This is a genomic window from Mobilitalea sibirica (assembly GCF_015999265.1).
Classification (GTDB): domain Bacteria; phylum Bacillota; class Clostridia; order Lachnospirales; family Lachnospiraceae; genus Mobilitalea; species Mobilitalea sibirica.
The window spans coordinates 57,672-115,342 of sequence record NZ_JAEAGR010000011.1 but is presented as its reverse complement, the minus strand read 5'-3'; the positions used below and the strand labels follow the sequence as shown (position 1 = coordinate 115,342).

The 57,671-nt window shown below is 36.0% G+C and carries 52 protein-coding genes (2 of these 52 cut by a window edge); 5 read left to right on the top strand and 47 right to left on the bottom strand.

The features are described 5' to 3' along the window. Window positions 1–973, bottom strand: partial view of an aminotransferase class I/II-fold pyridoxal phosphate-dependent enzyme gene (locus I5677_RS11315; protein ID WP_197661697.1) — the 5' portion only. Its footprint begins 473 nt before the window's first position; the window shows 973 of its 1,446 coding nt (coding positions 1–973); it begins with the start codon at window positions 971–973; the stop codon falls past the left edge of the window. Between the two features lie 16 nt (window positions 974–989). Beyond that, window positions 990–1,793, bottom strand: a complete 804-nt coding sequence (gene speD / locus I5677_RS11310; protein WP_334298799.1) for an adenosylmethionine decarboxylase — start codon at window positions 1,791–1,793, stop codon at window positions 990–992. 1,293 nt (window positions 1,794–3,086) lie between these two features. On the opposite strand from speD, the gene I5677_RS11305 reads away from it, so the two are divergent. Next, the gene (locus I5677_RS11305) at window positions 3,087–3,305 is read left to right on the top strand and encodes a hypothetical protein (protein ID WP_197661696.1); all 219 of its coding nucleotides are present in this window, start codon (window positions 3,087–3,089) and stop codon (window positions 3,303–3,305) included. Window positions 3,306–3,443: 138 nt separating this feature from the next. On the opposite strand, the gene scpB is transcribed toward I5677_RS11305, so the two are convergent. The 6 genes from scpB to I5677_RS11275 form a co-directional block, all read right to left on the bottom strand. Then, the gene (gene scpB / locus I5677_RS11300) at window positions 3,444–4,013 is read right to left on the bottom strand and encodes an SMC-Scp complex subunit ScpB (RefSeq protein ID WP_197661695.1); all 570 of its coding nucleotides are present in this window, start codon (window positions 4,011–4,013) and stop codon (window positions 3,444–3,446) included. After that, window positions 4,013–4,789 (bottom strand): segregation and condensation protein A, encoded by a 777-nt coding sequence (locus I5677_RS11295; RefSeq protein ID WP_197661694.1) that lies wholly within the window; start codon window positions 4,787–4,789, stop codon window positions 4,013–4,015. Before I5677_RS11295 ends, scpB begins: the two co-directional genes overlap by 1 nt. Before the next feature lie 124 nt (window positions 4,790–4,913). Beyond that, entirely contained in the window at window positions 4,914–5,783 is an 870-nt protein-coding gene (locus tag I5677_RS11290; RefSeq protein ID WP_197661693.1) for a metallophosphoesterase, read from the bottom strand. A 555-nt stretch (window positions 5,784–6,338) separates the two neighbouring features. Next, entirely contained in the window at window positions 6,339–7,568 is a 1,230-nt protein-coding gene (locus tag I5677_RS11285) for a D-alanyl-D-alanine carboxypeptidase family protein (RefSeq protein WP_197661692.1), read from the bottom strand. A 93-nt stretch (window positions 7,569–7,661) separates the two neighbouring features. After that, on the bottom strand, window positions 7,662–8,240 hold the full coding sequence (locus I5677_RS11280) for an Ig-like domain-containing protein (RefSeq protein WP_197661691.1): 579 nt from the start codon (window positions 8,238–8,240) through the stop codon (window positions 7,662–7,664). Between the two features lie 164 nt (window positions 8,241–8,404). Then, window positions 8,405–9,730, bottom strand: a complete 1,326-nt coding sequence (locus I5677_RS11275; RefSeq protein WP_197661718.1) for a pyrimidine-nucleoside phosphorylase — start codon at window positions 9,728–9,730, stop codon at window positions 8,405–8,407. Window positions 9,731–10,048: 318 nt separating this feature from the next. Here I5677_RS11275 and I5677_RS11270 point away from each other — a divergent pair, with 318 nt between their 5' ends. Beyond that, window positions 10,049–11,101, top strand: coding sequence for a 3-deoxy-7-phosphoheptulonate synthase (locus I5677_RS11270; RefSeq protein ID WP_330617908.1), 1,053 nt, complete (start codon window positions 10,049–10,051; stop codon window positions 11,099–11,101). A 242-nt stretch (window positions 11,102–11,343) separates the two neighbouring features. Here I5677_RS11270 and I5677_RS11265 read toward each other — a convergent pair whose 3' ends face one another. The 24 genes from I5677_RS11265 to I5677_RS11150 all read right to left on the bottom strand — a co-directional run bounded on the left by I5677_RS11265 (window position 11,344) and on the right by I5677_RS11150 (window position 38,444). Then, window positions 11,344–12,219 carry a tyrosine recombinase gene (locus tag I5677_RS11265; RefSeq protein WP_197661689.1) on the bottom strand — a complete coding sequence of 292 codons (876 nt, stop codon included), beginning with the start codon at window positions 12,217–12,219 and terminating at the stop codon, window positions 11,344–11,346. A 70-nt stretch (window positions 12,220–12,289) separates the two neighbouring features. Then, a complete protein-coding gene (locus I5677_RS11260; RefSeq protein ID WP_197661688.1) occupies window positions 12,290–12,901 on the bottom strand; it encodes a stage II sporulation protein M in 612 nt (203 codons plus the stop codon). Window positions 12,902–13,000: 99 nt separating this feature from the next. Beyond that, window positions 13,001–13,540 (bottom strand): NUDIX hydrolase, encoded by a 540-nt coding sequence (locus I5677_RS11255; protein WP_197661687.1) that lies wholly within the window; start codon window positions 13,538–13,540, stop codon window positions 13,001–13,003. Window positions 13,541–13,633: 93 nt separating this feature from the next. Beyond that, window positions 13,634–14,443: a pyrroline-5-carboxylate reductase gene (gene proC / locus I5677_RS11250; protein WP_197661717.1), complete on the bottom strand. Its 810-nt coding sequence runs from the start codon at window positions 14,441–14,443 to the stop codon at window positions 13,634–13,636. A 384-nt stretch (window positions 14,444–14,827) separates the two neighbouring features. Next, window positions 14,828–16,027 (bottom strand): pyridoxal phosphate-dependent aminotransferase, encoded by a 1,200-nt coding sequence (locus tag I5677_RS11245; RefSeq protein WP_197661686.1) that lies wholly within the window; start codon window positions 16,025–16,027, stop codon window positions 14,828–14,830. 470 nt (window positions 16,028–16,497) lie between these two features. Further along, a complete protein-coding gene (rny, locus tag I5677_RS11240; RefSeq protein WP_334298798.1) occupies window positions 16,498–18,045 on the bottom strand; it encodes a ribonuclease Y in 1,548 nt (515 codons plus the stop codon). Between the two features lie 334 nt (window positions 18,046–18,379). Continuing rightward, window positions 18,380–19,807, bottom strand: coding sequence for a tRNA (N6-isopentenyl adenosine(37)-C2)-methylthiotransferase MiaB (gene miaB, locus I5677_RS11235; protein ID WP_197661684.1), 1,428 nt, complete (start codon window positions 19,805–19,807; stop codon window positions 18,380–18,382). A 17-nt stretch (window positions 19,808–19,824) separates the two neighbouring features. Next, window positions 19,825–20,790, bottom strand: a complete 966-nt coding sequence (locus I5677_RS11230) for a M14 family zinc carboxypeptidase (RefSeq protein WP_197661683.1) — start codon at window positions 20,788–20,790, stop codon at window positions 19,825–19,827. A gap of 466 nt (window positions 20,791–21,256) precedes the next feature. Beyond that, the gene (gene hflC, locus I5677_RS11225) at window positions 21,257–22,141 is read right to left on the bottom strand and encodes a protease modulator HflC (protein WP_197661682.1); all 885 of its coding nucleotides are present in this window, start codon (window positions 22,139–22,141) and stop codon (window positions 21,257–21,259) included. Beyond that, on the bottom strand, window positions 22,141–23,106 hold the full coding sequence (gene hflK, locus I5677_RS11220) for an FtsH protease activity modulator HflK (protein WP_197661681.1): 966 nt from the start codon (window positions 23,104–23,106) through the stop codon (window positions 22,141–22,143). The genes hflC and hflK overlap by 1 nt, the downstream gene beginning before the upstream one ends. A 30-nt stretch (window positions 23,107–23,136) precedes the next feature. Continuing rightward, window positions 23,137–24,384, bottom strand: coding sequence for a glutamate-5-semialdehyde dehydrogenase (locus tag I5677_RS11215; RefSeq protein WP_197661680.1), 1,248 nt, complete (start codon window positions 24,382–24,384; stop codon window positions 23,137–23,139). A 210-nt stretch (window positions 24,385–24,594) separates the two neighbouring features. After that, complete coding sequence (locus I5677_RS11210) at window positions 24,595–25,197, bottom strand: 5-formyltetrahydrofolate cyclo-ligase (protein WP_197661679.1); 603 nt, start codon at window positions 25,195–25,197, stop codon at window positions 24,595–24,597. 140 nt (window positions 25,198–25,337) lie between these two features. Next, window positions 25,338–25,559, bottom strand: coding sequence for a DUF896 domain-containing protein (locus I5677_RS11205; RefSeq protein WP_197661678.1), 222 nt, complete (start codon window positions 25,557–25,559; stop codon window positions 25,338–25,340). Window positions 25,560–25,575: 16 nt separating this feature from the next. Next, window positions 25,576–26,436, bottom strand: coding sequence for a glutamate 5-kinase (gene proB, locus I5677_RS11200; protein ID WP_197661677.1), 861 nt, complete (start codon window positions 26,434–26,436; stop codon window positions 25,576–25,578). Window positions 26,437–26,518: 82 nt separating this feature from the next. Beyond that, window positions 26,519–28,120, bottom strand: a complete 1,602-nt coding sequence (locus I5677_RS11195) for an NAD(P)/FAD-dependent oxidoreductase (RefSeq protein WP_197661676.1) — start codon at window positions 28,118–28,120, stop codon at window positions 26,519–26,521. Window positions 28,121–28,385: 265 nt separating this feature from the next. Beyond that, complete coding sequence (locus I5677_RS11190; RefSeq protein ID WP_197661675.1) at window positions 28,386–29,747, bottom strand: BaiN/RdsA family NAD(P)/FAD-dependent oxidoreductase; 1,362 nt, start codon at window positions 29,745–29,747, stop codon at window positions 28,386–28,388. A 282-nt stretch (window positions 29,748–30,029) separates the two neighbouring features. Continuing rightward, window positions 30,030–30,692 (bottom strand): BofC C-terminal domain-containing protein, encoded by a 663-nt coding sequence (locus I5677_RS11185; protein ID WP_197661674.1) that lies wholly within the window; start codon window positions 30,690–30,692, stop codon window positions 30,030–30,032. Window positions 30,693–30,745: 53 nt separating this feature from the next. Continuing rightward, complete coding sequence (locus tag I5677_RS11180; protein ID WP_197661673.1) at window positions 30,746–32,425, bottom strand: putative polysaccharide biosynthesis protein; 1,680 nt, start codon at window positions 32,423–32,425, stop codon at window positions 30,746–30,748. 29 nt (window positions 32,426–32,454) lie between these two features. Further along, the gene (locus tag I5677_RS11175; RefSeq protein ID WP_197661672.1) at window positions 32,455–33,579 is read right to left on the bottom strand and encodes a DUF3048 domain-containing protein; all 1,125 of its coding nucleotides are present in this window, start codon (window positions 33,577–33,579) and stop codon (window positions 32,455–32,457) included. A 91-nt stretch (window positions 33,580–33,670) separates the two neighbouring features. Continuing rightward, window positions 33,671–34,168 carry an rRNA maturation RNase YbeY gene (gene ybeY, locus I5677_RS11170; protein WP_197661671.1) on the bottom strand — a complete coding sequence of 166 codons (498 nt, stop codon included), beginning with the start codon at window positions 34,166–34,168 and terminating at the stop codon, window positions 33,671–33,673. Window positions 34,169–34,386: 218 nt separating this feature from the next. Beyond that, window positions 34,387–35,790 carry an HDIG domain-containing metalloprotein gene (locus I5677_RS11165; protein ID WP_197661670.1) on the bottom strand — a complete coding sequence of 468 codons (1,404 nt, stop codon included), beginning with the start codon at window positions 35,788–35,790 and terminating at the stop codon, window positions 34,387–34,389. Then, window positions 35,777–36,832 (bottom strand): PhoH family protein, encoded by a 1,056-nt coding sequence (locus tag I5677_RS11160; protein ID WP_197661669.1) that lies wholly within the window; start codon window positions 36,830–36,832, stop codon window positions 35,777–35,779. The genes I5677_RS11165 and I5677_RS11160 overlap by 14 nt, the downstream gene beginning before the upstream one ends. Then, complete coding sequence (yqfD, locus tag I5677_RS11155; protein ID WP_197661668.1) at window positions 36,807–38,048, bottom strand: sporulation protein YqfD; 1,242 nt, start codon at window positions 38,046–38,048, stop codon at window positions 36,807–36,809. The genes I5677_RS11160 and yqfD overlap by 26 nt, the downstream gene beginning before the upstream one ends. Before the next feature lie 30 nt (window positions 38,049–38,078). After that, complete coding sequence (locus I5677_RS11150; protein WP_197661667.1) at window positions 38,079–38,444, bottom strand: YabP/YqfC family sporulation protein; 366 nt, start codon at window positions 38,442–38,444, stop codon at window positions 38,079–38,081. A gap of 927 nt (window positions 38,445–39,371) precedes the next feature. On the opposite strand from I5677_RS11150, the gene tnpA reads away from it, so the two are divergent. Further along, the gene (gene tnpA / locus I5677_RS11145; protein WP_197661666.1) at window positions 39,372–39,827 is read left to right on the top strand and encodes an IS200/IS605 family transposase; all 456 of its coding nucleotides are present in this window, start codon (window positions 39,372–39,374) and stop codon (window positions 39,825–39,827) included. A 153-nt stretch (window positions 39,828–39,980) separates the two neighbouring features. Here the strand turns inward: tnpA and rpsU are convergent, their stop codons facing one another. The 15 genes from rpsU to I5677_RS11070 form a co-directional block, all read right to left on the bottom strand. Further along, window positions 39,981–40,154, bottom strand: coding sequence for a 30S ribosomal protein S21 (gene rpsU / locus I5677_RS11140; protein WP_197661665.1), 174 nt, complete (start codon window positions 40,152–40,154; stop codon window positions 39,981–39,983). Between the two features lie 159 nt (window positions 40,155–40,313). Next, on the bottom strand, window positions 40,314–42,956 hold the full coding sequence (gene alaS / locus I5677_RS11135) for an alanine--tRNA ligase (protein WP_197661664.1): 2,643 nt from the start codon (window positions 42,954–42,956) through the stop codon (window positions 40,314–40,316). Window positions 42,957–43,055: 99 nt separating this feature from the next. Continuing rightward, window positions 43,056–44,324: a bifunctional phosphoribosyl-AMP cyclohydrolase/phosphoribosyl-ATP diphosphatase HisIE gene (gene hisIE, locus I5677_RS11130; protein ID WP_197661663.1), complete on the bottom strand. Its 1,269-nt coding sequence runs from the start codon at window positions 44,322–44,324 to the stop codon at window positions 43,056–43,058. Between the two features lie 20 nt (window positions 44,325–44,344). After that, window positions 44,345–45,064 (bottom strand): 1-(5-phosphoribosyl)-5-[(5-phosphoribosylamino)methylideneamino]imidazole-4-carboxamide isomerase, encoded by a 720-nt coding sequence (gene hisA, locus I5677_RS11125; RefSeq protein WP_197661662.1) that lies wholly within the window; start codon window positions 45,062–45,064, stop codon window positions 44,345–44,347. Between the two features lie 31 nt (window positions 45,065–45,095). Beyond that, complete coding sequence (hisB, locus tag I5677_RS11120) at window positions 45,096–45,689, bottom strand: imidazoleglycerol-phosphate dehydratase HisB (protein ID WP_197661661.1); 594 nt, start codon at window positions 45,687–45,689, stop codon at window positions 45,096–45,098. A gap of 150 nt (window positions 45,690–45,839) precedes the next feature. Then, on the bottom strand, window positions 45,840–47,129 hold the full coding sequence (gene hisD / locus I5677_RS11115; RefSeq protein WP_197661660.1) for a histidinol dehydrogenase: 1,290 nt from the start codon (window positions 47,127–47,129) through the stop codon (window positions 45,840–45,842). A 144-nt stretch (window positions 47,130–47,273) separates the two neighbouring features. Continuing rightward, window positions 47,274–47,909 carry an ATP phosphoribosyltransferase gene (gene hisG, locus I5677_RS11110; RefSeq protein ID WP_197661659.1) on the bottom strand — a complete coding sequence of 212 codons (636 nt, stop codon included), beginning with the start codon at window positions 47,907–47,909 and terminating at the stop codon, window positions 47,274–47,276. A 57-nt stretch (window positions 47,910–47,966) separates the two neighbouring features. Beyond that, a complete protein-coding gene (gene hisZ / locus I5677_RS11105) occupies window positions 47,967–49,229 on the bottom strand; it encodes an ATP phosphoribosyltransferase regulatory subunit (protein ID WP_197661658.1) in 1,263 nt (420 codons plus the stop codon). Between the two features lie 241 nt (window positions 49,230–49,470). Beyond that, window positions 49,471–50,004, bottom strand: coding sequence for a Holliday junction resolvase RecU (locus tag I5677_RS11100; protein WP_197661657.1), 534 nt, complete (start codon window positions 50,002–50,004; stop codon window positions 49,471–49,473). A gap of 256 nt (window positions 50,005–50,260) precedes the next feature. Continuing rightward, the gene (locus I5677_RS11095) at window positions 50,261–51,292 is read right to left on the bottom strand and encodes an RluA family pseudouridine synthase (RefSeq protein WP_197661656.1); all 1,032 of its coding nucleotides are present in this window, start codon (window positions 51,290–51,292) and stop codon (window positions 50,261–50,263) included. A 139-nt stretch (window positions 51,293–51,431) separates the two neighbouring features. Continuing rightward, complete coding sequence (locus I5677_RS11090) at window positions 51,432–52,082, bottom strand: HAD family hydrolase (protein WP_408632537.1); 651 nt, start codon at window positions 52,080–52,082, stop codon at window positions 51,432–51,434. 167 nt (window positions 52,083–52,249) lie between these two features. Next, entirely contained in the window at window positions 52,250–52,996 is a 747-nt protein-coding gene (locus I5677_RS11085; protein WP_243456573.1) for a pseudouridine synthase, read from the bottom strand. Between the two features lie 140 nt (window positions 52,997–53,136). Further along, entirely contained in the window at window positions 53,137–54,609 is a 1,473-nt protein-coding gene (locus tag I5677_RS11080; protein WP_197661654.1) for an RsmF rRNA methyltransferase first C-terminal domain-containing protein, read from the bottom strand. A gap of 168 nt (window positions 54,610–54,777) precedes the next feature. Next, window positions 54,778–55,581, bottom strand: coding sequence for a GTP pyrophosphokinase (locus I5677_RS11075; protein WP_197661653.1), 804 nt, complete (start codon window positions 55,579–55,581; stop codon window positions 54,778–54,780). Between the two features lie 72 nt (window positions 55,582–55,653). Further along, window positions 55,654–56,394 (bottom strand): 16S rRNA (uracil(1498)-N(3))-methyltransferase, encoded by a 741-nt coding sequence (locus I5677_RS11070; protein ID WP_197661652.1) that lies wholly within the window; start codon window positions 56,392–56,394, stop codon window positions 55,654–55,656. Window positions 56,395–56,680: 286 nt separating this feature from the next. On the opposite strand from I5677_RS11070, the gene I5677_RS11065 reads away from it, so the two are divergent. Both I5677_RS11065 and I5677_RS11060 read left to right on the top strand, forming a co-directional pair. Beyond that, entirely contained in the window at window positions 56,681–57,010 is a 330-nt protein-coding gene (locus tag I5677_RS11065; protein WP_197661651.1) for a DUF3784 domain-containing protein, read from the top strand. Between the two features lie 225 nt (window positions 57,011–57,235). After that, window positions 57,236–57,671, top strand: the 5' portion of a protein-coding gene (locus I5677_RS11060; protein ID WP_197661650.1) for a response regulator transcription factor. 227 nt of this gene lie beyond the right edge of the window; 436 of the gene's 663 nt are visible here — the first part of the coding sequence; the start codon lies at window positions 57,236–57,238; its stop codon lies off the right edge, out of view.

The window sequence follows — 57,671 nt, the reverse complement described above, 5'->3', positions numbered from 1 at the left end:
GCTTGGTACGGTCAAAATTATATATCGTATCTCCGTTTATTATTTCGGTAGAAAATGCATAATAACCACCCAATTTATTAATTTCATTTCTTGCATAATCCGATAAATCAATGGTTTTCTCTATGATTTCTTTCCCATGCTGATACATATGTTTTCTTGAGATATCTAAAGAAGCCATCAATAAATAAGAGCCGCTGGTGGTTTGCGTAAGATTGATAATCTGTCTAACATAACCCGGATCCACGCCCTTACCGCACAGTAAGAAGGAGCTTTGTGTTAAGGAGCCCCCTGTTTTATGCATACTTGCCGCAGCCATATCTGCACCGGCAGCCATAGCGCTAATCGGTAAATTTTCACCAAAGTAAAAATGAGCTCCATGGGCTTCATCAACCAGAACACGCATATTATTATCATGTGCTAATGATACAATTTCTTCTAAATTAGAGCAAATCCCATAATAAGTCGGATTATTTACGAAAATAGCCTTTGCGTCCGGATTGGCAGTAATTGCTTTCTTGATTTCTTCTATCGACATTCCGAGCGGTATTCCAAGATTACGATTGACTCCGGGGTTTACATAGACCGGAATTGCCCCACATACAACAAGCGCATTAATAGCACTTCTGTGTACATTTCTCGGCATAATAATCTTCTCTCCTGCCTTACAGCTGGACATAATCATGGCCTGTACTGCCGCAGTAGTTCCGTTGACCATAAAAAAAGCTGCTTCTGCACCAAAAGCCTCTGCGGCCAGTTCCTCTGCAGCTTTTATAACTGATGTAGGGTGGATTAGATTGTCCAAGGGTTTCATAGAATTTACATCAACCTTGAGGCACTCCGCCCCTAGAAACTGTGTGAGCTCAGGGTTGCCCCTTCCTCCCTTGTGACCGGGCACATCAAAATGTACTACCCGGTTCTTTTTATGCTTCACTAATGCTTCATGTATAGGTGAATTTTGTTGTGTATATGTCATTTGTGATTCCCCTATCTTAATAAATATTCATGCCACTAAAAATCTCTATCATTTCCTTACGAAGACTGTTTGTAATCTCAAGTCTTTGCTTCGGTGGTAATTCGTATACATCTGTATTAAATAGATAATGCTGTAATTCAATTTCTTTAATCAACATTTTTGTATGAAAAATGTTTGATTGATATACGTTAACATCAATCGCATCATATCTGGTTAAGGTAACATCATCAATATAATCCTGAATAGAGGTTATATCATGATCAATAAAGTATTTCATACCGTGCAGATCTCTGGTGAAACCTCTGACACGATAATCTATGGTAATAATATCGGAATCAAAGCTTCCGATTAAGTAATCCAGTGCATTCAGCGGTGAAATCTCTCCACAGGTAGATACATCAATATCAACCCGGAAAGTAGAGATTGAATTATCAGGGTGATGCTCAGGAAAGGTATGAACGGTTACATGGCTTTTATCCAGATGGGCATGTACCGAATCTCTTGGGTTAATCAAATATTTGCCTTGGTTACAGGATTCATCAATATGTCCGGAGGACAAGGAGCCTTCTGCGATTAATATGTTTACACTTGCGCCCTGCGGATCGTAATCCTGTTTCGATATATTAAGAATATGTGCACCTATCATTTCAGTAACATCAACTAAAATTTTAGTTAAACGTTCCGAATTGTACTGCTCATCAATATAAGCAATGTAATCTCTTTGTTCCCTCTCACTTTTTGCATAGCAAACATCATAAATGTTAAAGCTAAGTGTCTTTGTGAGGTTGTTAAAGCCATATAAAGTAAGCTTTTTATCCAACCCTAACATCACAACCTTTCTATTCAAAGTAAAAGCTGTTTATGTAATAATAACAGCATTGACTATTATACAAAAATGTATGCAAACTTGCAAGCATTATTTTTAGCATTTGTAAACTGCTTGTTTAGTATTAGTGTTATTTTCGCGAATAAACAGATTAATCGATGGAAAAATATATTTTCCATGCTTGCATGAGAAAATATATTTATTCCAATCGATAAGTGTAACGCGAGCCACAAAGCTTTGCTTTGGGGCTTAATCTGTTTATTCGCGAAATCGCGGCATTATGAATTTTTGTGCTCGCACAAAAAAATTCATAGGGTTTTATTGATAAGCGTAACGCGAACGACAAATCCGAAGGATTTGGAGTCTTCGCTGTTTATTCGCGATAACGCGGCAATGACTTTACGTGCTCGTACGAGAAAATTCTTAGCTTTTATCAATAAGCGTAACGCGAACGACAAATCCGAAGGATTTGGAGTCTTCGCTGTTTATTCGCGATAACGCGGCAATGACTTTACGTGCTCGTACGAGAAAATTCTTAGCTTTTATTGATAAGCGTAACGCGAACGACAAATCCGAAGGATTTGGAGTCTTCGCTGTTTATTCGCGATAACGCGGCAATGATTTTCCATGCTTGCATGAGAAAACCTATTTATTCCAATCGATAAGTGTAACGCGAGCCACAAAGCTTTGCTTTGGGGCTTAATCTGTTTATTCGCGAAATCGTGACAATGATTACTTCTATTATAGTATAACAAACATACTCAAAACATGCAAATCAGCCTAGTTTTTATCAAAAAAAGTGACAAAAGTCTAAATTTCTTTAACTTTCACCACTCACAGTATATTTTTAGGAATTCTCTATTAATATAAAGATATTGATCTCACACTAGCAAACATTTCCAAATATGTCATGGCAATCACGAAATGACTTTTCTATAATAGAAGCAAATTACATAATTCGATTTTTTTTATCCATATGTATATTAGATATTTAAGGAAGGATCGTATGGAATCCATAATGAAGTATATCAGTTTCATCCTATTCCTGATGATGTCATTGATTATTACTACGATTATTATATCCTATATCCCGAAAAAGGTGGATGATATTTATCCTGCAGCTATATTCTCAGGTGATCCTAAAAATCCAAATTTCAGATATACAAATTTTATAATCAAAGGGAAATATTATTCACCCTTCTTTACAATTAACTATTTTTATGGAGTACTCTCATTGAAGCGATACCGATTCATATAGATAAATTTGAATATGAATTCTATATGCAAATGTTAGATATGGATATCATAGTTATAAATATCATCTATTATGAAAAAGGCCTCAACGGTAAAACAACCATACGAAATTATGGTAGGTTATACGCCTCGAAAGATTTCGACATGTTTGTTTTTCAACCAAAGGATTCAAAATATATGGATGATTTTATCGTGGCTCCTGCAACCAATCCGACAGAAGCTTTAAAGATATGGAGCAAATTATATAGATAATTAATAGAAAAGCTAAATACAAAATAAATAATATGAATAAGACGACCCTAGGTGTCACCTTATACACTATTTATAAAGTGGGGGTTTCCTATGACCGTCTTTTAATTTTTTTACTCTTAAAAAATCTCATCTAATGAGTTAGATATCCAATTTAAGTTGTGCCTCTTCTTCTGCTTCTATTTTAAAGTCTTCGATTTTCTCAGGATTCATAACCGGAAGCGAATCCAGAGATTGCAGACCGAAACATCGTAAGAATTCTTCGGTTGTACCAAATAATATCGGTCTTCCCGGTGCATCCATTCGTCCCATTTCACAGATCAAATTATATTCCACCAATTTATTCACGGCATGGTCCGATTTCACTCCACGAATAGCTTCAATCTGCAGCTTTGTAATCGGTTGCTTATAAGCTATGATGGATAAGGTTTCTAATAAAACATCCGTTAATACATGTTTTTTTGGGATATGAGTAATCTTTATAATGGATTCGTAAAGACTTGGTTTTGTACATAATTGAACAGCACCATCCAGTTCAATGATATGGATACCGCGCTCTTCACTTTGATATCTATCCATCATATTATGTATTATTTTTCTTGTGGTTTCCTCATCGTGGTCAACGGCTCCGGCAATTCGTTCGATCTCCACAGCTTCCCCCATCGTAAATAAAATTGCCTCTATTTGGGCTTCTACCTGTTTTATCTCCATTAAAAGCCGACCTCCTCCATTTGTATTATGTCTGTAGCCAGATACGTTATTTTAATATCATCCGTTCTGTTTTCCTGTTCAATTTTTATCCTTCCGATTTTAATCAACTCAAGAATACCTAGAAAAGTAACGATAATCTCCATCTTCGTATTCTGTGCCTCTAGTAAACTTCGAAAATAAAATATTTTATGTAATATGCCGTATTCTTGTATCTGTATCAGCTTTGCAGATAAGTTGATTTCTTCTTTTTCAATTTTACCGAACTTACTTCTTATGGGATCAATCTTATCTGCCTGTTTTTTTACGATGGATTTAAAAATCTCATGAAGCTTCGCCAAAGTTAAATCAGATAATAAACCTTCCACATTAATGTCTTCTTTATAGCCAGCAATTTCCGGCGGTATGGTCGGAGGCTTAAACATCACTTTGGATGCATCCAACTGCTTGTCCTTTAATTCTTCCGATATGTATTTATACATTTTATATTCAAGAAGCCGTTCCACCAGTTCCTGTCTTGGGTCAACCTCCTCCTCTTCTTCTGTAACTTCAACCGGAAGTAACATTTTAGACTTGATATTGATTAAGGTGGCTGCCATAACCAGAAATTCACTCATGATTTCAAGATTCTTTGCTTCCATCTGCTTGATATACTCTAAATACTGTTCAGTAATTACCACAATCGGTATATCATAGATATTGATTTTATTTTTATCGATTAAATGAAGCAATAGATCCAGCGGACCTTCAAATGCCTCCAATTTTACCGGTATACTCATAGTACTCCTCTCTCCTTGTCAAACTTAATATAAGTACGTACTACTTATCATTTTTATCAAAAAATGCTGTATGATAGCAAATCTTTTAAACTTTAGGATTATACTTTTATGCGTAAGTAATTCTTTATCCTTTCAATGTTATATGAATTAATTCCGGTCGGTTAAACAGCCGTAGCATACCTGAATGGGAACCCAATCCTCTTGATAAAATCATCACTTTATTATCCTCAGTATACAATCCGGCGTCATATTTCGGAAAGAATTTAACTTGAGGAGAAATTAAACCACCGAGGAAGGGCAATCGAATTAGCCCTCCATGGGCATGACCTGACAATGTTAAGTCTGCACCCCACCCGGCATAGCTTTGAAAAAATACCGGATTATGAGCAATTAGAATTTCATATAGTTTCTTCTTGGACTTTCCGATTTTTGATTCTATAATGTCATTCGTCAAATCCACTTTCTTATGTTTTTCATAATGCTCAATACCAAGAGTGAGTCCGGTTATTCGAAATCTTAAGTTGTTTTTATGAATAAGACAACTGTTATTATCTAGAAAGATAACACCTATCTGATTTAGCCTTTCTTTATATTCTCTCCAGCTAGAATATAATTCGGCTTCTGTTTTATCCTCGGAAGCACAAAGAGCCTCAAAATATTCTTCATGATTCCCATAAGCATAATATATTTTATATTTTTTTGCTAATTCCTCAACTAACCTATGGGCATTCCCAGGTATGCATTTCATTCTTTTTGTAATCAAATCTCCAGCAATTATGATTAACTCCGGAGATAATCTATCTATTTCATTAAGTAATCTGTTATTATTTTTACCAAAGGTATGATTATGCAAATCAGCCAGTACAACAAATGATATCGTTTCATTACCACCTAACTTATCTGTTGTAAGCTCATAGGACGAGGTGACAAGAAGCTTTTGTTCAATCAGGGACCAAAGGATAAGAAGTCCTAATATTATAATGATATAATTCATATTTGCCCCTTTCAGTAAGATATGTTCCATCCAAAGCTCATTTTAGCGTCAATTTAATACCCCACCGTCTGCGTATTTACGCTATAATATACTATACTAGGTAGCGAAAGAAGTGTCAATAAGTTACTTATGATGCGGCCTTTATAAAAACATCGAAACATAGATTGAAAACCGAGAATAACGAATAGTAAATTCATCCTCCGATATACAATGCCAATTAATTTCCCATGTGATTCATTCACAATATACAAGATGAATTCATACTCACATATACTTTCATAAAATATTGGGCTGTTTCAAAAGATAACATACGATAAATAAGACAGTGCTTAGGATTTCCTTTAATACACTATTTGGTGAACAGATTTCCTACATAGTTATGACTGTTACGAACATTTATGTACGAAACAGGCTAACACAGCAGGAAATGTGTACTCAAACGAGTGTGTGTGGGAAACCTAAGCACCGTCTTATTTATTGGAAATCTAAAGGAACAGCCCATCAATTACTATAACATAAATCGCCTTCTTAATTAGTTTTCATATTGTCATATCCTTAATTAGCTAAGAAGTACCGTTTTAACGCTTTTACAAAACAATCCTTAAAGCCGGCCTTTCTTACTTCATGGGAAGCTAATATATCAATGCTTCCAATCTTCTCTCCTTCATAGGTATAGATAATCTCTCCTATTTTATCATTTGGAGCTACAGGAGCTTTCACTTCTTCAAATAGATTTACTTCCTTTTGAATGTTGGAGGAGGATTTACCATTACCACACAGATAAGAGAACTTACCTCCCACAATTCCCTGAACGTTATCCTGCACACCTTTTATCACTCTGACAGGCGTTAAGGTAATATCTGTATTATCGTCAACAAATACGGAATAATTAGCAAAACCGTAGTTTAAGAGTTTAGCAGCTTCTCGAAATCTGGTCTTTGTATCCGGCGCAGCCATGACTACGGCAATTAAATCCATATTATTTCTTCTGGCGGTAGCCGATAAGCAATATTTAGCAAGACTTGTGGAACCGGTCTTCAAACCGGTAATTCCAGTATAGGATTTAATCAATTTATTGGTATTGGTTAAACCAAATTCTGTTTTTCCTTTCTTCGTAGTATGTACAAAGGTATCCATCCAAACCGTGGAATAGTTACTTATCTGAGGAAATCTCGTAATTAATTCTCTGGACATCAATGCTACATCATAAGCGGTAGAATAATGATTATCTTCATCGAGTCCACAGCAATTCACGAAATTTGTATTGTTCATTCCCAATTCCTTGGCTCTTTCATTCATCCTGGCTACAAACTCCTCTTCAGACCCGGCAATATGCTCAGCCATGGCAACAGAGGCATCGTTTGCACTGGCTATACTGATACACTTTATCAAGGTATCTACATTTTGGGTTTCGTATGGTTCTAAGTATACCTGGGACCCTCCCATAGAAGCGGCATGCTCTGTTACAGATACTTCATCCATTAACTTTATCTGTCCGGATTCAAGGGCTTCAAAAATTAGTAATAGTGTCATGATTTTTGTTATACTGGCAGGTCTAAGCTTCGCATCCTTATCTTTTTCATAAATCAAAGTACCGGTAGAACCTTCAATTAATGCTACGGATGGGGAAGTGATATTAAGTTGTGCATCCACCATAGCTGCAACGGGGACTACCTCATCCTTCGTGTCCGGTGAAGTGTTTTTTATTTTTGCATCAATAAAATCCTTTGAAAACAACATTAAAATCATGGAACATATAACTACTATGGCACTGATTTTTTTCATGTTTTACTCCGTAAAATACTATTATTAATATTTTAATCCATGCCATATAAAAATAGAACAATCCTTCCGATAAATTTGTCTCAAATATGAAAATCATTTTACTTTTACAATGCATTTTATCGTTTTACCTTTCACCTTCGCAGATATTATCGTAGTACCCTTTTCTTTTGCTTTCACATAACCGAACATACTGACCGTTGCCACCTTCTTATTACTGCTTTTCCATTCCGGAATGGAAAAGATGCCTTTTATTCTCAATCGATAATCATCACCCACATAAAGAGACAGTCGGTCCTTATTGATATCAATAACCCGAACTCTGCATTTTAATATCTTACCGTCTACCTTAGCAAGAATGAAGGTTTTACCGGTCTGATAAGCATGAACTCTTCCATTAAAATTAACTCCAGCTACACGAAAATTAGTCGATGAATAGGATACCCGTTTATTAATTCCATAAACGAATAGCTTCGCTTCTTCTCCCTTCGCTAATATGATATCTTGTTTATTTAAATGTAGAGAAAAAGGTAGCTGTATCGTTTTACGAAAATATACGGAGGTATTCATAACGATTAGATTCAATATTAATATGACTGCAACAATGATGATCGTCGTTTTGTAAAGATTACACAGAGCACAGCCTTTCTTTCTGTGAGGTAAGTATTTAAACATAAAATAACCCCTTTTCTTATCATAAAAGAATTTAGAGAATAAATATATTCCTAATATAATTCTATGAAAAGAAAAGGGATTATTGAATATTTCATACAATATTAATTGTACGTTTTCACTGAATGATTTATATGTGAAACGGACATACTGTCACCTTATGTGATCTACAGTTGTAGAACGCCATCCTTTGTCACCACAGCATATACATATGGCTTCTCTTCCGGCTGTTCCTTACCAATTACATAGGCACCCAATAATCTGGCTTTCGCCCTATTAAGCTTATTTTGATCATTGGCATACAAAGTTGCCAGGGCTTCCCCTTTCAGGACCGGATCTCCTAATTTTTTATGAATCTTTATTCCCACACTTAAATCAATGATACTATCTTTCGTTTCTCTGCCTCCTCCAAGAAGTAAGGAAGTCATACCAACTTCATCCGTATGAATATAGGTTACATATCCATCCCCCGGTGCATAAACCTCTTCCACTATCTTTGCTTTCTCAAGAAGGTCTGTATTATAAACTGCCTCCGAATTACCACCCTGACCTTCTATAAATTCCGCCAGCTTTTCAAGTGCCTTTTTACTACTTATTGTTTCTTTAAGTAGTTCTTTGGCTTCTTCTATCGAAGCAGCCCTTCCTGCTCCCAGTAACATATAGGAAGCTAAGGTCAGACTTACCTCAAGAAGATCTGCAGGCCCCTCTCCCTTTAAGGTATGAATTGCCTCCATTACTTCGAGGTTATTACCAACCATGTTCCCAAGGGGTTGATTCATATCCGTGATAACGGCATAGGTTTTTCTGCCGGCTATGGTACCGATTTGCACCATTTCCTTTGCCAATGCCAGGGAATCCTCATAGCTTTTCATAAATGCCCCACTACCGGTTTTCACATCTAAAACAATTACATCGGAACCGGAAGCTAATTTCTTGCTCATGATACTGCTAGCGATTAATGATATGTTGTCAACCGTTGCCGTAACATCTCTTAAGGCGTATATTTTTTTATCTGCCGGGGCAAGGTTTGCCGTTTGTCCAACAATAGCCATCTTGATTTTATTAACATTAGCGATAAACTGGTCCGTCGTTAAGGAGGTGGAAAATCCGGGGAAACTTTCTAATTTATCAATCGTTCCTCCTGTATGACCAAGACCTCTACCCGACATCTTAGCCACTGGAATACCCAGTGATGCTACCATGGGACTTAAAACCAAGGATGTTTTATCACCTACACCACCGGTGCTGTGTTTGTCAACCTTAACACCGGTAATCTTTGATAAATCCATTCGGTCTCCGCTATTCGCCATCGCTATGGTCAGATCTGCAGTTTCCTTCTGATTCATTCCATTTAAACATACTGCCATCAGAAAAGCTGACATCTGGTAATCCGGAATCGTTCCATCCGTATATCCCTTTATAATAAAATCAATCTCCTCACGGGTTAAATTGCCTTTCTTTTTCTTCTTATCAATTAAATCATACATTTGCATCATAATCACTCTCTCCATTAATCATTATTCGGTCTTTCAATTTGATGTGTTTTGCTTATGTTTTTAGTATGGTATATCCTTATTGCCAATTATTATACTATAGAATAGAAAGAAATCCTATCCCATTACCGAAATTTTTCCTTATAAACGATTCGATTATTTCTAAAATAGGATAAAATTATATGAATCATATAAAACAGATGTTGCTATCCTTCGATTTATCGAAATTTTTGCTGATTTTTCATTAGGTTTATAATTTTTTCACTATGTTTGTAATATTGGATTGACGTACCAATAAAAAAAGTATAAAATAAATCAATTAACAAAAGGGAGTTTGATAGAATGAGTTTTAAATTTGTAAAAGAAGTAATTTCGCCGGAAGAACTGGTTAGAAAATATCCTCTACCGGCCAAGGATGTCCTTCGTAAAAAAGAAAGAGATAAACAAATCAAAGATGTCATAACCGGTGCTTCCGATAAATTTTTGGTTATCATTGGCCCGTGTTCTGCTGACAATGAAGACGCGGTATGCGATTATATATCCCGACTTTCTAAGATTCAGGAAAAGGTTGAGGATAAATTAATCTTAATACCCAGAATATATACGAACAAACCAAGAACGACCGGAGAAGGATATAAAGGTATTGTACATCAGCCTGATCCTGAAAAAGAACCGGATTTGCAGGAAGGTTTAATCGCCATGAGAAAGATGCATCTTCGGGCTATCGCCGAAACAGGATTAACCGCAGCAGATGAGATGTTATATCCTGAAAACTGGCCTTATGTTGAAGATATCCTTTCCTATGTCGCTGTCGGTGCCCGTTCCGTAGAAAATCAACAGCATCGTCTTACCATCAGCGGTATGGATGTCCCTGCCGGTATGAAGAATCCTACCAGTGGTGATTTTTCCGTAATGCTTAACTCTGTAGTGGCAGCCCAGGCAAGTCACACATTCTTATATAGAACCTGGGAAGTAATTACCTCAGGAAATCCCTTGGCACACACAATTTTACGTGGTGCGGTTAATAAACATGGTCAGTCTATACCAAATTATCACTATGAGGATTTGATCCGATTGGTTGATATGTATAAGAAAAGAGATCTTGATAATCCTGTTGCTATTATAGATTCTAATCACGCGAATTCCAATAAACTGTATAAAGAACAACCCCGTATCATAAAAGAAGTTCTTCATAGCCGCAGAGTATCCTCTGATATAGCAAAATTAGTTAAAGGTGTTATGATTGAAAGTTATATTGAAGAAGGAACACAAAAAGTAGATAACCGTATTTATGGAAAATCAATCACCGATCCATGTCTTGGCTGGAAGGATTCCGAAAAACTTATTTATACCATAGCTGATGGTCTGTAATCGATCGTTATAAGGGATATTAAAACAAATGTAATATTATATAATAAGGAGCATTACTTCTATCTTTTCATTTATAAAGACAGAAGTAATGCTCCTTATTATATTTAAATAAAGTGTTTCATATATCCGGTTTGAAACTTAATTAGTACGATTCTAATTGTAAAAGTCTACATAAATTATAACAATGTATAGCTCATTATGATACTCATTTGAATGCTCATAAATAATGAATAAACTTATCATTAAGCTCTCGGATGAGTATTTAAATATACCTCTCTGCTGTTTTTATAGCTATGATTCAAATATAGCTGTGTTGTACTAATATCAGAGTGACCTAAAAATTCCTGCACGCTTACAAGATCAGCACCATTTTCTAATAAATGTGCGGCAAAAGAATGACGTATCGCATTTGGATTAACATTTTTGATACCTACCGCATTCGCATAGCCCTTCAGTATTTTCCAAAATCCCTGTCTGCTTAACTGCTCTCCTGAAGTGTTCATAAATAACAAATCACTGTTTTGTTTATTAAATTCCTCTTGTCGGATCGCTAAATACTGTTGTATGGCTTCTTTTGCAGTTTTGCCGAACGGAATGTTTCTTTCTTTTTTATCCCTACAGGTCAGATATTTGCCATTCAGATTAATATCAGAAAGCCGAATAGAAATAAGTTGTGTTACCTTCATTCCTGTTGCATATAGTAACTCCAGCATGGCCTTGTCCCGTATCCCTTTTTTCGTTTTAACATCCGGTTGCTTTAACAGCTTGTCTATTAAATCAGTCTGTATTGTTTGTGGTGGCTTTTTAACTATTTTAGGTGGTTTTATCCTTTCAGAAGGATCACCGTTTATCATACCTTTCTTTAATAAGAATAGAAAAAATGCTTTCATGGAGGCAATGTTTCTAGATACGGAGGCTGGGGATAGTCCCTCTTTTTCCAACGACAATACATAAGAATTCAAACAAGTCTCACTTATTTTATGTACCGTAGTAATATTTTGTTTCATTAAGAAACTCTCCAGTCTTTTTAAGTCTGCCTGATAAGCCTGTACGGTATTGTGGGAAGCATGTTTTATTTCTTTCAGATATGTAACAAAATCGCCGATATAGAATTCCATTTCCTACCTCCTCATTTGCTATACCAATTGAATGTTCTTAATATCAATTGTAGAAATTATTAATCATGGACTAAACAAATAAGCCCAATGTTTTCTTTAATATGAAAGCTCCAATATACGCTTCCAGAAAACTGCCGGCCAATAAAATTATGGCTAACAATAATATAATAAGCAAATACGGTTTGACAAGTTTAAATATACTGCCAAGATAATTTCTATTGTCAAAATATACGGTTTGACACAGTGTATATCCTTTATATAAACTAAACATAGCAATCGGGAGATAAATCAGTCCATGGGGAAATATATATACAAGAATTAAGAGTATTCCTTTAAACCCATAATTCATGGCGACGGCTGAGATAAAAAAGCCTGCTGAAAAACCAAACGAAAATATCTTATATGCCATATACGGGATACCCAGAATGGTAATACTAAACATCCAAAAATAAGCAAATTCTTTAAAATTCTTACCTAGTACATATGTGAATAATCCGGAGTAATTAATATCCTTCGTTGTTACGCTTTGAAAAACCGTATTTTGGTATTCATTTATTTGCTCTTGATAAGAATTTCGAAAAACATTAGCAAAAAAAATACCGATAAACAAGCCCAGTATTAATAATATAATCGCCAGTTGTAAAGCACTCAATCGATGTAACTGTAGTTTCAATTGTTTCATAGCCTGCTCCTTATATGGATGATATCATACCTTCTCTTAATCCATACATATGACAGAAATAAAAAAATAGAACAAGCTTTAGGTATCATTAAGAGCGATCTATTTATCTGTGGTCTGTTTTGTTTTATAAGCTAGAATTCCGGCAATTGTTTTAGCATCTTGAATGGTTCCATTGTAAATCATCTTAATAATCTCGTCTAAGGAATGTTTTTCAATCGTAACATATTCATCTTCATCAAGATTTTGCTTTGATGGGGTTAAATCATTCGTATAAAATATACTGATTTTTTCATTACTGAAAGCAACCGTTGTATAGATATCGATTAAGTGATGAGCCTTTCCGGCTATGTATCCGGTCTCTTCTTCACATTCTCTAATGGCACAGGTTAAATTATCTTCTCCTTTATTTAATCCGCCGGCTGGAATCTCAAGGGTATAACTGTCAATAGCATTTCTATATTGTCTTACCATTAGAATTTTTCCGTCCTTATCTACCGGTATCATTGCAGATGCTCCGTTATGATGAATAAAATCAAAGGTTGTTTTCCTTTCACCGTTGATTTCTATGGTATCACTGTAAAAATCTATAATATTACCCTTAAAGGATAATTCTCTGTTAAGTCTCTTATATTGGTCCATGTTTTACTCCTCTTTTATTAATATAATAAAATATAACAATATACTACATTTGTAGAATTATTGGAAATGTATCTCGTACCAATCTATTTCTCTTTACTTATTTGTGTTTGTAAGAAAAACTGCCTTTTCATAACAGGCGTCGGTAGCCTTCATCACAGCATTTCTTAACCCATGCTCTTCTAAGGCTTTCACCGCCGCGATGGTAGTACCTCCGGGGGAACAGACATTGTCCTTTAGTTTTCCTGGATGTTCTCCTGTCTCTAACACCATGGTAGCTGCTCCAAGAACTGTCTGAGCTGCCAATATATAGGCTTTATCCCTTGGAATACCATAACTTACAACACTATCTGCTAAGGCTTCAATAAACATATATACATAAGCCGGAGAACTGCCATTTGCACAAATCACAGCATTCATTAACCGCTCATCAAACACCTCATATTTTCCGTAAGAAAGGAAAAATCGATCTAACGTCTCAAGTTCATCCCCAGAAAAATCATTCTTAGAATAGCTAACACCTGTCATTCCCTGTAGAACCATAGCCGGAGTGTTGGGCATAGCCCTAACAATGCGGATAGAGCCATAAAGTTCGGACTTTATTGTATCGATCGTTATACCGGCTGCAATAGAGATTATAACATGATCTTCTTTGACATAATCCTTAATTTGTTTTAATACATCAGTAAAATACTGCGGTTTTACCACTAAAACCAGATACTTGCAATTATTAACTACAGCTATATTATCTTTCGCACAGGGGATACCGGTATCCTCTGTAACTTTATTTCTTTGTTGTAAGGATACATCAAAAAAAGTAACCTGTTCTTCACCAAAGCATCTGATAGCAGCCCTTAGTAAAGGATATCCCATATTTCCTACACCAATAAAACCGAATAATGCCATATCATTTCCTTCTTTCCATCTATTTTTATATATATCTTCTCTCATAATCAATTAATATAATCTGTGTATATCAAAAGTTTAATTTATACATGTATAAGCGAGATACTCTTTTTATCTTTTTATCTTTTATCTCTTTATACTTGCTTACCGCTTTATTCACCTTATGAAGTCAATATAGTCTAACCTTGAACTTTGATTCGACTTTGCGCCATATATTATAAAAATAATATACTTTAATCTGTTTCATATGTAAATATCTAACTTATATGGATATTAACAGTCTTTTATTGTATTTATTGCTATTCTAGCATAATAATGAAAAAATAGGTAGTGTTTTATCGAAATTTAATAAAACACTACCTATGTAAATTTGATATTCTCTTCTTATCTTAATTCATTTAATAATTTTTCAATACGATTAAGTCCCTTTTTAATTTGTTCAATGGATATGGCATAAGACAAACGAATGTGGTCCGAAAAACCGAAATCATCACAGGGAATTACCGCAACATTAAAATCCTCAATTAATATTTTTGCAAGATTACTTACCGTATTTATTTTCGTTCCCTTGTATTCCTTATCCAAAGTTTCACTAATATCAACAAACATATAGAACGCACCCTGAGGTTTTAATGCTGAAAGTAATCTCATGTTGGAGATTCTATCAAACATATAATCTCTACGTTTATTAAATTCCTCATTCATGGCAAAAACAGAATCCTGTGAACCCATAAGTGCTTCGTAAGCTGCTTTTTGAGCTATGGAATTGGGATTAGAGGTCTGATGACTTTGTACGCTACTCATTAACTTAGCAATTTCCTTCGAAGAGCCTGTGTAACCGATTCTCCAGCCGGTCATAGAATAACTTTTTGCTACGCCGCTGCAGGTAATTGTTCTTTTATATATTTCATCATTCAAAGATGCTATACTTACCGGATGATCATCACCGTAGATAAGATTCTCATACATCTCATCGGATACAACATAAAAATCTTTTCTTACAGCCACTTCTGCAATTGCTTCCAGTTCTTCTCTTGTATATATCATGCCGGAAGGATTATTTGGCGAGTTTAATATCAAAGCTTTCGTCCGATCCGTGCATACAGCTTCTATCTGTGTTGCGGTTACTTTATAATTTTGACTCTTATCTGTACGAATAAAAACAGGAACACCGTCAGCCAGCTTAACAATCTCCGGATAACTTAACCAATAGGGAGCAGGAATAATAACTTCGTCACCCGGATTTATAATTGCAGTAAAGATATTCGTAAGGGAATGTTTACCGCCGTTACTTACTACCACTTGATTGGTCTCATATCTCAATCCGTTAAACTTCAGGAATTTCTCGCATACCGCTTTCTTTAATTCTAAAGTTCCGTCTGCCGGGGTATATTTTGTAAAACCGGCATGAATAGCTTCAATCGCAGCTTCGCAAATATTATCAGGCGTATTAAAATCCGGTTCACCTGCACCAAAACCCACTACGTCAATTCCCTTTTCTTTTAATTCCTTCGCCTTAGCTGTAATTGATAAGGTCGAAGAAGGCTTTACTGCCTGTGCTTTCTTTGATAGTGTTAATGCCATAATTGTACCTTCCTATATTTTTATAATCTAATGTAGTACTTTTCAAGAATTTATTTTACATTGTAATATATAAGTTTTAATAATGCAATAAAATTATAGAAAAAAATGAAAAAAAGTTTCTGCACTAACGTCATATGTCCGTGTCAAACGGAAATATTGTGCATTTTGTGCACAAATCGATAATATTAAGTACTATTGTTGTTAAAATATACTTTTCAAGTTTATTTTTATTAGATGCATTATTTGGTAGAAATATGATGTCTTTTATTGTATAATTACAATATTTCCAATCAATTGGCTTATTTATGTAATATATTAATAAAATTAGAAGTGATTTTTTTAGGTGACATGTATGAATTCTGCCAAGAAGGCTTTTAACATCGTAATGCTATCACAGAAAAAAGAGGTGTATCACAAATATATTACCATTTGTGATACACCTCTAATTAATTTCACTTTAATTTCGCTTCTTATTTCGCATAATCAGTAACTCTGGATTCTCTGATTACATTTACTTTAATCTGTCCTGGATATTCTAATTCGCTTTCAATTTTTTTAGATAAGTCACGAGCCAATAAAACCATGTCTGCATCACTTATCTGTTCCGGAACTACCATTACCCGAACTTCTCGACCAGCCTGAATAGCAAATGACTTATCGACCCCTTTAAAGCCGTTGGTAATATCCTCAAGTTGTTTTAGTCTGTTGGTATATGTTTCTAAGGTTTCACGTCTTGCACCCGGCCTTGCTGCAGAAATTGTATCAGCTGCCTGAACAATACATGCAATCAATGACTGGAATTCCACATCACCGTGATGTGCTTCCACCGAATTAATGACAGTCGGTGACTCTTTGTACTTTCTACATAAGTCAACACCAATTTGAACATGGGTACCTTCTACTTCATGATCGATTGATTTACCGATATCATGTAATAAACCAGCGCGTTTTGCAAGTCTAACATCCACTCCGATTTCCCCGGCAAGTAAGCCGGATAAAATAGCTACTTCAATGGAATGCTTTAAAGCATTCTGTCCATAACTTGTCCTAAATTTCATCTTGCCCAGAAGTTTTATAAGTTCAGGATGTATTCCATGTACTCCTACCTCTAAGGTAGCAGCCTCACCGGTTTCCCGTATCATAACTTCAACTTCTTTTTGAGCCTTTTCTACCATTTCTTCGATTCTGGCAGGATGAATTCTACCGTCAACAATCAGTTTTTCAAGGGCAATTCTTGCTACCTCTCTTCTGATTGGATCGAATGCTGATAAAATGACAGCTTCCGGCGTATCATCAATAATTAAATCTACACCGGTCATTGTTTCTAAAGTTCTGATATTACGTCCTTCTCTACCAATGATTCTACCTTTCATTTCATCGTTAGGAAGCTGAACAACGGAAATTGTTGTCTCAGCAACATGATCTGCAGCACATCTTTGAATTGCTGTAACCACATAATCCTTTGCCTTTTTATCCGCCTCTTCTTTTGCTCTGCTTTCCATTTCCTTAACTAACATTGCCGTTTCATGTTTAACTTCTTCTTCAACAGTCTTTAACAGATATTCCTTAGCTTGTTCGGAGGTAAGTCCAGAGATTTTCTCCAGCTCCTGCAGTTGTCTTTCGTGGAATTCTTCCACTTCCTGCTTGATTTTGTCCAACTCCGCTTCTTTCGCGGAAAGTTTGGTTTCCTTCTTTTCCAGTGCTTCGGTCTTTCTATCTAATGTTTCTTCCTTAGTTAGAACCCTTTTTTCATAGCGTTGTATCTCTGCTCTTCGTTCCTTAGTTTCCCGCTCGAATTCGTTCTTTGCCTTCAAAGATTCTTCTTTTGCTTCGAGTAAGGCCTCGCGCTTCTTAGTTTCAGCTGTTTTTAAAGCTTCATCTATGATTTCTCTTGCTTTTTCCTCTGCACTGCCTATCTTCGCTTCATAAACTTTCATGCGGTAAGCAATCGCAAACTTCCAAGTAAGAGTAGCTACAATCACCAAGGTTATAACAATAGCAATGACTATTTTTAACACCTCTGACACAGGAGCACCTCCTTATTAAGTTTTCATTGTACAATGCATGTCAAACTACTTGCATCGATAATCGAATAACTACTATCTATAGTAGTTTAACAGCCATAGTTAATACAACATATAAATTTTATACTGTTTTTACTAATATGTCAAGTATTCGAACAAACATTTTATATATTATGCCATATTTTAGATGTCTTTAGAAATGCTTATATTTCATACGTTTTCATAAAACAAAAATTAATTTCTATATGCAAATTGTGAGTAATTACCTATTTATTAGACAAAATGCATGAATCTTCTCATAATGTTTTGTCACTGAATTTTTGCATAATTATGAGTTGATAAGCTTGCCCATATAATAAAAGCCTTTACTTTCTTCCAGATAGACATCTACTATTTTACCGATGAGGGATTGATCCCCGGGAAAATGAACTAACAAATTATTGCTTAGCCTTCCGGTAAGCAGTGAAGAATCCTGCGCATTAATTTCTTCCACAAGCACCTTCTGTATGGTATGCTCGTCCTTTCCGGCTGCTTTGGCAGAGCCGGCTTGAATTGCCTTGAGAAGACGGTCAAACCGTTCCTTCGCTACCGTTTCTTCTACCTGACCCTCCATGGTTGCCGCAGGAGTACCTGTTCTTTTGGAGTAGATAAAGGTAAAGGCGCTATCATATCCAACTTTATTAACCACATCCAAGGTTTCTTTAAAATCCTCTTCAGTTTCTCCCGGAAATCCTACAATTATATCCGTTGTTAATGAAATATTCGGCATGGCTTTGCGTATTTTACTCACTAATTCCAGATAACTTTCTTTTGTATACCTTCGATTCATAATTTTTAACAGCCTGGAACTGCCGGATTGCAGAGGTAAATGAAGATGATTACAGATTTTTTTGCTGTTTTTCATAACTTCAATTAGTTCGTCGGATAAATCCTTGGGATGAGAAGTCATAAAACGAATTCTTTCTATACCATCTATTCCCTCAATTTTTTGAAGGAGATTTGCAAATGTAATTGGTTCCTCAAGGGTTTTACCATAGGAATTAACATTTTGCCCAAGCAACATAATTTCCACAACCCCATCCTCTGCAAAGGCTTTGATTTCATCTATGATATCCTGTGCATTTCGACTTCTTTCTCTACCTCTTACATAAGGTACGATGCAATAGCTACAAAAATTATTGCAGCCATACATAATATTTACACCTGCTTTAAAACTATATTTACGATCATTTGGTAGGTTCTCAACGATTAACTCAGTATCCTTCCATAGATCAATTACCATACGTTTGGAATCCAGACGTATCTGCAATAACTCTGCCAGCTTAAAGATATTATGGGTTCCAAAGATAATATCAATAAATCGGTAGCTGGTTTTAATTTTTTCAACAGCGGATGCTTCCTGCATCATACATCCACAGACAGCGATTATCATATCCGGATTGCTTTTCTTAAGTTTACCCAGATAACCAAGTCTTCCATATACTCTGTTGTTGGCATTCTCTCTTACGGTACAGGTGTTAAACAATACGAAATCCGCATCTTCCGTATCCGTCTCCTCATAACCGATCTGCTTTAAGATACCGGATATTTTTTCAGAATCACGGCTGTTCATCTGACAACCAAAAGTTTCGATATGATAGGTTTTCTTTTTCCCTGTCTTTTCAAATTCCTGGTCAAATCTGGCCTTTAATTCAGTTATAATATTTAGCTGCTTTGCTGCTTCAAGTTCATTTATACTAGTTTCTTTTCTCTCCATTGTAACTCCATTCTTTCTTATATTATCAGGCTTCCAAACTTGAAAATAACCAGCTTTAACTCTTCAAAGGTAGTTAAACGGTAATTAACATCAAGGGGAAAGTCAGCATCATCATCAACGGTTTCAATCGTTAATGCCGTTTTATAAAAACGCTCAGAATAATAATGAACGGTATTTCCTCCACTATCTCCGGCTTCCACTTCATCTTGTGGGGGTACCAATTCATAGTTGGTTATTTCTTGTAATTTGTTTGCAATTCGCAGTTGTCTTTCATTATATATGTCAGACATCATACTTCTATAATAATAAATTGATTTTCCTCTCGAATGAAAATCTAAAAATCCCTCAGACTTGTACTGATGGAATACTTTAATTAAAGCTCTTGTTTCATGTTCACTGGCAGGATGGTCCTGTGTACCTTTTGGTCGCCATAAGCGGCTCGGGAAATTGCGATTAATATCGATACCTCTGCCGTTATATTTCCATTCTGTGTGTAGTTCATCCTTACTTATAGCTTCTAATCTTAATTCTTCATTACGTATACTATCATATCCTAATAATGATATCATATATCCATCCGGATTTAAAAGTGGAACAAAAAGGATGGTATAAGTTTGTAAAAGTTCATAAATACAACTACCATAAATCATCTGTTCATATTCTGATATTAAATTAGTAAAAAATCCACTTAATTGTTGAAACAATTCCTGTTTTTGCCTTTTATAGTTCGTATAAAGCTCTGCATAATATTCTATAATTTTCATTAACACAATAGGATTAATGGTTTCCCTTCCATGTACTCCTCCAACACAGGTTATAAACTTACTTCCTATACCAAGTCCCAGCATAACGATGTCACGATTGTCATGGGACCGTCCAATCGTGACATGTTTTATAATACCTTGATATTGTTGGGTTAACTTCCTAGTATCCGATATAAATTTATCATAATCATATACAGGTTCTAAAAGATTCACAATCATATCTTCAGGCTCCACAAATATTCTTAATCCTACTATATGATTTATTTATTCTCTATATGAATTAACCGGGATTACTAATCAAATAATTTATATATATTCTTTTATTTTAATTTATATCAGATAATAGATATATTATTCTCTTTATACATAAACTCATATCTGTTTTGACCCTATAAAGTTTAGGGTATAAAAAGCCTTTCTTTAAACTTGAAATCGTTAATTTGCACATATACATTCTTAATTTAACGTTATACAAACATAGTTTAATGAGCAACTGTATGAAGTCGTTGGTACTTAGACCGCGTGTTTTGCGGTCTTATGTACCACTACGTACTTCATCCAAGCGAGAGCGTGTTGCTAATAAACTATGTTTGTATAACGAATTCAATAACTAAAATTGTGCAAATTTACGTATCATATTATTACTGGGCTTTTGACACCCTAATCCAATAACATAATCTATCTCTTATTCAACCTGATAAAAGATCTGAGCAATCGGAGAATCGGCTGATAAAATTAAGGTCTTATCCTTCCCGCTTAAGGAAGCTCTGGCAGCATCCAGGGAACGGATAAAGGTATAAAAATCACTTCTTGTGGGGTCTGAATAAGCAGCGGATAGAATTCTCATGTATTCCGCTTCACCTTCAGCTACAATTCTGGCTGATTGGGTTTCCGCATCAGAGATACTGATAGCAATCTCTTTATCCGTTTTATTACGAATAATCTGTGCCTCCGATTCACCTTCCGCAGTGAAAGTAGCTGCCATCTGGTCTCTTTCTGATATCATTCTTTCAAATACAGCCGTTTTATTGTCACTGGGCAGATCCAATCGTTTCGTTTCTACAGAAATCAGGTTGATACCATATTGCTGCATAGTATCTCCAATATTCTTCATAATTGCAGCGCTTAAGGTACCATCTCTTCCGCTGATTACATCTGCCTGATCCATACTACTGATAACATTTTTCATGGAATTATATACGGTTGTGTCAATACGGGTTTCTGCAAGAACCACGCTTGAATTTAAGGTTTGTGCAAAAAGTATCGGCTTTTCAATTTTCCATAATACATAGTTATCTGCCACCATGGTCTTCTTATCCATTGTTATAACATCGGATTCCAGCATATCATAAAATTGTACCTGCTTTGGTAAAACCTGAGTTTCCTCAATAAATGGTGTCTTGAAGGAAAGTCCGGCACTGTCAATTACCCTATCAATCTTACCAAATTGTTTTATTAGGGTATACTCATTCTCCTTTGTAATAACGATGGAGGAAGACAACACAATAACACCGGCAATTACTAACAATAAAACTATAACACCTGATATATTTCTTGCTTTCTTTGACATTAGTTAGCGCCTCCTTCCATAATCGGTTCTAAAGGTAAAAACTTCGTAACCCCGCTGTCTCCACTATCAAGTACCACCTTTAAGGATGGAAGAATATCCTCCATAGCCTCATAGAACATACGTTGTTTTGTAATAAGCGGATACTTCGTGTATTCCTCATACATTTCATTAAATCTTGCCACTTCAGCTTCCGCCTCATTCATTCTTCTGGCTTTTGTTGATTCAGCTTCCTGTAAAATCTTATCTACTTCAGCTAAAGCTTGTGGTAGTTTTTCATTTCTATATTTATTCGCATTATTGATTGCTGTTTCTTTCCCTTGTTTTGCAGTTTCAACTGCTTTAAAAGCTACCATAACCTGTTCTGTAGGAGGTTGAGAATCCTGAATAGTAATATTAACTAACTGGATACCGATGTCTCTTTGCAGAAGTTTATTTACAATCAATTCCTTGATTGTTGACTGAATTTCAAATTTTCCTGTGGTAATAACGTCATCCACTTTATAGCTTCCTACTGTGGCTCTGATACTACTTTGAGCTATGTTTTTTAGTATCGTAACCGGGTCTTCGGAAGCATATAAGGCTTTAATCGGGTCAGATACCTTATATTCCACGTAAAAGTCAACACTAACAAAGTTATAATCGTACGTAATCATCATAGATTCATCTTCAATCGATTGACCGGTTTCCATATCATAACCAATTGGAAAGCCCTGAATGGTCGTATCCACCTTATGCACCTTTTGAATAAACGGTATCTTAAAATGAAGACCTGCTTCACTTACTGTTTTTGCTTTACCAAAGGTTGTTACTACTGCTTGTTCCTGTTCTTTAATTGTATAATATGAACCAAAACCAAGTACAGCCACAATAATAATACCAACCAAAAAGACAAATATTTTTTTAAATTTCTTTAAAAAATTCTTTAATTCATCTCCTGACGGTAAATCATAAATTTCTCTAGACATTTACTTACCCTCTTTCTAATTTTTTGTGAACTAGTTTCTTATCTGACCATTCCCGAAAATAATATATTTTGTAGTGGTCAGCGCTTTTAATCCCATCGGACCTCTGGCATGGAGTTTTTGTGTACTGATTCCAATCTCGGCTCCATAACCGAATTCATTGCCATCGGTAAATCGTGTTGATGCATTAACATATACCGCAGCAGCATCAATTTCATTAAGAAATTTCATGGCATGATCGTAATCCTTAGTCACAATTGCATCGGAATGCTTTGTATTGTATTTATTGATGTGAGCAATTGCTTCTTCTATGCTATCGACCACCTTAAGGGAGATAATTTTATCTAAATACTCGGTTGAGTAATCCTCCTCGTTGGCAGGTATACAGCCATTCGTTATAGCGCAACCTCTTTCATCCGCCCGGATTTCAATTTCTTTCCTATGAAGTCTTTCATATAACAGCGGAATGAATTCCTTGCTTACCTTTTCATGAATCACTAAGGATTCACATGTATTACATACGCCAAGTCTTTGGGTTTTTGCATTATCGATAATATCCAATGCCATGGTAAAATCAGCATACTCATCAACATATATATGACAGTTACCGGTACCGGTTTCGATTACGGGAACGGTACTGTTCTCAACAACCGACTGAATTAGGCCGGCTCCTCCTCTGGGGATCAAAACGTCCAGATACTTATTCATACGCATAAATTCTTTCACGGTATCCCTGGAGGTATCTTCAATTAATTGAACCGCATCCTCGGTACAACCACTAGCTTTTAATCCCTGTCTTAGAGCTTTTACAATGGCTTTATTAGAATGAATCGCGTCACTTCCACCCCTTAGGATAACTGCATTACCTGTTTTAAAGCATAAACCGAAGGCATCTGCCGTTACATTGGGTCTTGATTCGTATATAATTCCTATTACACCCAGCGGTACAATCTTTTGACCAATATTAAGCCCATTGGGGCGTACCTTCATGGAGATAACTTCACCAATCGGATCCGGTAAAGCACAGATTTCTATCAGTCCATCCGCCATAGCCTTTAATCTTTGAGGGGACAGTCGAAGTCGGTCAATCAGTGAACTTTTTACACCGTTCTTTTCCGAGTTTGTTACATCAATTACATTCGCATCCAGAATTTCAGTCTGCGCATCTAACAAAGCCTCGGCACAGGCAGCAAGTGCTTTATTCTTATCATCCTGTAACATAAGATTCAAAGCAGTAGCTGCAACTTTGGCCTTACTTCCTATGTCTTCTAAATAACTCATATGAATCCTCCTTCCATATCTCTATATTAAATAATAAAATTACTATACATAGCTTTCCTGCCCTGTTTTATTATATAATGTATCCTTAGCAAATCTTATCTCCATAATAAAATTCTTGGCAGAGATAATTCCCAGATAATAGGTCAGGTTCACCTATCTATACTAGCATCAATCCGTCGCTCTTTCATCCCTACATTTCAGATACCTTCTTCATATAATTAAATCCTCTTTACATTGTATTACTCTAGAAGGTGTAATGATGATATCCGCTTTCATATCATATATCTCGGGAATCAGCTTATCTACAATCTGAAAATCATAAGCCAGTGCAATTTTAACAAATCCCTCCTGCTGATATTCCCTTAGATAACGGTCATAGTATCCGGCGCCATAACCAATACGATTACCGTATAAATCAAAAGCCAATCCCGGCAGCAGCATAAGCTTTCTGCAATTCTTCATATCACCATGACCTTGATAAGACTTTCGTTTACTATCTTCGACATCGGGTTCGAATATTCCATAGCTACTTACTTTTAGCTTATTCATATTAAGAATTTCATAAAAATTAATAACTTTTCCCTCAACCCTTGGAACAAAAACTCTTTTTTTATCCTTGAATGCTTGTTCTAAGATCTTTTTCGTGTCCACCTCTGTCTGAAAAGAAATATAAGAAAATAGAATACCGCAATTAATATATTCATCAAGATCAAATAATTTTCTATGTATAGCACTGCTTAGTGCTACCTGTTGTTGCTCAGTAAGGTTATTTCTTTCTTGTTTCATAAAGGAACGGATCATGTCTTTCGTCATCTCGTTATCATTTCCTTCCTAATAGGACAGACCTTTCATTAATCGATTATTATGCTATCTCTATATAAAATTGCTTAGATAACTTATATAGCGGATGTATATAAATTAGCCGATATAATTAAAATGATTTTTTAAAGGCTTTATTCTTCTTCTTTGTTTTTCTTCCTATCCTTGGCCTTTGTGATACTTCCGTCGGGATTAACAAAAGAAACCTGTTCTAAGGTTCCCCGAAGATTTCTTCGAATGTTAGCGATATATTCACTTCGAAGCTTTAACTGCTCTTCTTTTTCTTCCTCTGTTAGTCCCTCGCTTTGAGATTTCCGATAAAGTTCATTAATTCTGTCAATTTGTGAATTATTCATTTTCTATCCCTTCTATCTATTTTTGATACTGTTTTGTTGTAATGTAATCCATAATATTAAAATTATTGGTTTTCTTTGCCTTGAATAAGGTTCCTACCTCTTTCCCATCCAGAACATAATTGATATTTCTAACATTATCGCCGCTGGCAATGATCATATCAGCTCCTGATGCTGTTGCTATTCTGGCAGCTGACACCTTAGTTGCCATGCCTCCGGTACCTAGGGATCCACCGGTTGAGGCCTTTGCCATACTGATAAGCTGACCATTAACCTCTTCCACACAGGAGATCAGCTCTGCATCTTTATTCTCACGGGGGTCATCTGTATAAAATCCGTCAATATCGGATAGTAAGATCAAAAGATCACCTTCCACCAGAGCCGTTACGATGGCAGATAATGTATCATTATCACCAAAATCCAGATCAAGTTCTTCCGTAGATACGGTATCATTTTCATTTACAATCGGAATAACACCCATGTGAAACAGTTCTCCAAAGGTATTTTTTGCATTATTTCGGCTGATATCATTAATCATCGTGTATTTTGTCATAAGTATCTGGGCAGCAATCTGATTATATTCAGAAAACAGCTTTTGATATACCATCATAAGTCTGGCCTGACCAACCGCCGCACAGGCCTGTTTCACAGATCTCTCCTTTGGTTTTTCCAAAAGACCCAATGCTTTTCTTCCCACTGCAATTGCTCCTGAGGTTACTAAAATCACATCTTTTCCCTGATTCCTTAAATCCGTTAAGATGCGAACCAACCGTTCCATCTTATCTAAGTTCAGACTTCCGGTCTCACTGTGGGTTAAAGAAGATGAACCGATTTTAACTACGATTCTTTTTTTATCTTTTAATGTTTCTCTTCCCTGCATACATACTCCTTTTACTGCATGAAACAAGCGTTTATTTGTTTCATTTGCACGTTCTGTTTATCATTTGTGGAATTTCATTATTTTAAATAGGTAAGAATCTTGAAGCAACTGTTTCGAATATCTTAATTCCATCCATGGCAGCGGAGGTGATACCTCCCGCATAACCGGCACCTTCTCCGCAAGGGTAAATGCCCTTAATATTACTTTCAAAAGCTTCATCCCGGTGAATTCTAATCGGGGATGAGGTTCTGCTTTCAATTCCGGATAAAATAGCTTCTTCTTCAGCAAATCCCTTGATTTTATGATCAAATGCCTGTATTCCTTCTATGACTGCTTCCAACACAAAGTTCGGCAAACAATTATTTAAATTTGACAGACGGTATTTTCCTTTTAAATTAGGTGTAACATTACCTATTGTAACACTCTCTCTGTTTCTTAACAAGTCACCAAATAATTGGATTGGAACATCCCCGTTACCTGTTTTATAAGCCAGGGCCTCCCATTTTTGCTGAAAGTAAAGACCGCTTAAGGGTTCATTCTTTCCGAAATCCTCCGGAGTTACAGTTACAACTATGGCACTGTTGGCATTTTCTTCATCTCTATTATAATTACTCATACCGTTCACTGCAAGATGTCCTTCCTCCGATGAGGCATTTACCACAAAACCTCCGGGACACATACAAAAGGAATAGACTCCTCTTCCGGACTTTGTTTGGTGTGTCAGCTTATAGTCAGCCGCCGGTAGATGAATATAAGCATCACCATACTGAGACTGGCTGATCATCTTTTGTTTATGTTCCATCCGCAGGCCAATTGCAAAGGCTTTGGGTGAAAGCATAAGTCCCCGTTTTAAGAACATGAGAAAAGTGTCTCTTGCACTATGTCCAATGGCCGATATCAACACTTCACAGGATATTACCTCCTTATGATTCAGCTCGATTTTAACCAGTTTATTATTTTCAATGAAAAGATCCGTCAGCTTGGTTCGAAAACGGACCTCACCACCCAGCTGTATAATCTCTTTTCTCATGCTTTCTACCACATTACGAAGCTTATCTGTTCCAATGTGGGGTTTGTTCAAATATAGGATTTCGGAGGGTGCACCATGAGCTACAAAGGTCTCCATGATGAGTGGATATCGATTGTTAGCATCCTTCACCATCGTATTTAATTTTCCATCCGAGAAGGTTCCGGCACCCCCTTCCCCAAACTGCACATTGCTTTCCGGATCTAAGGCTTTACTCTCCCAGAAATGTTTAACGGCTTTCACTCGTTTATCAACTTCGTCGCCCCTTTCTATAACCAGTGGCTGATAACCGTGTTTGGCCAGAAGCCATGCAGCAAATAATCCGGCCGGACCCGTACCGACAACAACCGGTCTATGGTTTAATTTATTCTGTCCGGAAGGTTTAAATGTATACTCTGATTTCTCCGAGTAAGCTACATTTACGTTTTTGCTTCGTTTGATTACCTCTGGCTCGTATAATCCTTCCGATTGCTTTAAAGTAACATCAATGGTATAGATATATCTGATATCATTTTTTTTCCTGGCATCTATGGATTTTTTAACAATGTTAATCTGATCGATCTGTATTGCTTTCAGACGAAGAGCTTTGGATACGGCCTGTTCCAAATCCTGTTGTGTATGTCTTATAGGTAATTTAAGTTGTGATATTCGTATCATAAAACACCTTTCTCATAATCTGTTACTTGCTATTTTCCTGTTATTCTTTCATCTTATTATTTCTGCTAATGATATCATCTATATATTATAATAACAATTCACTATCTGTATATTATAATGACAATTCCTTATCTTAATATTTTAATCACTGTTCACTATCTGTATATTTTAATGACAATGTATTATCTATCTACCTTATTTCTTACTTATGTTCCATTTATTATTTGATTTAGGCTCAATATAATTATCTAATAATTACATTATCTTATTTCATTCCTGCCGCTTGTCCTGCCAGATAACCTGAACTCCAAGCCCATTGCAGGTTATAGCCGCCGCAGGTACCATCTACATCCACCAATTCACCGATTAAATAAAGATTCTTAAGTAGTTTTGATTCCATGGTTTTCGGATTAAGTTCTTTCGTATCAACACCTCCGGAACATACCTGCGCATTCTCAAAGGAGTTGGTATCAATTATATTCATATGGAAGCTTTTAATCTGCTTAGTTAGTAAGATAATCTCATGCTCTTTTAAAGTGTTGCAAGGCCGGTATGGATCCAATTTCGCTTCCTTAATCATGATATAGGACAGTTTATGATTAAGAAAACCAACCAACATTTGCTCTAAAGTTTTACCCATATGATATGAAATTCGCTCCTTTAATAACCGAGTAACCTCTTCCATCGATAAATCAGCAAAAAAATCAATTTCTAACGCAACCTTTTGCTTTTGATCCAAAGCTTTTGCAACAAAACGACTCATCTGCATAACAGGTATACCCGAGATACCGTAATCCGTAAATAGTACTTCGCCCTCTTCCAAAGCTAATTTAGAATTCCCCATAAACGCAGTTACTTTCGCAGCAGAACGCACACCGGATAAGGTCTTGCAATATTTATCCGAGGCTCTTAACTGAACCAAGGCCGGAAGAGGTTTTATGACAGAGTGTCCGAGACTTTTCGAAAGTGAATAACCGCTTCCGTCAGAACCCAACTTAGGTGATGCACATCCACCGGTTGCCAGAATCAAATTTCTTCCATAATATTTCTTTCTGATAACATGGTTTTTATTATCTACATGAGTTTTTAAATTCCGTCTATTTTGGTTCACATAATTTCTATTCGATTTTTGTAAACTTTTTATATTATTGGTTTTAACATTTGAATTAAGCTTATTGTTTGTATCCGTTCCAATGTATTCTGTTTGAACAGTAAAATAAGGCTGTGTTATCTCAATGACTTTTTCTTCATATACAAATGTTACCCCCAGTCTATCACACTCCATTAACAGCACCTCAACTACACTGACCGCTTGCTCTGAATTAGGGTAAAGATAACCGTTACGTTCCTTGGGATATATACCGAGCTCCCGAAAAAAATTAATAGTTTTATGAACATCAAAACAAGACAGCACCTTCATTGCAAATGCGCTGTCATTACTGCGATAGCATTCCGGTAATTGGACAAGATTTGTATAGTTACACTTTCCGTTACCGGTTGCCAATATTTTTTTTCCTGCCTTGTCTTTTTGTTCGATCACAAGCACCGATCTGTTACATCTTGCAGCCGTGATGGCTGCCATAAGACCGGATGCTCCGGCACCGACAATGATAACATCAAAATTCACTAAAATGCCTCCTGATGAACCAAATTTATTTCAATTGAATTTGTGTTTAGAAATAAACTTGTTAGTAAATAATAAACAGTTCGCTTACAAATAGTAATCTATATTTTTAAATCGAAATCACTATTTGTATGAAAATACTTTTGATTTCAAATAACCTTTGATTTTAAATAATAAAAATCAAATTAATATTTGTTTCATTATATTTTACCGGAGACATTATTTCAAGCGTTTCTTGTTTTTATAAGGCTTTCTTTAGATTCACTTAATTAATTTTTAATTTTACTAACTCGAGTAGCTTTCTAACAAAGAATATACCTCGTCTATACTATTAAGATAGATCCCTTTACTTAGTTCTATCCGATCCTCTTCAGGTAAATTCTTTGCTTCTATATGGGTATAACTAAACACAGATTTTAAATCACTGTTATACACAACAACATAGCCATCCTTAACGGCAACATAAAAACGAAACGGAACCATATCAGGGTCATAACTTTTTCTAAGGACCACCGCTTCACTTGAGAATTCGATCAGTTCATAGGAAAGTAAACCCTTATTGTATTCCGATAAGGTTAAATCACTCATGTATTCCGATAGATATTCCAGTACCTCTTCTCTGTTTAGCCCAACCAGATATCCCGGCGGGTTTTGTTCATACTTTTCATTTGTTCCGGATTTTATATCATATATCATAAGTGTGTATTTTGTTGACGGTAGTATCGTATCAGGTTGTACATTCACAGATACCGTTTCATTATTCTCTTCTTTCACGCTCGGTGTCGGCATAGTATTATCCTGTAACCCGACAAATTCCAGGTTTCTTTCAATAGCGCGCCGATTAAATTCATTCAGAGCATGTTTGTAGCTGAGATAATAACATGTACTGAACATGACAGATAGACTTATAAAACTTAAAAGATAAATATATGCCTTTCTGAGTCTCATTAGAAACCCTCCTTTGGCATATATTATTCTCCAATATTTACTTATTTATACATTTATAGTAAATGTAGTCTCTTTAACAAATGTATAATTTTTTCTCCTCTCGGAAGATTTGTCAGTTCATCTTCCTCAATACCCTTCATGAAGATAACTAGAGCAAAATAAATTATGATAGCTGCTCCTATGCAAAGTAGCGTTGATAATGTATTATTTCCAGTCCATCGAATCAAACCCTCATAAGTAAAATAAACTGCAATACCCATTAATCCCGCACTAACAAAAGGAATTAAAAATGTTTTAATGATTTCTTGACGGTAATTTAAGTATTTCTCTATGGATATCCAATTTAGAATGGTAACCACTAACGCGAAGGTAACATTGCCGATGACAAGGGCATATGTACTGAGTGGGGTAAACTTTAGTAATATAAATACCAGAAGAATATGAATACCTAAGGAAATAGCTGAGTTAATCACCGGAATTTTTAATTTATTTACCCCCTGTAATATAGCCGTAGATACGGTAGATAGGGAGAAAAAGATGATGGCGATGGAACCTAATCGTATAAAATTAGCGGATAATTGATTCGCATCTTTAAATAAAAGTTGTAAAATCGGTGAAGCAAGAACGCCCATTCCAACAGCGGAAGGAATAGCGATTAACATGTTAAATTTAATGGCCGCATGGGTTTTTCTTCGAATCACCCCATCCATTCCTCTCACCTTAGCTGCTGAAATACTGGTAATAATGGCAGCTCCTATTGCTGATGCAATCGCAACCGGAACATTCGTAAGTAATCGGTATTTATTACTGTAAATTCCGATTAAAACTCTTCTGTTTTCAGCAGAATATAACCGATCAGGAAGAATGTTGGTTAACACAGTTTCATCAAAGTGTGTAACCTCTTTCGTAGCCATAATATGACCAAACAACGAATTATCAATTAATCCGCTAATATGGTATACCGTCTGACTTAAAATAATCGGTGATATTGTTAATATTAATAGTTTAATTATATCGGTATAGGATTCCAAGTATCTGGATGTGTCATTATGCATTTGTTTATTCAAGTATGGTTTATATAATACAAATACAAACATTAAGAATAACAAAGCTGCCATCGCTCCGATCAAAGTTCCCATGGTACCGCCGGCTGCTCCATAAGCGGCTATATTAATATTCGCACTATAACTGCGGACTAAAAGATAAGCTGCCATGACGCTGACAATCGCATTAATTACCTGTTCTAATACCTGAGATACTGCGGTAGGGATCATTGTATTCTTACCCTGATAGAAGCCACGAAAGACACCCATAACAGAGAATACAAAAATTGTTGGAGCTAAAATCCTAAGAGGAAGTGCTGCGTTAGGATCATTATTAATAACAGTAGAAAAAAACTCGGCTCCAAAAAAGATAATCGAAGCAGCTGTCAAACCAACCAAGGTAGCGAAACCCAAAGCACATAAGAATATTCTATATGCATTTTTATGTTCCCTGTTAATTCCTCTGGAGGCTACTAGTTTTGAAACTGCCAAAGGTAAACTGTAGGAGGATAGGATTAATGCAATATTATAAATTTCAAAAGCATAATTGTAATACCCCATTCCTTCATCTCCAATAATTCTCTGCATTGGAATGCGGTATATTAATCCTATGATTCGAACAATCAGGGAAGCAGCCGCCAAAATACTGCCCTGCACCAAAAAATGATTACTGCTTTTTCTTGTAGCCATGTCTTTCTCCTTTAATTTATCATCGGTAATTATTCTAATACTACATCCTTTGTACGATCATTCGGAAATATAGCAATAAAAGTTTTACCGGGATTCATCGTAAGTTCCTGCCCGGTTTCATCATAATAACGCATAAAACGGTTTTTTTCATTCTTCTTCCAGGTTATATTGATTTTTTTACCATTTGAGATATAATAACCGGAACCGGTGGCATCCTTCTGCTCCATGGTTTGGTAATCATTTCTGTCAATATCCCATTGCTTAACGAATTGAATAATGATATTCTTAAAAGCCAGCTGCTTTCCGGTAACGGAATCTTTATGGACTCCTCCGAATTGGTAACGGTAATAAAGCTTGTCCTCATTGTTATAAACCAAATAAGGGGACGTATAAGGGGAGAATTTGACTGTTACTTTATTGGCACTTGTATCTCCTTCAAAATCCGTATCCTCTTTATAAAATGAATAATGAGGTTCATATCCTTCCTCATACTCCGTCCGATAGCCTCTTTTATCAATACCTCTTAATATTCTGTCAAGACTGGTGAAGGCGTTGTGAGGCGCTCTCATGGTCTTATCCCGATAAAAAACATTACCGTCGGTTCCGGTCTCACCATCCAGATTATTAATTTTCAACTCCTTTAGTTTGCTGACCGCATATTTCGTCTTTCCATAATGAATATAGATGGCATCATATTCATCGGCAAAACTTGCATAATAATGTCTTGAACTCCGAACAGATCCAATGCGATCCCCGGTAAAGTTTTCACCGATTCCCAGTAGTCTTGTGATACCACCCTCAACTAAAGCTTCATACAAAATATCAGCCTGTTCAATTCCGCTTTGATTTGAAACTGTTTTAAAATTACTAAACTGAATTGCATAGGGACGTTTTTTTCCTACCTCTTCAGGGACCCATAAACCGGTTAGAAAACTTCTCATCTGACCTTCACGACTAATCTCCTCCGGAACTTCCGTTATTTCGACCTCAGGTGTATTGGTGGGTGTGGGTGTAGGAGTTATATCATTTTGTTTATTATCATCTTCAACGTAGTCCTTAATCGCACTACCATTATTATCCGTGTCATCTTTTTTACAACTTATTAATGTAACTATCATTAATATAACAAGTAAGCTAAGAGCTATTTTTTTCATGTATTAACCGTACCTTTCCATAAGTTTAAATATAGAATCACCAAAATAGATTAAATTAAACTATTGTCTACTTAAGTGAAATCAAACATTTTTATCTTAATATCTGAAGTTGGTTTAGTACCTGACCTTGCTTCATTTCCATAATACTACTATCATCCTCTGTCAAATGGTCATAACCCATTAAGTGAAACATACTGTGAGCTGTCAAAAAAGCGATTTCTCTTTCTAGTGAATGACCATAATCTTTGGCCTGTTGTATTGCTTTTTCCATTGATATTACGATATCTCCCAAAAGCAATTCCCCTGTATCAGGATGAAAATAATTCCCTGTGTTTTCATCAATTTCATTAAAACCTCCGGCCTTCAAAAATTCAATCGTCGGGAATGATAAAACATCCGTAGGTGCATCTATACCCCTAAACTCATTATTAATCTCTCTTATAACCGTGTTGTCGGTTATTAAAATACTAACCTCCGCTTCATAGGGACATTCTTCATAATCAAGACAAGCCTCTATTACCTTACGAATCATTTCCTCATATGCAAATTCCGATGGTTCTATAGCTTCATAATTAAATTGAAACGTCAATCAGGTACACCGCCTTTCCAAGCTATCTTTGTAAATTGGCATACAACTTTCAAGCCTTCATAAATCAGGATTTTTATTTATTTATAAATATTACTATTTTAAGAGTTTTACTTAAAGATTTTTAGTATAAAAAATTTTACTTTTTCTTTAAATTATTTTAAGATTCTATGTCTTACCGGCATCATATTCTAGGCTTCATTTATCTCTTTTTATGCGAGTCAAATCTCCATATGCTTAAATTCATTCATATAAAATTCCTTCAGTATCTTATAATCCTTTACAGATATTCCAGATTCATCAAAGGTTCCCTTATCCATTCTCATCTTAAAAATATTATCGATTATCTTTTCTACCGTATACTTTTTATCTCCAGTTTTCTTTATGTAATCTATTGTAGAAACCACGTTATCTGAGAGCATAACAATAGCCGCTTCGACCGAAGTTGGTTTTTCATATTTGATATTGTGCTGTTTCATAATCACCCGAAGTTCCTTGGGAAATGAATATTCATCCGCTAATTTTAGTCCTTCTTCTATATAGTTTTTACCATTAATCTTACCGGCCTCATGATAAATACCACCGGCTTTTGCAAGCATCTCATCCGCCCCAATTTCTTTTGCTGCTTTAAAAGACAACTCTCCAATCATAATACAGTGTGAATAAAGTGTCTCCGAAAACTCCTTCATCCTTAATAGAATCTCATTGCCTTCCCCCAACAACAGCTCGTAGCTTGTCCGGACATCCCTATCATAAGGCTGAGTATCCAATGCTTCCTGCGTTTCTGAAACCATCATCATTGTCACTTCACCGGAAACTTTTCCCGCAGCAACTTCCGGTTCTACCTCGGCAACTGTTTCATTTTCTTTCTCTTCTTTTATCACAGGTACTATATCTTTCGTTAGTCTGAAATAGAACGATGACAATAAAAAGGCGGTAACAAGCACCGCAAAGATACTGAAAAATGATGTTATATAGTTATAATTTGTACCTGTCTCAAAAACAAAATTGTTAATAATAAAAGCCAGAGTAATGTTTGTTGATAAAATAATAATTCCAGCATATATTACAGTAGCCTTTTGCTTTAAGGAAGTAGACAATAACCCCATTAGTATTCCCATAATCAATAATTGAATCGTTGTTTCCGGACGAAGAGATATACTGATACCTAGGATAAAAGTAAGATTAAAATAAAACAGCATTCCCAGCCGACTGTCTATGATCATTGCAACCAGAAGGGCTCCAAGCATCCAAAAACTGAATAGTTCAGGTGAAAAGGGTATCATAATTAAACCTAAGGATCCAAGATAACTGATTAAAATAATGCTTTTTGCATAAGGCTTGTTAAGAAAATCATCCTCCTGAAATTGGATAAAAAATATAGCAGCTGCTGTAAGAATGAATGTTAGTATACCCATTTTAATCGTATCCATCCCTGATGCATTACGAGCGACACCCAGTAAGGTTACTTCCAGAAGAGATAAGATCGGTAAAGCAGTCAAAAAAGCTTTCTTATTACGAATATGTTTCTTATCATTTTCCTGACTACTTTGATTTATTGTACCTCCTATCGTTTCTACACCCATTGTAATCTCATTACTTATTTCCATCTTACCTTTTTTCATATCTGTTACCCCTGATCTTTTCAGATTTATAATTTAATCTGTTAAATTTCCTGTTTTTCTCCTGGCCTTTTAGTTCATATCGCTTTTGTCTTTCTTCAAAAGATTCATAAGCCTTAACAATTTTTTGAACCAGTGGATGCCTTACAACATCCTGGCTGGTCAGATAAGAAAAACCGATATCTTCAATTTTACTTAAAACTTTAATAGCTACATCAAGTCCTGATTTCGTACCGTTCGGTAAATCCTTCTGGGTCATATCACCGGTAATTACAACTTTTGAACCAAAGCCAATTCTGGTCAAAAACATCTTCATCTGAGCCGGTGTGGTGTTCTGTGCTTCATCCAAAATAATAAAGGCATTGTCCAGTGTTCTTCCGCGCATGTAAGCTAAAGGTGCCACTTCAATCAAACCTTTTTCTGTGTTTTTAATATAAGCATCCGGACCCATAATCTGATAAAGGGCATCATAAAGAGGCCTTAGATACGGATCTACTTTACTTTGTAAATCACCCGGTAAAAAACCAAGTTTTTCACCTGCTTCGATTGCAGGACGGGTTAATATAATCTTATTGACTTCATCTTTTTTAAATGCCGTTATTCCCATCGCCATAGCCAGATAGGTTTTTCCGGTTCCTGCCGGTCCTACACCAAACACAATCATTTTATTACGTATCTGATCTACATAGGATTTCTGTCCAAGGGTCTTAGGTTTTATTGGCTTTCCATTAATCGTATGACAGATTAGGTCCTTATCAATCTCCACAATCGCACTTTCCTTTGATTCAAAACATAATGATAAAGCGTAATTGACATTTTGTTCCGTTATGGTATTGCCCCGTTTGGAAAGCTCTAACAGCTGTACAAATACGCTTTTAGCCTTAACAACATCTTCTGCACTTCCTACGACCTTAATCTCGCCGTTTCTTGCTATGATCGTTACATTTAAGGTTTTCTCTATGATTTTTACAAAGTTGTCGAATTGACCGAATACATTTCTTTCATGTTCGGCCGGTATATCAATTATTGTCTCCATTATGCTCATCCGGCTGTTCAATCCTCCACTCACTCTCATCTACTATTTTGTATTCCCATGCAGGTTCTTCTACAATAATTCTACCCTTAGCAATACATGTGTTATTCTCTATTGATATTGTAACATTATTTTCTATAATTAAAACATTGTTTTCAATTAATCGGTCTAAATATCGTTTTAATCTTGCTTTTGCAATTGCAATAGCCTCATCCTGTGAATAGGTACTCTCCTTTTGTACATATTCTCTTGCCGTAACCGTACCATACCGTAACGGCAGATAAAAGGTATCTGTTATATGAAGGGTATTTTCTTCAACAATTATATCATACCTATTATAGGAATTACTAGGATTATATAAAAATATTTTTTTACCCAGAAGCGTAAAATAATACCCTTTTTTCTTCTCATCTGTGAATATTTTTTTTATGTAGTCCATAGAAAATTCTTCATGATAATCATAGTAAGATTTACAGAGAATGTCTGCACTGGCAATCACAGGCTTTAAATCTAAGATATCCTCGAAATCTCCCTTAATGGTTATAATACCTGATACTAGGATATCCCCTTTTTTAATTACATCCCCCGGCTTTACCATAGGGGTACCGGTTCTTGTAATTATTTTCTGTACAATTGCATCTTTCGTTGCTATCATATGACTGGGAGCAATCGCTATTTCAGCCGGAGCCGGCATATTCGTTTCTGTAATCTTAATAATTAGTCTGGTACCTTTGATTTCTGCAGATACCCAACCGATATCTTTATAAGCAAGCCTTATGGTTTCCTCAATTTCCTGGCAGTCCACCTTCTTTTTTAATATACCGGTATAGACCTTATTATCATTCAGAAACTTAACCATAGCCTCCGGTGTATACTTAGAGCCTCCGAGGATACTGATATTCCATATAAAAAAGGACATGATGTATACTAGCAAGATACAGATAAAGCCTCCGATAAAAAAACCCTTTCTCTTTCTGTTTCGATACAAAAAGAAAGGGAACCCTCTTTTTTGATTTATCCGAGGTACAATACCGGTTTTTTTTATAATCGGTTTTAAATTCTTAAAATTTTTTACTGTGATTTTAAATTGGTAAATATCTGCCTTATTACTGATATCCCAAATAAATATCTTTTTATAACTGCATAAATTAATAAACCGCTCCGGTGATATACCACGGATTTGCACGATTAGATATCCTCGAAGCCAGTTTACCAGTTTTATTAACATGTGATAACCTCCAACATTTAAATCTATCTATCATTGGTAGTAAATAGCTTGAATGAACCCTGTAATACGCATCTCATCTTCTGTAAAATAGAGTATATTTAAATGTTTACCCTCAATGCATATTTTACATGCCTTCGTCTGAACCTTAATTAAATCTCCGTTATATTCAATAATACCCTTATAATTTTCCAGACATATTTCATTTCTACCGGTAGCAGTAATAATTGGAGCCCCGGCTAAAATATCAGCCGGAAGATTAAGACGATTCGATAATTCCTCAAGACAAGATAATTTTTGACTGGATTTTGCTTTCTTTTTCGTGTCTAAGCCTTGGTATAATGTATTCTTAGAATTCTTTTTAAATTTTTTATGGGTTGATTTCAAGTTATTGCCCATGGGAGCCCCCTTAAATCCTTAGCAGATACTGTTAATAATATATGTTTTTTTCTCTCTATGTAGACTATTCGTCAGGAAAATTTAAAATAAACAATTAATAAAAAATGAAAAGGACCACTGGCGCAAGCGGATTAGGATATCTTCAGAGGCTATAATAATATGTTGTAAACAATAACTTCTTATCCAATATATGAAAAGGGGCATATGAAATGTTTTCTCCGAAGAAATATTCTAAGTAGCTATGCACCTGTCAGTGGGTCCCTGTTCTATTTAGGGACCGCTGGTGCGAGCGGATCAGGAAATCTTCAAAGGGATAATGAAAATATGCTGCAAATAATAACTTCTTAGCCAATAAATGAAAGGGTGCATATTGCTCATTCTTCTCCTATGAGATTTACTGAGTAGCTATGCGCCTGTCAGTGGGTCCCTGCTCTACATAGGGACCACTGGCGCGAGCGGATCAGGAAATCTTCAGAGAGATAATGAAAATATGTTGTAAATAATAACTTCTTAGCCAATAAATGAAAGGGGGCATATTGTTCATTCTTCCCCTATGAGATTTACTGAGTAGCTATGCGCCTGTCAGTGGGTCCCTGCTCTACATAGGGACCACTGGCGCGAGCGGATCAGGAAATCTTCAGAGGGGATAATGAAAATATGCCCCTATAATAAAATATGTTCATATGCCCCTACATAACATGAAATTATTTAACTCGCAAAAAACTTCCAATGATATTCATTGGAAGTCTTTAAATACGGCTTTAGCCTGTTGAGCATAAAGCGAGTTTCTCAAAAGAGAAATGAGCTATGCGAAGCATAAATCCACCTGCTATGCGGGTGGTTGGCCATTTGCTTATAGCAAAAAATCACCTTTCAGTTATAATAGAGTTGTTCAGGCTACTACTATAACAAAGGAAAGGTGATTTCATGGCAAACAAAACGAATGACTTAGCACATACAAAATGGATGTGCAAGTACCACATTGTGTTCTCTCCTAAGTATAGACGAAAAATAATATACAATCAATACAAAGAAAGTATTCGAGATATATTAAAGCAATTATGTTCTTACAAGGGAGTGGAAATTATAGAAGGGCATCTAATGCCCGATCACATCCATATGTTGGTGAGTATACCACCTAAATATAGTGTTTCAAGTTTTATGGGATACTTAAAAGGAAAAAGCGCACTAATGATTTTTGACAAGCATGCAAACTTGAAATATAAGTTTGGAAATAGACATTTTTGGTCAGAAGGTTACTATGTCAGCACAGTAGGACTAAATGAGGCAACCATTAAAAAGTATATACAAGACCAAGAAAAGCAAGATATATTACGTGATAAATTAAGTGTAAAAGAATATGAGGACCCCTTTAAGGGGTAGCCGGTAGTCAGTTCGTCCCTTCAGGGGCGGCAAAGGAGACAATGGCGTAGTGGCTTGAACAAAGTGAAAGCCAGCGTCTTTAGGCGCTGGCCGGTAACAGAGGCTTATAGCCTCAGAGCATACCACCCGTTTGACGGGTGGTGCTGATTTTAATTAATATTTACGTTTTCTAGCCGCTTCAGACTTTTTCTTACGTCTTACGCTGGGCTTCTCATAATGCTCCCTCTTACGGATCTCCTGTTGGATACCGGCTTTCGCGCAGTTTCTTTTGAATCTGCGGAGAGCACTATCTAATGTTTCGTTATCTTTAACAACTACATTTGACATCGTCTCACACCTAACCTCCCTCCAGTTGTGTATTGTGCGTATACAACTGTTTGGGTATTTTTTGAATAGCACTAAAATGATTATAACATATTTTACAATTTCGTCAACTGCTTTTTCAATTGAAAACAGGAAAACCTGTTGCTTATCCTATATCTGGAATTATTGTAATTGACTACTTAAAACATCTTTTGCTTTCGCGATTGCTGCATCAATTCCTGCTGCATTCTTACCGCCGGCCTGTGCCATATTTGGTCTACCGCCGCCACCGCCGCCAACCAAAGCTGCTAATTCTTTAATCAGATTACCGGCATGGGCGCCTTGCTTCATTACACCATCCGTTGCCATGGCAAGTAGACTTACCTTGTCCGGCGCCGTTGAGGAAGCCAGTACGATAACTCCTTCACCCAATTTATCTTTCAGCTGATCACCAAGATTTCTTAAACCATTCATGTCAAGCTCAGGAACTTTAGCAGAAAGTAATTTAATACCCTTCACCTCAACAACCTGATTCATTACATCACCTAAAGAATTATTCGCTAATTTGGACTTAAGCTTTTCGTTTTCCGAGCGAAGGGCTTTAATCTCTTCTAAGAAACCTTCTATTTTACCGGTTAATTGTGCAGGTTCTGCTTTTGCAGCCCTAGAAGCTGATGCTAATTCATTTTCCAATTCCTTATAATATGCGAATACATTATTGCCAGTAAGAGCCTCAATTCTTCTTACTCCGGCAGCAATACCAGTCTCTGACAATATCTTAAATACAGAGATGACTCCCGTTGTTGCCACATGAGTTCCTCCGCATAATTCCTTGCTGTATTCACCCATGGTTACAACGCGTACATTATCCGTGTACTTTTCTCCGAATAATGCCATAGCTCCTTCTTTTTTCGCATCCTCAATATTCATAATCTGGGTATATACTAAAATATTATGATCGATTTGTTCGTTAACCAAGGCTTCTACTTTCTCAATTTCCTCCTGTGTTAACGCAGAAAAATGAGTAAAATCAAAACGCAAACGATCCTCTGTTACTAAGGAACCGGCCTGCTCCACATGACTTCCAAGTACCGTTCTTAAAGCTTTCTGTAGCAGATGAGTTGCACTATGATTTTTCGCTGTTGCGGCTCTTTGTGCTGCATTAACCTGTAAGCTTACCTGATCATTTAATTTAAAAATCCCCTGTATAACGGTACCCACATGACCTATTTTGCCGCCCTGTAGTTTTATGGTGTCTTCTACCTCAAAACGGGCATCCTTTGTAATAATAACACCACTATCCGCTGCCTGGCCACCGCTAGTTGCATAAAACGGGGTTTCCTTAACAATTATAGTACCTTTTTGGCCAGCTACCAGTTCATCAACCAGTTCTGTATCAGTTGTCAAAACTGTTATTTCTGAGCTATAAGATAGGTTATCGTATCCAACAAATTCCGAAGTAATTGCCGGATCTATCTGCTGATAAACCGTTTCTTCTGCTCCCATATAATTCGTAGTTCCTCTAGCGCTTCTCGCGGTTACTCTCTGAACCTCCATGGCCTCTTTGAAGCCATTTTCATCCACTTCAAGACCCTTCTCTTCTAGGATTTCCTTTGTTAAGTCAATAGGAAAGCCATAGGTATCATAAAGTTTGAATACATCTTCACCCGAAAGGACTTTGGAATTGCTTTTCTCTAATTCCTGTTCCATATCACTTAAGATGCTAAGGCCTTGATCAATCGTTTTATTAAATTTATCCTCTTCAATGGATAAAAGTTTTAAGATATACTCTTTCTTCTCTTCTAATTCAGGATAACCATCCCTACATTCTAAGATAACCGTCTTTGCAAGTTCTGCTAAAAAGCTGCCTTCGATACCCAGTAATCTTCCATGTCTGGCAGCACGACGAAGTAGTCTTCGAAATACATAACCCCTACCTTCGTTGGAAGGTATGATACCATCCGATGCCATAAAAGTAACAGAGCGGATATGATCAGTGATCAGACGGATAGATACATCCGTCTTCGGATTCGTCTGATAACTTACTTTAGCAATTTGGCATACTTTATCACGGGTTGCTTTAAAGGTATCAATATCAAAGATAGAGCTGACATCCTGAACTACCGTCGCTAATCTTTCCAGACCCATACCGGTATCAATGTTCTTGCTTTCAAGTTCTGTATATTTGCCTTTACCGTCCCCATTAAACTGGGTAAATACATTATTCCATACCTCGATAAAGCGGTCACAATCACAGCCCACTTCACAACCAACTTTGCCGCAGCCGTATTTTTCACCGCGGTCATAATAGATTTCAGAACAGGGTCCACAAGGACCTGCTCCGTGCTCCCAGAAATTGTCCGCTTTACCCAAACGATATATTCTTTCCGGTGCTATACCAATCTCTTTATTCCAGATTTCAAAGGCTTCATCATCTTCTTCATAAACGGATGGATAAAGCCTGTTCTTATCAAGTCCGACAATCTCGGTTAAAAACTCCCAAGACCATGCGATAGCTTCATGCTTAAAGTAATCTCCAAAAGAGAAATTACCAAGCATCTCAAAAAAGGTGGCATGTCTGGCTGTCTTACCTACATTTTCAATATCTCCGGTACGAATACATTTTTGACAGGTTGCCATCCGATTTCTAGGCGGAATCTCCTGCCCGGTAAAATAAGGCTTCAGCGGAGCCATACCGGAATTTATTAATAATAAACTATTATCATTATGTGGGATCAACGGAAAACTGTTTACCACCAGATGTCCCTTGCTTTCAAAAAATTCCAAAAACATTTTTCTCAGTTCGTTAACACCATATTTTTGCACTTGTCTTTGCCTCCTATATAGGGAATTTCCTTTTTATTCTTGTAATAGAACAAAAATTCGTAACTATATTTTACTACGTTTTTTTATAAAAACAACTGCTTATTTTCTATGCTCTAATTCCTGGGTAATATCTTTCCAGTCAAGTCCACACTCCGCCATTAGTACCATCATGTGGTATAAATAATCCGCGATCTCATAACGCAGCTCTTCTGCACCCGGATTTTTAGCCGCAATAATGATTTCTGCTGATTCTTCACCGCATTTTTTTAGAATCTTATCAAGTCCTTTATCAAACAAGTAATTCGTATAAGAACCTTCTTTCGGATTTAACTTACGATCCATTATAACCTGATATACATCCTGGAATACATGGAAAGGATCTTTACTGTTATGTTCCTTCTCCATCAGATTTGTAATAAAGCAGTTTTTACTTCCGGTATGACAAGCCGGACCAATCTGCAAAACTTTGGCTAAGAGAGTATCTTTATCACAATCCAAGGATAATTCTTTCAGATATTGAAAATGACCTGAAGTTTCTCCCTTTAACCATAAGCAATTCCGGCTTCTTGACCAGTATGTCATCCTGCCACCGGCAATAGTCTTATTATAAGCTTCTTCATTCATATACGCAAGCATTAATACTTCACCGGATTTAAAATCCTGTGTGATTACAGGAATAAGACCCTTGTCATCTGTTTTAAATGCGGAAAAAGGAAGCTTACTTTCAAAGGTATTAACACTGATTCCTTCTTCCTTTAAAGCATGCTTCGCTTTCAGAATATCTTTATTTTCATAGAAGTTGGTTGCCACTCCGATTACATTATTCAGAGAAATAAGGCTACCGATATCATTTCTTACTAAGCTATCTCTAATGATTACAGGTATCGGGGCATTTTGAATCACTTCTAAAACTTTCGATGTCAATGCTACGTGCTTAAATAATAGGTTGCCTACCCCTTGTTCTTTTAAATAACTTAATAATTGTTTATCGTTTTTATCAATATATTCAATCATATCAAGTTCAATCATGATTTTATCAGAACCGAAGCGGTTAGAAACTTCTTTTATTAAGTTTTGATCCTTCAGCTGCATCAATCGAATTAATACGGAGGAAGCACCGGTATATAGCGCCTTTTTTACATCCTCCATTCGGTTAATATGACAACCGATGATGAGAGGAATATCGACTAATCTCGAAATTTCTTTAACAAGTGACAGAAACTCCTCCCTGGATTTTTCATCCTTTGAATAATTATAAATAAGTAATTCATCGGCTCCCCCATAGGAGTATTCTTTTGCCAATTCTGTAACATTGGCAAGAACTTCGTTTTCTGCGTTAATATAGGGTATAATTTTTTTATAAGACATGATAGTAACCTCCTGAAGCCTTACTTCTCAAACATAGTAACAGCTTTTTTTAAATCTACTTTATTCTCATATAATGCTTTTCCGATAATAGCGCCGTACACTCTGGCTTCCTGCAGTACTTCCAGATCTTTCAAAGAAGAAATTCCACCGGAGGCTATAATATTCAAACCGGTTGCTTCTACCATTTCTTTGGTATGGGCTGTGTTTGGTCCCTGGAGCATCCCGTCCTTTGATATATCAGTATAAACAATCGTATTGATTCCGATTTTTTTCATGTCAAGGGCTAAGGAAACCGCCTGATAATTGCTTAGCTTTTCCCAACCTTCAATGGCAACCATACCGTCCTTAGCATCAATTCCGATAATGATCTTATCTGCTCCAAAGGTAAGTACCGCTTCTTTAATGAAGCCCGGATCTTTCACGGCTTTCGTCCCGATAATAACCCGATCTATTCCTAAGGAAAGCTTATTTTCTATATCCTTTATGGTCCGAATCCCACCACCGACCTGAATTGGTATTTTTACTTCTTTTACAATGCTTTTTATAACTTCATCATTCACGGAATGCCCTACTAAGGCTCCGTCAAGGTCTACAATATGGATAAAGGAAGCTCCACAAGCTTCCCATTTTTTTGCTATTTTTAGTGGCATCTTAGAATATACTAAAATATCTCGAAAGCTTCCCTGACGAAGCCTGACACACTGTCCATTCTTTATATCAATAGCCGGAAATAATTTCATCTTTTAACCATGCCTTTCTATATTGTAATTTTTAGTCAATCGATCCTTTGGTAGATAATACACCTTGTATTCTAGTGTCCAATATACTGGCTTCATCTAAAGCTTTGGCAAAGGCTTTAAATGCAGCTTCTGCAATATGATGATTGTTTGAACCGCTTAACATCTTAATATGTAAATTCATCCCTGCATTATAGCTTACAGCATAAAAAAATTCCCTCACCAGTTCAGTATCCATATAACCTATCTTATCTACGGTAAAATCAAGTTCATAGGACAGAAAGGGCCGTCCGGATAAGTCAATGGCACATAAAACCAAAGCTTCATCCATTGGTAAGATAAATGAGCCATATCTTTTGATACCCTGTTTCGATCCTAGTGCGTTTTTTATCGCTTGACCCAGGACAATGCCGGTATCTTCAATTGTATGATGGGCATCCACATACAAATCACCCTTAACATTTAGTTTTAGATCGAAGAAACCATGTCTGGCAAAGCTGTCCAGCATGTGATTAAAGAAACCTATTCCGGTCTCTATCTGGGTTTTACCGCATCCATCGATATCCAATTCAAGATTAATATCGGTTTCCTTGGTTTTACGGTTAATTACGGCACTTCTATTCTCCATATGGTACATCCTTTCTGTTTTATATAATTATACAATAAGTGAAAAAAATGTCAAACTCAATTTAAATTATACAAAGTCATTATCACTAACTTAATTGAACAATAAATATTTTATGCTTAATCGTATACATTATAAATTTCATACTTAGTCCTATTCGAATCTAACGGCTATGGAGTTAGCATGAGCAGTAAGGCCTTCCGAATTCGCAAAGGTAACTATGTCCTTATAGACAGGCTCTAAAGCTTCTCTGGAATAAGCAATAATACTGGATTTCTTAACAAAATCGTCTACGCTTAAAGGGGAGAAGAATTTAGCCGTACCATTGGTTGGTAAAATATGATTTGGTCCTGCCATATAATCTCCTAAAGGTTCACTGGAATATTCGCCAATAAAAATTGCGCCGGCATTTTTTATCTTGGTCATAACCATAAAGGGATCCTTTGTCATAATCTCAAGATGCTCGGAAGCTATCTCATTCGTTACCTCAATCGCTTCTTTCATATCCTTAGCAACTAATAAATATCCAAAATCATCTAGGGATTTTTGCATAATCTCTTGTCTGGGCAATCGGTCTACGAATTTTTGCACTTCCACAGATACTTGATTTGCCAATTCTTTACTGGTGGTAACCAGAATTGAGGAAGCCAATTCATCATGTTCTGCCTGAGACAACAGATCCGCTGCTACAAACTTAGGATTGGCGGTTTCATCTGCCAACACCAATATTTCACTGGGTCCGGCAACAGAATCAATGCTTACATGGCCGTATACCGCTTTTTTTGCAAGGGCTACATAGATATTGCCCGGTCCTACAATTTTATCCACTTTAGGTATGCTTTCTGTTCCAAAGGCCAGTGCAGCAATCGCCTGAGCTCCGCCGACTTTATAAATCTCCGTCACTCCTGCTTCCTTCGCAGCCACTAAAGTACCGGGATTTACCTTTCCCTCTTTATCCGGCGGGGTTGTCATGATAATACGACCTACCCCTGCAACAATAGCCGGAATTACATTCATTAATACCGAGGAAGGATATGCCGCTTTTCCACCGGGTACATAAACTCCTACCATGGAAAGTGGTGTCACCTTCTGTCCAAGGATGGATCCATCCTCCGAAGTATCAAACCAGCTGTATTGCTTTTGCTTCTTATGAAAGGCTTCAATGTTTTTAATTGCCTTACGAATGACATCCAGTACCTTTTCGTCCACTTTCTGATATGCTTCTTCGATTTCTTCCTTTGTTACCTTCAAGTTTATTTGATTAATATCCGTTTTATCAAACTTCTTTGTATAAGAGAATATTGCCTGATCTCCTTGATCCTGAACCTCTTTTAAGATATTATCTACTACTTCAATGTAGTCTCCGTATTGTTTCGGACTTCTCTTTAACAGATTTTCTAATATATTCTTTTTTGTTGTTTCATTAAGCTCGATAATTCTCATCTTCCCCAACCCTTTCAGAATATGAATGATATGTTCGTTATATTTTATCCATGCTACAATATTAAACCTTTTAGTTACTATGAATGTGATTATTATATGCGATTATATTTAACTTAAATCTAATGCACTTCTTTCAAACAAAGATTATAATACAGCCTTTAGATCTTTAATGATTTTGGTAATACGTTCATTTTCCATCTTCATACTAACTTCGTTAACGACCATTCTGGCAGATATATTACAGATTTCTTCCAATACCTCCAACCCGTTTTCTCTTAGGGTTGATCCGGTTTCTACAATATCAACGATTACTTCCGATAAACCGACGATCGGAGCCAGTTCTATAGAACCGTTCAATTTGATAATTTCAACGGTCTGATGCTTTTTATTATAGAAATAATCCTTCGCGATATTTGGATATTTGGTCGCTACCCGTATCAATTCACCATGATGTAAAAGCTCTCGGGCTGATGCCGGACCTGCTACACACATACGGCATTTTCCCAGACCCAGATCCACTACCTCATACATCTTCCTGCCTTCTTCAAGAATGGTATCCTTTCCGACCACTCCAATATCTGCAGCACCATATTCTACATAAGTAGGAACATCACTAGCTTTTGCCAGGAAAAATTTTAACTTCAAATCTTCATTCACAAAGATCAGTTTACGCGAGGATTTATCCTTGATCTCCTCACAGGATATACCTATCTTTTCCATGATTTCCATAGTTTTTAACGCTAATCGGCCTTTTGCCAAAGCCATTGTAATATATCTCATCCATCCCATCCTTTCAATAATTTCAGTCAAAAATCAACTCATACATCATTCAATTTACTAAGTAAGAAACTCCTTCAGCTGGGCTGATTTCATATCACCAGTGGTTATATCAATTACTTTAATCTCAGTGTCACTGTTCAGCTGTAAGATACCTCCAAAATTCATACGTTTCCCATAATCAATCAGCTCTTGTAGCTGTAGATTATCATACGACAACTGTAGTAATGTATTTATTCCATCCTTACGAAAGTGACCAGCCAAAGCGATTGCCTGTTTTCGGTAGTCTTTCGTATATAAAATCAAAGTATCCTGTGCCTCTGGTTCCTGTAACAGTTTTTGTCTGGATAAAGCAAGCATTAACTGATCCGTTACAATAGCCAACCCGATTGCCGGTGCTGTCTTTCCAAACTGGCCAACCAGATTATCATAACGGCCTCCGGTTGCTATGGCATCTCCGGTTCCATAGGTATATGCTTTAAAGATGATTCCTGTATAATAGTTATATTTGCTTAACATTCCAAGATCAAAGGAGACATATTTTTCAAATCCATATAGCGTTAAAATTTCATACAGTTTTTCCAATCTTTCGATAGCATGAACTGCCCGTTCATTCTTGGTCAGTTCCTTCGCATACTTTAAAATATCCAAGGTGCCAAACAACTCCGGTAGCTTTAAGAATATTTCCTTCTGCTCCGGACTCATATCCTTTGCCATAATTATTTCTTCAACACCGAACATGTTCTTATTTTCAATAAGTATACGGAGGTTGGTAACATCATCTTCCTCTTCAAAACCGGCCTCCTCAATTAAAGCACGAAAAAAATCCGCATTACCGATCTCTAATTGAAACTCCTTTAAACCGGATTGCAAAAGACATTCAATCGTCAAAGCCAGCATTTCGGCATCTGCATCGATGCTGTCATCATTAATCAATTCAGCTCCTAATTGAGTTGCCTCTTTCAACTTACCCTGATATCCGACATTATTAATATAGGTATTACCCATATAACATAAGCGAATTGGCATATTCTCTTCTTTAAAGTATTTTGCTATGCATCTGGCAATAGAGGGCGTAATATCCGGTCGTAAAACCAAGGTATTACCTTCTCGGTCAAAGAATTTATACATGTCCTTAGAGGCAACCGTTCCCCTCTCCTGGCTGAATATATCAAAAAATTCAAAGCTAGGTGTCTGGATATCCCGAAAACCAAAATGCTTCAGGACCTGATGCAGATTGTTCTGCAACTTCAATTTTATTTCGCATTCCTGATTATAAATGTCCCTGACACCTTCCGGCGTATGTAATAGTTTATCCTTCATGATACCACCAAGCCTTTCCTTTTCATTGTGTACATTGCTTCTTTAACATAATGTTCTATTAATTTTATATTTCCTAGTATTGTTTTCTATTTTATTTATTTCAAGGATAACGTATGTACTTCTTAAGAAAATATACCCTAATTAGAACTTTAGTATGGTAACGTGATAATTCGCTACCATACTAATATGTTTTTCCATTATAGTTCATTCATTTGACTATGTCAACCAATATTATGAAAATTTACTCTCTTCTCTCTAAATCTATTTTAAGAACCTCCAAATAATGCACGCAGATACCGTTTTGTATCGGTATCTGATATGTAAGATCCAGTTCATCAAATCGAAAGCTTTTTCTGCCACCGTTTAACGCTCTGTTCCAAAAGGTTAGTAAACGTTCAAAAGTCAGATAATAATAGATGTCTCTTTTTTTAAAATAAATTAACAAAAAAGCAATTCCGTGCTGAGCTTCGAATTCCTTCATAAACTCAATTTGGTGCTCATGAATATTACCTATGTTAAAGGTATCAACCGCACATTCCTTTGTATCAAAGCAAACCGGTATCCCCTGTACCACACCGATATAATCGACGGTACTCTTCTGCTCAAAATATGCTAAAGTAATATGTCGGTTATCTTTATCTATATTAATTGGCGTGATTGGTGTGGGAACTTTCTGAATTAACGCTAATTCTTTCTCACGGTATCTCGTATTCGTGAGATTAATTAATTCCTCCAGCATCGAACCCCTCAGTCCTCTTGAATTCCATGAAGGCATATAAAAACCCCTTTCCATATATAAATCAGTGAAGAAGTATACTTTTTTCATTGGCTATATGCTTAAATAAATGTATAAATTTATCCATCTGATATTTTGTTGCATTACTATTTTAATAGTATTTCATCTTAACGAGTTAACAAGAATTATAGGAAACATCCTATATCGTTAGATATAAATATCGCTTTAGATTTTTTATATTGCTGTAGATATTAATATATTATTAGAAATAAATAATCATGTAGAAATTTTCATTTCATTTGAACAGATCATTTTTGATTTTACAAAACAGCATAGGAATATCCGCCATAAACTCTTTTTTTGATAGGTAGGACATCTCCCCTTTTATAGTAGGAAATAGAATACGATGAGAATGAAGGAGCTGATGGGTTAATCCATACTTCTTTTTAAAGTAATCATTAACTTTTCGATCACCATATTTATAATCACCTATCAAAGGATGTCCGATACTTGCCAGATGCGCACGTATCTGATGAGAACGCCCTGTGATTAATTTCACCTGCAATAAGGTATATGTCTTGGTTTTCTGATAATTCTGCCTATTCTGCTGTTCCATTATCTCTTTTTTATAATCTGTTATATCATAGGCATATTGTAGTGGTTCATATTCCGTACAGATATACTCAGAAGCCTCTCTCTCCTGTGAATGTATTTTTACAACATTTTTATCCTCATCCTTTGAAAGATAGCCTTCTATTCTCTTTTTACTACTTATTTTACCACATACAATACAAAGATAATATTTATCTAAAGTCCGTTCTTTTAAAATATCGGACATCTTTTGCAATCCTAAGAGAGATTTACCGGCAATCAGTAATCCACTAGTATTACGGTCCAATCGGTTACACACACCCGGTTTAAAGCTTTGAAGATCTTCTTTGGTAAGTTGTCCGGTTTTTAATAAATATGCCGTAATATGCTCCACCATAGAGATATCTTCTCTTTCTGCTTTTTGAGATAACATACCTAAGGGTTTATTAAGAATTAAGATATGTTTATCCTCATAAACAATTGATAGATCCCATTCTACATCTGTAGTAGCCACTGTTTCGGAAAACTTAAAAAAGGTATCATCCGCCAAAAAAAGTTTAATCTCATCCTCTATCATCAAAAGCTCAGATCCATCTGCTTTCTTTCCGTTAAGTACAATATTTTTTTTTCTTAACATTTTATAGATGAAGCTTTTCGGTGCTTTATTAAGGATTTTCAATAAAAGCTTATCCAAACGCTGTCCTGCTTCATTCTCTTTCACAATGAATTGTTTCATTTTAAACCTCATATCTTGATTATTAATTGGAAAGTAATACGCTTCTTATATCCTAATCGGTATCTTTTTATTTTATATAGTAAACGAATAAGTTAGGTCTACGAAAGAAACAATCATAAATACATCAGAAAACATATTACTATAATACTATCTCTTTCATACTGTGTACATAATAATCAGCAAGCCTTTTTTTCTGTTCCTGATCTTTATCTGAATATTTATCGTAAACAGCACATACCTTCATGTTCGCATTCTTTCCGGCCATAACCCCCTGTAAAACATCCTCGAATACAAGACATCTTTCCGGTTTCACCTCTAAATCCTTCGCTACTAATAAATAAATATCCGGAGACGGTTTCCCCTTATCTACCTCACAAGAGGTTCTTATAGATTTGAAATATTCCTTTAATCCATGCTTCTCGATGATTAAATCAACCAACTCTCTTGAATTACTTGTAGCAATTCCTGCAGGAATTCCTTCCTCTTTAAGATATTCAAGGAATTCTTTCACTCCTTCTTTGATTGGTACTTCGTTCTCATACTTATACCAAGCCATCTTGTTCCAATCGCTTTTTATCTGATCCAGACTATCTAATAATTGAAATCTGTTTTTAAAGTAAACCGCTGTTTCTGAAAAGCTCATTCCTTCTATGGATTTTTGCAGATCCTTCGGCAGCTCTATCCCGTATCGATTTAAATACTCAATATCAATACTTTCCCACATCCACATAGAATCTACCAGTGTGCCATCCAAGTCAAAAATTACTGCATCTATGTCTTTTAACATAATTTCTCCTTATCTTTTCTCTGCATGTATAATAATTAAGTGAAACAAACGAATGTATCCAATATCATTTCCTGTTAACAACATCCATCATTTTTACATATTGTTAATCATCTAAATAAAAATCGCAATTTTGATCAGCCGTCATTTTTGATTTCTTTTCAATTAATCTATTATTTGTTATTACTTTTAAGATGTTCTATCTCTTTCTCCGTTAATAATCTGTATTCCCCTGGAGCTAACTTAGGATCTAAAGATATCCCTCCCATGCTCATCCGTTTCAGATATATAACCTCTTTCCCAACCGCTTCAAACATCCGCTTCACTTGATGAAATTTTCCTTCCTGTATGGTAAGTTCCACTTCAGAAACAAAATCACTCTTTAGGATATTAAGCTTTGCCGGTAAAGTAATATAATCCTCCCCAATATTAACACCTGCTTCAAAAGCTCTTATATCCTCCCCTGTGACTTCACCTCTGACTTTCGCATAATAGGTTTTGTCCACGTGTTTTCTCGGTGCTAATAATTGATGCGCCAGTTCACCATCATTAGTAATGAGCAACAGTCCCTCCGTATCCTTATCCAGTCTACCTACAGGAAACAGATCCTTACCTTGCTTGTCCGTTATCAAATCAAGTACGGTTCTATTCACATTGTCTATCGTTGCCGAAACAACTCCTGCAGGCTTATGAAGCATATAATACATATACTTTTGATAGATTATCTCCTTACCATCAAAGCATACCTCATCATTATCGATTGTAATCTTAAATTCGGGCTTAGGACATATAGTACCATTTACCTTGACTTTACCTTTACGTATCCATAGTTTTAATTCACTTCTGGTACCTATCCCCATATCTGCAAGATATTTATCCAGCCTGATTTGTTTTAACATATTGTTACCAACCTTGTTCATAATAAATGATAGAAATTTTTACATCATTATTGTTAGTTATATTAGCCATCATCGTATTGACTAATTTAACTGCACAAACCATAACTTTCGTTACTGTTCTTATATTATTTTATGAAATACTCTATTCATAGATTAGAATATTATACCCATCGCCAACCGGGAAGGTATTTATTCTTAAAATTGCCTTTCGTTAATTTAGCCCAACCCAGAGAATAACCATCTACACAGATTAAATACCATCCATCCTTATAATCTTCGTTTAGGTTAAGTGATTCACACTTTAGATATTTAATCGCTTCCATATCTTTGCTGTCTAAATTAATTATTTTATCATATTCGTTTTTTCTAAGAGAACTTCCTAAGGCTTGTGAAGGTTCAAATCTCTGTTTTTTCATCTCTCCTAAAAGTAAGCCCTGCCTTAAGATACGAAGACCCTTAATATCCGGTAACCCCGCCGGCATCAGATGAACCTTTTCATTATGGACCGCATAATTCTTAAGAGGATTGGTGGAAGGATCGAACATTAAATTTGTTAGCTTAATATCATCAAGAAATTCTATTGCTTCTTCCGATAACATCATATTGTCAGACTTCTTCGATCCGGTTTGTTTGTATGATTTCATTTGTATATTCCTATCATCGGCATCTGAAGCTGTCGTTTTCCCATTGTATACACCGTCTTTTTTTAACAAAGCAATAAAATGACCTTCCCCGTCTATCCTGTGGGGCCATAGTCGGATACAATTTTTTAGTTCATTTTTTCCATTTACCCATTCCGGCTTACCATAATCAAAGCCATCATAAGATATATTTAATTTTTTGCAGGTAGCTTCATCCGGTATCGCATTTACCACACGAAACTCCGGAAATTCCTCCAATAGATACGATATGGTTCCTTCATTTTCTTCCGGTGAAAAAGTACAGGTCGAATATAACATATAACCACCCGGTTTTAACATTCTGGCTGCAAAATGAATAATCTCTTTCTGGAGTTTATTATAGTATTCCACACCATATTGCTCCCAATTTTTCATTATTGCAGGGCTTTTTCGAAACATTCCTTCCCCTGAACAAGGGGCATCAATTAAAATCTTATCAAAATACTCCGGAAAATAATCATAAAGTTTATTTGGTGCTTCACTTAACACTAATGCATTTCTAATACCAAAAAGCTCAATGTTTTTCAACAGAGCTTTCGCTCTGGAATTGCTGATATCATTGGATACCAGAAGTCCTTCTCCTCCAAGCCTTGCACCAAGCTCCGTGCTCTTTCCTCCCGGTGCAGCGCAGATATCCAGTACCTTATCCCCCTTCTCAATCGGTAGTAAACTGGCCGGTGTCATGGCACTGGGTTCCTGTATATAATATAAGCCCGCATAATAGTAGGGATGTTTAGCAGGCTGCATATCGGTGTCATAGTAATATCCGTTCTGAATCCATGGTATTCTTTGAATGGAAAAAGGACAGATATCCTCGAATTCCTCCGGAGTTAATTTTAGAGTATTAACCCGCAAACCGCCAAAATGCGGTTTATGGTAGCAACTTAAATACTCCTCATATTCATCCCCTAAAAGGTTTCTCATTCTGTCCTCAAATAATTTAGGTAAATTCATTCTCTCACTCCGTTTATTTGACTTCCTTAATGGGGCTGCTGCATAATGGATATGCTACAGCCCCATTACCTGATGCTCATGTAAATTAAGGTACCGCGTTCGCAACTTTGCGAACTTAATTCTATTTATATAGATTGGTTAATTTGGTTGCGTGAAAACATATGCGAATTATCTTAAGCTCTGAGCATGATAACGTTCCGAAATCATATCCAGCTCTTTACTAAACTGCTCTAATTGTTCCCTATCACCAATCTGATAAATCCGAAAGAATTCATCTTGTATCCGTATTACTTCCTGTTTATTGGCAACTTTATAAAGATTTTGTATGTTGGTCAAAATATCAGCAACAATATTGGCCTTGATTGTGAATGAATTCTGTGCATCCATAATCTCATCACGGACTACGCTCATCTCTCTATCAAGAATAAGAATCGCCTCTGCTGCGGAAGATAATCTCTCCCTTATGTGCTCCGGCATATTCTGCTTATACTTATATTGAAGAGAGTGTTCAATCGTAGCCCAAAAATTCATTGCCAACGTTCGGATCTGTATCTCCACTTGAAGTTCCCTTGTACCCTGTAAGGTTTCAACATTATAATAAACAGTGATATGATACGAACGATATCCGCTTTTCTTCATATTATCGATATAATCTTTTTCACTCTTTATTCTCATATCGGACCGTTTTTTTATAATATCAACCACTTTATAGATATCTTCAACAAATTGACATATGATACGGATTCCGGCGATATCTTCAATTTTATCTTCAAAATTCTTAAGGTCAATATTCTTCTTTTGTGATTTTTCAAGGATACTCGATATTGTCTTTACCCTGCCCGTTACCTGCTCAATCGGTGAATAAGCTCCCACATGTTTATATTGTTCAATAATATGGTTAAACTTTACCACCAACTCATTCACTGCCAAACCGTATGGATCAAGTATTTCTCTCCAGAGTTGTATTTCCATTATCGCTTACCTCCCATAAAATAACCCTTCTTATTCTATGCAGTCATTCATAATATCTATGCCACGATACATCTATTCCTCTAAATTTAACATCATCATGGATAATACAGCAAAGCCGGCTGTCTCCGTCCGTAAAATCCTTCTTCCAAGGGTAATAGGCTTTATATTATGATCTCCTGCCAGTTCTATCTCCGTTTTTTCGAATCCCCCTTCCGGTCCGATAAACACACCTATGGTTTTATGGTTTATAAGGTCTTGCATGATTTCTTTGGTATACTGTATCCCTTTCGCATTCTCATAGGGAATAACAGCCAAATCCATCTCCTTCGCTTTTTTTAAAGCATCTCCGTAAGACATTACCGGCAAAATCTTCGGAATGATCCCTCGAACGGACTGCTTCGCTGCACTTTCAGCAATTGACTGCCATCGTTCCAGTTTCTTCTCTTCTTTCTTCTTATCCTCCAGCTTTATAACCGTTCTATGGGTCATAACAGGAACTATTTCATAAACACCAAGCTCCACAGCCTTTTGAATAATCAGCTCCATCTTATCCTTTTTCGGTAATCCCTGAAACAGAGTAATTCTTGTCTTTAGTTCAGTCTCTGTCTCCTTGACAGAACTGATCTTTGCTTCAATTTCCCGTTCGGACACTCTATTAATTATACAATAACAATCTTTTCCTTGTCCATTACAAATTACGATTTCCTCCCCCGGTTTGATCCGTAGAACATTCTTTATATGATTGACATCAGGTCCGGTAATTAGAATGGTTTCTCCTTGAATTTGTTCCGGTGTAACGTAAAAACGATGCATGAGAGTTCTCCTTGGTTATTAATTTAATTTATACGAATAACATAATTTTATATGCTATCTAAATTTTAATGTCAGTAATTATAAAGATTAAATAACATGAAACATTTGTAAATCTAATATTAAGTCCTACAATATTATACTACAAAAAGAACATATGTTCAACCGTTAATTTCACTATTATTGGATGAGCTGCAAATAACCTCCAAAAATTAATCTTATATTAATGATTCTAACCCTTTGTTATGCTATTCTATGTATAGATGAAGCAAAACAAGGAGGATTGAATATGAACCTTGACTTAGAAGGATTGGTTTTCTGTGGTGCCATATTAATTATTATGTTGTTACTTGGAGCTTATTTAAAAACAGGACAAGGCGCTAATCTTATATCATTATATCTTATACTTCCCAAATCTAAGAAGGATGAATATGATGCTGCAAAATTAAGCCAATTTTACGGTTCCTTACTCTTTCAAGTGATATTTTTTGTGGTGCTGGCAATTATTGCAGGTGTTTTTGATATTACATGGTTAGTAATTCTAATGACATTAATTATCGTAATTCTTACAATAGGAAGTACAATCTATGCTTTCACTAATCCCCGATTTCGTAAATAACGAATTATTTGTCCTTTCATTATATATGCGTATAAATTCTGTTTTATAAATATAGGACGATCGCAAATATGTAGTATCATTCTAAATGCTTCACATACTCCCTGAAAAAGATGTATTCTTTTTCAGGGTCTTCTTATTTTGACACACTGTACAAGTATATAAAATGTGATACAATGAGTTTATACTAGTAAATTAAAATTACAATGTAATATAGAAGGGAGTCTTATGGGTCACATACTTATCGTAGAAGATGAAGAAGCAATCAGCGACTTAATCAATATGAATCTAACTATGGTGGGGCATACCGGAGTGCAGGCTTTTGACGGATACGAAGCCCTGGAAGCAGTAAAATCAAATCGCTTTGATCTTTGCCTTTTGGATGTTATGTTGCCTGGTATCGATGGTTTTAGTCTCTTAGAGAAATTTAAAGATAAACGTATTCCGGTCATTTTCCTTACCGCTAAGAGTTCCTTAACGGATCGGGTAAAAGGTCTGAAGCTGGGTGCAGAGGATTATATTATAAAGCCCTTCGATACACTTGAATTATTAGCAAGAATTGAAGTGGTACTGCGAAGAGGCGGTAATTCCAACGATATATTTCATTGCAAGGATGTTGAAGTAAGATTGGATGAACGAGCAGTTTATAAAGATAATCAGGTGA

Excerpts from the sequence above, each read along its gene's own strand:
- I5677_RS11305 (WP_197661696.1), top strand. The coding sequence starts at position 3,087 with ATGTTAGATATGGATATCATAGTTATAAATATCATCTATTATGAAAAA.
- scpB (WP_197661695.1), bottom strand. The coding sequence starts at position 4,013 with ATGGAGATAAAACAGGTAGAAGCCCAAATAGAGGCAATTTTATTTACG.
- I5677_RS11295 (WP_197661694.1), bottom strand. The coding sequence starts at position 4,789 with ATGAGTATACCGGTAAAATTGGAGGCATTTGAAGGTCCGCTGGATCTA.
- I5677_RS11290 (WP_197661693.1), bottom strand. The coding sequence starts at position 5,783 with ATGAATTATATCATTATAATATTAGGACTTCTTATCCTTTGGTCCCTG.
- I5677_RS11285 (WP_197661692.1), bottom strand. The coding sequence starts at position 7,568 with ATGAAAAAAATCAGTGCCATAGTAGTTATATGTTCCATGATTTTAATG.
- I5677_RS11280 (WP_197661691.1), bottom strand. The coding sequence starts at position 8,240 with ATGTTTAAATACTTACCTCACAGAAAGAAAGGCTGTGCTCTGTGTAAT.
- I5677_RS11275 (WP_197661718.1), bottom strand. The coding sequence starts at position 9,730 with ATGCAAATGTATGATTTAATTGATAAGAAGAAAAAGAAAGGCAATTTA.
- I5677_RS11265 (WP_197661689.1), bottom strand. The coding sequence starts at position 12,219 with ATGGAATTCTATATCGGCGATTTTGTTACATATCTGAAAGAAATAAAA.
- I5677_RS11260 (WP_197661688.1), bottom strand. The coding sequence starts at position 12,901 with ATGAAACAATTGAAACTACAGTTACATCGATTGAGTGCTTTACAACTG.
- I5677_RS11255 (WP_197661687.1), bottom strand. The coding sequence starts at position 13,540 with ATGGACCAATATAAGAGACTTAACAGAGAATTATCCTTTAAGGGTAAT.
- proC (WP_197661717.1), bottom strand. The coding sequence starts at position 14,443 with ATGGCATTATTCGGTTTTATTGGTGTAGGAAATATGGGATATCCTTTA.
- I5677_RS11245 (WP_197661686.1), bottom strand. The coding sequence starts at position 16,027 with ATGGCATTAACACTATCAAAGAAAGCACAGGCAGTAAAGCCTTCTTCG.
- miaB (WP_197661684.1), bottom strand. The coding sequence starts at position 19,807 with ATGGAGAGAAAAGAAACTAGTATAAATGAACTTGAAGCAGCAAAGCAG.
- I5677_RS11230 (WP_197661683.1), bottom strand. The coding sequence starts at position 20,790 with ATGATTGTGAATCTTTTAGAACCTGTATATGATTATGATAAATTTATA.
- hflC (WP_197661682.1), bottom strand. The coding sequence starts at position 22,141 with ATGTCAAAGAAAGCAAGAAATATATCAGGTGTTATAGTTTTATTGTTA.
- hflK (WP_197661681.1), bottom strand. The coding sequence starts at position 23,106 with ATGTCTAGAGAAATTTATGATTTACCGTCAGGAGATGAATTAAAGAAT.
- I5677_RS11215 (WP_197661680.1), bottom strand. The coding sequence starts at position 24,384 with ATGAGTTATTTAGAAGACATAGGAAGTAAGGCCAAAGTTGCAGCTACT.
- I5677_RS11210 (WP_197661679.1), bottom strand. The coding sequence starts at position 25,197 with ATGACGAAAGACATGATCCGTTCCTTTATGAAACAAGAAAGAAATAAC.
- I5677_RS11205 (WP_197661678.1), bottom strand. The coding sequence starts at position 25,559 with ATGAATAATTCACAAATTGACAGAATTAATGAACTTTATCGGAAATCT.
- proB (WP_197661677.1), bottom strand. The coding sequence starts at position 26,436 with ATGCAGGGAAGAGAAACATTAAAAGATAAAAAAAGAATCGTAGTTAAA.
- I5677_RS11195 (WP_197661676.1), bottom strand. The coding sequence starts at position 28,120 with ATGATACGAATATCACAACTTAAATTACCTATAAGACATACACAACAG.
- I5677_RS11185 (WP_197661674.1), bottom strand. The coding sequence starts at position 30,692 with ATGAGACTCAGAAAGGCATATATTTATCTTTTAAGTTTTATAAGTCTA.
- I5677_RS11180 (WP_197661673.1), bottom strand. The coding sequence starts at position 32,425 with ATGGCTACAAGAAAAAGCAGTAATCATTTTTTGGTGCAGGGCAGTATT.
- I5677_RS11175 (WP_197661672.1), bottom strand. The coding sequence starts at position 33,579 with ATGAAAAAAATAGCTCTTAGCTTACTTGTTATATTAATGATAGTTACA.
- I5677_RS11165 (WP_197661670.1), bottom strand. The coding sequence starts at position 35,790 with ATGAAAAAAGGTAAGATGGAAATAAGTAATGAGATTACAATGGGTGTA.
- I5677_RS11160 (WP_197661669.1), bottom strand. The coding sequence starts at position 36,832 with ATGAGCATAATGGAGACAATAATTGATATACCGGCCGAACATGAAAGA.
- yqfD (WP_197661668.1), bottom strand. The coding sequence starts at position 38,048 with ATGTTAATAAAACTGGTAAACTGGCTTCGAGGATATCTAATCGTGCAA.
- I5677_RS11150 (WP_197661667.1), bottom strand. The coding sequence starts at position 38,444 with ATGGGCAATAACTTGAAATCAACCCATAAAAAATTTAAAAAGAATTCT.
- tnpA (WP_197661666.1), top strand. The coding sequence starts at position 39,372 with ATGGCAAACAAAACGAATGACTTAGCACATACAAAATGGATGTGCAAG.
- rpsU (WP_197661665.1), bottom strand. The coding sequence starts at position 40,154 with ATGTCAAATGTAGTTGTTAAAGATAACGAAACATTAGATAGTGCTCTC.
- hisIE (WP_197661663.1), bottom strand. The coding sequence starts at position 44,324 with ATGTCTTATAAAAAAATTATACCCTATATTAACGCAGAAAACGAAGTT.
- hisA (WP_197661662.1), bottom strand. The coding sequence starts at position 45,064 with ATGAAATTATTTCCGGCTATTGATATAAAGAATGGACAGTGTGTCAGG.
- hisB (WP_197661661.1), bottom strand. The coding sequence starts at position 45,689 with ATGGAGAATAGAAGTGCCGTAATTAACCGTAAAACCAAGGAAACCGAT.
- hisD (WP_197661660.1), bottom strand. The coding sequence starts at position 47,129 with ATGAGAATTATCGAGCTTAATGAAACAACAAAAAAGAATATATTAGAA.
- hisG (WP_197661659.1), bottom strand. The coding sequence starts at position 47,909 with ATGAGATATATTACAATGGCTTTGGCAAAAGGCCGATTAGCGTTAAAA.
- hisZ (WP_197661658.1), bottom strand. The coding sequence starts at position 49,229 with ATGAAGGATAAACTATTACATACGCCGGAAGGTGTCAGGGACATTTAT.
- I5677_RS11100 (WP_197661657.1), bottom strand. The coding sequence starts at position 50,004 with ATGCCTTCATGGAATTCAAGAGGACTGAGGGGTTCGATGCTGGAGGAA.
- I5677_RS11095 (WP_197661656.1), bottom strand. The coding sequence starts at position 51,292 with ATGAAACAATTCATTGTGAAAGAGAATGAAGCAGGACAGCGTTTGGAT.
- I5677_RS11085 (WP_243456573.1), bottom strand. The coding sequence starts at position 52,996 with ATGAACAAGGTTGGTAACAATATGTTAAAACAAATCAGGCTGGATAAA.
- I5677_RS11080 (WP_197661654.1), bottom strand. The coding sequence starts at position 54,609 with ATGAATTTACCTAAATTATTTGAGGACAGAATGAGAAACCTTTTAGGG.
- I5677_RS11075 (WP_197661653.1), bottom strand. The coding sequence starts at position 55,581 with ATGGAAATACAACTCTGGAGAGAAATACTTGATCCATACGGTTTGGCA.
- I5677_RS11070 (WP_197661652.1), bottom strand. The coding sequence starts at position 56,394 with ATGCATCGTTTTTACGTTACACCGGAACAAATTCAAGGAGAAACCATT.
- I5677_RS11065 (WP_197661651.1), top strand. The coding sequence starts at position 56,681 with ATGAACCTTGACTTAGAAGGATTGGTTTTCTGTGGTGCCATATTAATT.